The following is a 57671-nucleotide window of genomic DNA, read 5'->3' as shown; positions in this document are numbered from 1 at the left end:
GCGGTCTCGCTGATGGGCCTTGCAGCCCAGGCAACCGGACTGGACGTTCCCTCGCAACTGCTCTCGAGCCTGCCATATCTCGTCACCATCATCGTGCTCGGCATCATCTCCGCCGATCGTCGTTTGCTGAAACTGAACGGGGTTGCTTCGCTCGGCGAACCATTCGAGCGATAGGGTATAGTGCGGAAAGCGGTTTTCGGGATCTAACGCCGACTGCATAATTCCGTAAAATGACGCGCGGCGCAGTAACGCGTCGGCGAAAAAGCCTGTGGTCAGCCGCGATCGCGTTTCTTGCGGCCGCGCGCCTCAAATTGGACGAGCAGCGACTTGAGTTCGATCTCGCGAACGCGTCTTGCCGCTTCATCCGGGCTGACCCATTCGAGAATACGCTGACCCCGCTCCTTGAAATCGCCGCTGATTTCCGTGACTTCAATCTGAAATATGTCGACGATACAGGGCGCCACATCGCCGTTGTCGAGTTCTTTCAGATAGGTATAGCGGCCGACCGGCCTCCTCTTCACCACCCCGCGCACGCCTGCCTCCTCCCAGGCCTCGATTGCTGCTGCTTCGAAAGGCTTTTTCCCTTTCATCGGCCATCCTTTCGGGATGACCCAGCGTGCGCTCTCGCGCGATGTGATCACCAGGATTTCGACCTCGGATCCGCCATTGCCGTGACGGAAGCAAAGTGCGCCGTATTGTTGACGAAATGCACCGGCGAACAGCATTTCAGGAACAGCAGCGAGCTGCCGCAGCAGTGGCTGGGACTTGTCCGGTCGAGGCTTCCTGCCTTTTTTGCTAGGCGTCATATCGATTGAGTTACCGAATTTGCTTGTTGCTTCAACTGCCTGAGCGTGTTTATGACACTTTTATGACAATCGGCCGCATGAGGAAGTTCGCAGGCATGATGAGCATTTTTCGCAAGCTGATGCCACGGGAAGACAGATTCTTTGAAATGTTTTCCAAACACTCGAAGACTGTCGTTGCCGCAGCGAACGCCCTCGATCAACTCTTGCAAGGCAATGACGTCCAGAAAAACTGCGAACGTATCGTCACATTGGAAGACGAGGCCGATGACGTCACGCGCGAGGTTCTTCTTGCCGTTCGGCGAAGCTTCATCACGCCTTTCGACCGCGGCGACATCAAGGATCTCATTCAGTCGATGGATGATGCGATCGACATGATGCACAAGACAGTCAAGACGATCCGCTTGTTCGAGCAAACGAGCTTCGATCCGCTTATGCAGCAGATGGGCGGCGAAATCGTCAAGGCAGCAAACCTCATTGCGGAAGCGATACCGCTCCTCGACAGATTGGGAGCCAATGCGCAGCGTCTTGCGGCCATCGCGGAGGAAGTCACCCGAGTGGAGGGTCGTTCCGATGAACTCCACGACCAGGGCTTGAAGGATCTGTTTTTACGTCATGGCGCCGGCGGCAACGCGATGGCCTACATGATCGGAAGCCAAATCTACGGAGAGTTGGAGAAAGTCGTCGACCGCTTCGAGGATGTCGCCAACGAGATCAGCGGCATTCTCATCGAGAACGTCTGATGGATGCTTCCCTCGCTTTCCCGCTGCTCGTCGGCCTGGTCGTTGTCGCCCTGTTCTTTGACTTCCTCAATGGCCTGCATGATGCGGCCAATTCGATCGCCACGATTGTGTCGACCAGGGTGCTGCGGCCACAATATGCCGTCGCCTGGGCGGCGTTCTTCAATTTCATAGCATTCCTGTTCTTCGGCCTGCATGTGGCCGAAACACTGGGAACCGGCATCATCGATCCTGCGATCGTTTCGCCTCAAGTGATCTTCGCCGCCCTCATGGGCGCGATCATTTGGAATATTCTCACCTGGATTTTCGGGATTCCATCCAGTTCGTCGCATGCGCTTGTCGGTGGGCTGGTGGGGGCCGGCCTGGCGAAGGTGGGCTTCAGCTCGATCGTCTGGAACGGCCTTCTAAAGACGGTCGGCGCTATTTTCCTGTCGCCAGCCATCGGCTTCCTGCTTGCCCTGGTGCTGGTGCTCGCCGTCTCCTGGCTATTCGTCCGGCAAACGCCGTTTGCGGTGGATCGGACATTCCGCATCATGCAGTTTGTGTCCGCTTCGCTCTATTCGCTTGGCCATGGTGGGAACGATGCGCAGAAGACGATGGGCATCATCGCGGTGCTCTTGTTCAGCCAGGGATATCTCGGCCCGACATTCTACGTGCCTTTCTGGGTGGTCATTTCCTGCCAGTCGGCAATGGCTCTCGGTACGCTCTTTGGCGGATGGCGGATCGTTCATACCATGGGGTCGAAGATCACCCGGCTCAACCCCATGCAAGGTTTCTGCGCAGAGACCGGCGGAGCGTTGACACTGTTCGGAGCGACGTGGCTCGGTATTCCCGTTTCGACGACGCATACCATCACCGGAGCAATCGTTGGAGTGGGCGCGGCTCGTCGTGTCTCCGCCGTGCGCTGGGGATTGGCCGGCAACATCGTGATTGCCTGGATCGTCACGATGCCGGCGGCTGCAGCAATATCGGCGGCGTTCTACGGCCTCGTATCTTTGCTGCAATGAAATGAGGGGATGGCGAGGCAATCGCCACGCATTGACCTTTCCCTCCTGAGCTTTCCCGGTGGCAATACCGACGAATGAGACGGGCAGAATCCGCCATGCGGTCTGGGTGATCGCGACTTCCCTATTGCGTGCACTGCACAAATAGAGCGCTCCCATGGCTGCGATTACGGTAGCAATCGCACAAAACGGAAGCAGAAAATAATAAGCCTAAGAAATGGGCATCAGTCAATTCTTCGCATTTCTCCTTTTGCTTCATGCCGTTACCATCTCCTCTCGAAATTGGCACGCTGCTTGCAGGTTCTGAGACGCATCGGTCAATGGCGACCGGCGCAGATAGGCGCGGCATAAGCGCCTACAATAGACACCGACGTCGCAAGGTTTTTGCTCCGGGATTCTCCTATCCCCTGGACGCAATTTCCGGCGGCGTTTTTTTGTGTCCAAATTCAGCCAGCAGAGGGAACCTGCGCATGACAAAGAATTTGCAGACTGGGATTTTTACAACCGGCATGACTCGCCGCGGCATGCTCAAGACGACTGCAGCGGCTGCCCTCATTGGCGCTGTCAAGACGGCCTTTCCGTCCGGCGCTTTCGCGGCCGGAGCAGGCCCTGAAGTGACAGGTGTCAAGCTCGGCTTTATCGCGCTCACGGATTCCGCGCCGCTGATCATCGCCAAGGAAAAGGGCTTTTTCGACAAGCATGGCCTTCCGGAAACGGATGTGGCCAAACAGGCCTCCTGGGGTGCGACCCGCGACAATCTCGTGCTGGGCGGCGCGGCAAACGGCATCGACGGTGCGCATATCCTGTCGCCGCTCCCTTATCTCATGCATACCGGCAAGGTGACGCAGAACAATAAACCGGTGCCGATGGCGATCCTTGCCCGGCTCAACCTCGACAGCCAGGGTATTTCCGTCGCCAAGGAATATGCCGAAACCGGCGTGCAGCTCGATTCCTCGAAGCTGAAGGCCGCATTCGAGAAAAAGAAGGCGGAGGGCAAGGAGATCAAGGCCGCCATGACCTTCCCGGGCGGCACCCATGACCTCTGGATCCGTTACTGGCTCGCCGCCGGCGGCATTGATCCGAACAAGGACGTTTCGACCATCGTCGTGCCGCCGCCGCAGATGGTTGCCAACATGAAGGTCGGCAACATGGATGTCTTCTGTGTGGGCGAACCGTGGAATGAGCAGCTCGTCAACCAGGGCATCGGCTTTACCGCAGCCACCACCGGCGAGCTCTGGAAGGGTCATCCTGAAAAAGCGCTCGGACTGCGCGCCGACTGGATCGAAAAGAATCCCAATGCTGCCAAGGCCCTGCTGATGGCCGTCATGGAGGCTCAGCAATGGTGCGAAAGCATGGACAACAAGGCGGAGATGGCTGACATTCTCGGCAAGCGCCAATGGTTCAACGTTCCGACGAAGGACGTGCTCGGTCGCCTCAAGGGCGACATCAATTATGGCAACGGCCGCGAGGTCAAGGCCACCGACCTCTATATGAAATTCTGGAAGGACGGCGCCTCCTACCCGTTCAAGAGCCACGACACATGGTTCATGACGGAAAACATCCGTTGGGGAAATCTGCCGGCGAGCACCGACATCAAGGCGCTGGTCAACCAGGTGAACCGCGAAGACATCTGGCGCGAGGCCGCCAAGGATCTCGGCGTCGCGGCGGCCGATATCCCCGCATCGTCTTCTCGCGGCAAGGAGACTTTCTTCGACGGCAAGGTCTTCGACCCTGAAAATCCCTCGGCCTATCTCGACAGCCTTTCGATCAAGGCTGTCTCCTGACCCGCTCCGGCGCGCAACGGGCGCGCCGGCCTTTCATTCACGTGAGGAGCGCGTTGATGTTCGCCCTGGCAAATAAAGAAAATCCCTCCACGGCCGCCTCTGCCAAGCTGGCGGCAAAGGTTCTGCCATTTTCCGGCAAGCACGGATCGCGGATCGATTTTCGTCGAGCGGCACTGACCGCACTTCGCAACGTCGTTCCGCCACTCGTCGTACTGGCGCTCATCCTGCTCGTCTGGCAGGTGCTCTGTTCGTCGGCGGATGCGTCTTTGCCCTCGCCGCACCGGGTCTGGCAGGATAGCTATGACCTGATCGCCTATCCGTTTTTCAACTACGGTTCCCAGGATATCGGGCTCGGCTGGCGCGTGCTCGTTTCGCTGCAGCGCGTTCTCTATGGCTTTGGGCTTGCAGCGGTCACCGGCGTCGTCGTCGGTGCGATCATCGGCCAGTCGGTCTGGGCGATGCGTGGCCTCGATCCGATCTTCCAGGTGCTGCGTACGGTTCCGCCGCTCGCCTGGCTGCCGCTGTCGCTCGCAGCCTTCCAGGATTCCAACCCCTCGGCGATCTTCGTGATCTTCATCACGTCGATCTGGCCGGTGATCATCAACACCGCCGTCGGCGTCCGCAATATCCCGCAGGATTACCGCAATGTCGCCGAGGTGCTGCGGCTCAACCAGTTCGAGTTTTTCTGGAAGATCATGCTGCCTTCGGCAGCGCCTTACATCTTCACCGGCCTCAGGATCGGCGTCGGCCTCTCCTGGCTCGCCATCGTCGCGGCAGAAATGCTGACGGGCGGCGTCGGCATCGGCTTCTTCATCTGGGACGCATGGAACTCGTCGCGCCTTCCAGACATCATCGTCGCGCTCGCCTATATCGGCATCGTCGGCTTCGCCCTCGACAAGCTGGTGGCCGCACTCGGCAAACTCATCACCCGCGGCGCCATGGCCAACTGAGGAACGCACCTATGAACGCCTATCTGAAGCTTGATCATATCGACAAACATTTCGATCGGGGCGGCGTGCGCGCCGAGGTCCTGAAGGACATCAACCTGACGATTTCCGCAGGCGAATTCGTCTCGATCATCGGCCATTCGGGGTGCGGCAAGTCCACCCTGCTCAACCTCATCGCCGGCCTGACCCCGGTTTCGGCCGGCGCCGTGTTGCTTGAAAACCGTGAGGTCAACGGACCCGGTCCGGAGCGCGCCGTCGTCTTCCAGAACCACTCGCTGCTGCCCTGGCTGACGGTCTACGAGAACGTCAATCTCGCCGTCTCCAAACTCTTCAACCGAACGAAGACCAAGGCCGAGCGGCATGAGTGGGTGATGGCCAACCTCGATCTCGTGCAGATGGCGCATGCCAGGGATAAGCGGCCTTCGGAAATTTCAGGCGGCATGAAACAGCGCGTCGGCATCGCCCGCGCGCTTGCAATGGAGCCGAAGATCCTGCTGCTCGACGAACCCTTCGGCGCGCTCGATGCGCTGACCCGCGCTCATCTGCAGGACGCGGTGATGGAAATCCACGCCCGGCTTGGCAATACGATGGTGATGATCACTCATGACGTCGACGAAGCGGTGCTGCTGTCCGATCGCATCGTCATGATGACCAACGGCCCGGCGGCCCGCATCGGCGAAGTGCTCGATGTGACCATGTCCCGTCCCCGCCATCGCATCGAACTCGCCTCCGATCGGACATATCTCAAATGCCGTGAAGCCGTGCTGAAGTTCCTCTACGAACGCCACCGCTTCATCGAAGCGGCGGAGTAGAGGCCGGGACATAACTTCGGCGTTTGCCGGCCGTGGTTTTCTCGCCTTCGTAGCGGGGCCCAGAGCATGTCGCGCAAAAGTGTGCGGCGGTTTTGCGACAACGACATGCGTAAAAACAAGGACCTAAAGCGCGAGGAGCGAATCTGAAAGATCGCGACGCGCTTTAGCGGCGCCTGATTTCGGGCGTCGCGCCCTCTTTACTCCCCGGGCGTTGCAAATACCGCGCTGGCATCGCTGACAATTTCCACATGGGAATATGCCGCCTGCCCCGCGGCGGCGGCGTCAGCGCGCATGATCGCGGTGACGATCCGGCCGTGCTCCTCATAGGATTTTGCCAGACGCCCGGGCAGGCGGAACTGCGCCCGCCGAAAGGGCGCGAGCCGCGCCCGTGTCTGCATCACCATCTCGAAGACGTGATCATTATGCGCGCCACGATAAAGCCGGGTGTGGAATTCGGTGTTGTGAGCCGAATATTCTTCTTCCGCGCCGGCATGCACGAGCCTCATCGATCCCCGATGCTCCAGCTCCAGCGCGCGCCGCTCGTCGACCGTCATACGCTCGGCCGAGAGCCTGGCGCAGATCGCTTCGAGTTCCGCCATCGCTTCGAACATCGAATGCAGATAGGCTTCGGTGACATTGGTAACGACGGCACTGCGGTTTGGCTCGCGCGCGACCAATCCCATGGCGCCTAGCTCACGCAGAGCTTCGCGCACCGGGGTGCGCGAAACGTCGAAACGAACCGCGAGCGATACCTCGTCCAACTTCGCGCCCGGCAGCATTTCACCTGTGACGATCATGTCGGCAATCGCCCGCACCATCTGTTCGACGGTGGTTCCGCTGCGGATCACTTCTCTGCGCCTGGTCTGCTTCACGATACGAATCTGCTCACCTCAACACTCTGCATACAGATGACGTTCGAGACTCGATAAGTCAAATCAGACGGCGAAGATATTGTTAAATTTTCGCTTTCTGATGCAGGAGATACCTCGGGTAACTCGACTTTGTGCCAACGACGCAGTCACAATGAACAAGAAATATCTATTGATTACTTTTTGCGCAAGAATTCGATCAATCTGTATGCACTTTGCAATGCGCAAGTCTTGCTGGAAGGGATAAACTATAAAAAACAACAGATTAATTTCTGGCACATACATTGCATGCACTTTTCCGTACCCGTTCACAACCGGCCCAGCGCCGCAAGGAGCATTTCCGATGACCAAACTCCTTTCCATGAACCGCCGCAATTTCCTCCAGGCTTCCGCTGCCGGTGCGCTTGCCGGCGCCATGCCGGGCCTGATCGCCTCCTCCGCCGCAGCCCAAACCGCGCTGACCGTCGGCTTCATCTATGTCGGCCCCAAGGACGACTATGGCTACAACCAGGCGCATGCCGAAGGTGCGGCCGCCATCAAGGCGATGCCGGGTGTGACGCTGGTCGAAGAAGAGAACGTGCCGGAGACCGTCGATGTCCAGAAGACCATGGAATCCATGATCAACCTGGATGGCGCGACCCTGCTCTTTCCGACCTCCTTCGGCTACTTCGACCCCCACATGCTGGCCGTGGCCGCCAAACATCCCGACATCCAGTTCCGCCACTGCGGCGGCCTCTGGCAGGAAGGCAAGAACCCGGCCAACACGGGCTCCTATTTCGGCTATATCTTCCAGGGCCAGTATCTGAACGGCATTGCCGCCGGCCATGCGACGAAGAGCAAGAAGATCGGCTTCGTTGCCGCAAAGCCGATCCCGCAGGTTCTGCAGAATATCAACGCCTTCCTGCTTGGCGCGCGCACAGTCGATCCCGGTATCACCTGCCAGGTGATCTTCACCGGCGAATGGTCGCTCGCCGTCAAGGAGGCCGAAGCCACCAATGCGCTGGTCGACCAGGGCGCCGACGTCATCACCTGCCACGTCGACAGCCCCAAAGTGGTCGTCGAGACGGCTGCTGGCCGCGGCGCCTTCGTCTGCGGCTATCATGCCAATCAGAGCCCGCTTGCTCCCGAAAAGTACCTCACCGGCGCCGAATGGGCCTGGGGCAACGTCTACAGCGACTTCGTCAAGAAGGCGCAGGCCGGCGAAAAGCTCGGCAACTTCGTACGTGGCGGCCTGAAGGACGGCTTCGTGAAGATGAGCGCGCTCGGCCCCGCCGTGTCCGCGGAGGGCCGCAAGGCCTTCGAAGCCACGCAGGCCGACATGATGAAGGGCGGCTTCTCGGTCTTCAAGGGACCGTTGAAGGACAACAAGGGCGACACCGTCGTGGCTGCCGACAAGAGCTACGCCGAAGACGCGATCGAGCTCGAAAGCATGAATTATCTGGTCGAGGGCGTCGTCGGGTCCACGGCGTAAACCGCGAAGGGAGAAGCGCCATGACCATCGAGGCCAATGATCCCGCAATAGCCATCGTCGAAAAACCGGCTTCCCTGCGCCCCGTCCTCGAATGGATCGCGCGGCGGGCCGAGCCTGTTGTCATCGGCCTCGCGGCCATCCTGATCGGTCTTGCGCTCTTCTCCCTCTTCATCCTGGCGGTCGGCAAGTCGCCGGCCACCCTCTTCCAACTGATGTACACCGGCGGCTTCGGCAGCTGGTTTTCGGTGCAGAACAGCTTAAGTCGTGCCGCACCCCTTCTCCTGACGGCACTCTGCGTCGCCCTGCCCGCCCGTCTCGGCCTCGTCATCATCGGCGGGGAAGGAGCGGTCGTGCTGGGCGGCGTTGCCGCCGCGGCCATGGGTCTGCCGCTCGCCGGCACCGCGCCTGTCTTCCTCACCCTCATTCTGATGGCGATCGCTGCCATGGTGGTCGGCGGCATCTGGATCGGCCTTGCCGGTTTCCTGCGCCACTATCGCGGCGTCAATGAAACCATCTCGTCGCTGCTGCTCTCCTATATCGCCATTGCCCTGATGAACCAGTTCGTCGAAGGGCTGCTGCGCGATCCGGCAAGTCTCAACAAGCCGTCAACCAGGCCGCTGCCGGCGGAATACATGCTCGGCAATATTCCCGGCATGGACGTGCATTGGGGCCTGGTCATCGGTATCCTCGCCTGTGTGGTCTCCTGGATCGTGATCGAGGCCACGAGCTACGGTTTTGCCGCCCGCATTGCCGGCGGCAACGTGCGCGCCGCCCAGATCCAGGGACTGCCGGTCGGCAAGCTGATCGCCGGATTTACCGCGCTTGCCGGCAGTTTTGCCGGCCTGGCGGGCATGATCGAAGTGGCGGCGGTGCAGGGAAGTGCCAATGCCTCGCTTGCCGCCGGCTACGGTTATACCGGCATCCTCGTCGCCTTCCTCGCCAGGCACAATCCGCTGGCGATCATTCCGGTCGCGATCCTGCTCGGCGGCATCGACGCCTCGGGCGGCCTCATCCAGCGGCGCATGGGCCTGCCGGATGCGACGGTTCTGGTGCTGCAGGGCACGCTCTTCATCGTCATTCTGTTCTGCGAGACCTTCTACGGCCGCTTCAAGATCTTCAATCCCGACCTCTGGAAAAGGAGCCTCTGATGGAAGAGACAGGCATCGGCATCTGGGGCGTGCCGCTGGCGATCTTCGCCGGCGCCATCCGCGTTTCCACCCCCTTCATCTTCGTCAGCCTCGGCGAGACGATCACCGAACGCTCCGGCCGCATCAATCTCGGCCTCGAAGGCACGCTCGTCTTCGGCGCCATGACGGCCTATGCGGTGGCCGTCATGACTAACTCCCCGACCCTCGGCGTGCTGGCCGCAATGGTGGCGGGCGCGATCTTCGGCCTCATCCACGGCTGGATCTGCAAATTCCCCAAGGTCAACGACATCGCCATCGGCATCGCCATGATGCAGTTCGGTCTCGGCATGGCGTTCTTCCTCGGCAAATCCTTCATCCAGCCGGTGGCGCCGAAACTGCCCTCGATCGCGCTCGGCGGCTGGTCGAGCACTCCGCAGATCCAGGCGGCGCTCAATATCAACGTGCTGTTCTTCATCGGCGCAGCCCTTGCCCTCTTCCTGTTCTGGGCCTTCAAGAATACGAGGATCGGTCTGATCCTGCGCGTCGTCGGCGACAGCACCGACGCGGCCCGTGCCATGGGCATTCACCCGGACCGGGTTCGCCTGCTGGCGACGGCAGTGGGCGGTTCGCTGGCGGCAATCGGCGGTGCCTATCTCTCGCTCTACTATCCGGGTTCCTGGAACGAAGGCATTTCGTCGGGCCAGGGCCTGATGGCCGTGGCCCTCGTCATCTTCGCCCGCTGGAACCCGATCGGCTGCTTCCTCGCTGCCCTGCTTTTCGGCGGTACCGGCGCGCTCGGCCCGGCGCTGCAATCGGTCGGTGTCACACAAGGCTACTACCTCTTTTATGCCGCGCCTTACGTGCTCACCCTCGTCATCCTGATCGCCACCTCCTCGCCCACCCGCTCGCTCGCCGGTGCGCCGGGCGCGCTGTCGCTCACGAAATAACGGAGCATTCCGATGAACGGACTTGGCGGTCTCAACAAATCCGAACACGGCGTCGGTATCGGCCTGGTGCAGCTCCAGTTGCCGGTGACCGTCACCAAAGCGGACTTGGCAAAACAGACGCAGGTGATCGTAGAGCTGGTGGCCAAAGCGCGGCGCAACCAGCCGGGCATGGACCTCGTCGTCTTTCCCGAATACGCGCTGCATGGCCTTTCCATGGACATTAATCCGGAGATCATGTGCACGCTCGACGGGCCGGAGGTCGCGGCCTTCAGGCAGGCCTGCAGGGACAATCGGATCTGGGGCTGCTTCTCGATCATGGAGCTGTACCCTGGCGGCATGCCCTATAATTCCGGCATCGTCATCGACGATCAGGGCGAGTTGAAGCTCTATTACCGCAAGATGCATCCCTGGATCCCCGTCGAGCCCTGGGAGCCCGGCGATCTCGGCATCCCTGTTGTCGAAGGCCCGCGGGGCGCCAAACTCGCGCTGATCATCTGCCATGACGGCATGTTCCCGGAGATGGCGCGTGAATGCGCCTATAAGGGCGCCGAAATCATGATCCGCACGGCGGGTTATACGGCGCCGATCCGCGATGCCTGGCGCTTCACCAACCAGGCCAATGCCTTCTGCAACCTGATGGTTACCGCGAATGTCTGCATGTGCGGCTCGGACGGCACGTTCGATTCCATGGGTGAAGGCATGATCTGCAATTTCGATGGCACGATCATCGCCCACGGCACCTCCGGCCGCGTCAACGAGATCATCACCGCCGAGGTGCGTCCTGACCTGGTGCGGGAGGCCCGGCTCGGCTGGGGCGTGGAGAACAATATCTACCAGTTTGGCCATCGCGGCTATGTCGCCGTTGCCGGCGGCGCCCAGGATGCACCCTACACCTACATGCACGACCTCGTCGCCGGCAAATACCGCCTGCCATGGGAAGACGAGATAAAGGTCAAGGACGGCACGTCCTGCGGATTTGACAAGCCGATGCGCCGTTACGGCGAACCCCTCAAACCTGCCGCGGAATAGGAGAGAGAATGATGGACGCGATGGTCGAAACCAAAGGGCATTTTATCGACGCCGATCCGTATCCGTGGCCCTATAACGGCGCGCTGAGGCCTGATAACACCGCCCTCATCATCATCGACATGCAGACGGATTTCTGCGGCAAGGGCGGCTATGTCGACCATATGGGCTACGACCTGTCACTGGTGCAGGCGCCGATCGAACCGATCAAGCGTGTGCTGGCCGCCATGCGAGCCAAGGGCTACCACATCATCCATACTCGCGAGGGCCATCGCCCCGACCTCGCCGATCTGCCGGCCAACAAACGCTGGCGCTCGCAGCGGATCGGCGCCGGCATCGGCGATGCCGGCCCCTGCGGCCGCATCCTGACGCGCGGCGAACCCGGCTGGGACATCATCCCCGAGCTCTACCCGATCAAAGGCGAGACGATCATCGACAAGCCCGGCAAGGGTTCGTTCTGCGCCACCGACCTCGAACTCATCCTCAACCAGAAGCGCATCGAGAACATTATCCTCACCGGAATCACCACCGATGTTTGCGTCTCGACGACGATGCGCGAGGCGAACGACCGCGGCTACGAATGCCTGCTGCTGGAGGACTGCTGTGGTGCGACCGACTATGGAAACCACCTCGCCGCCATCAAGATGGTGAAGATGCAGGGCGGCGTCTTCGGCTCCGTCTCCAATTCCGCGGCTCTAGTCGAGGCGCTACCCTGATGCCGTCATTGCGTGCCCATGTCTTTCGCGTGCCAGCCGACGGCCCCGATGACGTTGCCGGCGTCGAGGCGCTCTTTGCCAGCGGCCTTCAGGCGAACAACATCGTCGCCGTTCTCGGCAAGACGGAAGGCAACGGCTGCGTCAATGATTTTACCCGCGGTTATGCCACCCGCAGCTTCGAGGCATTGTTCAGTAGATATGGCGTCGACGGCGTCTCGATCATTATGTCCGGCGGCACCGAGGGTGCGCTCTCGCCGCATTGGACGGTTTTTGCGCGTGAAACCGTAGAAACCCCGGGCGAACGGGCGCTGGCCATTGGTGTGTCGCGTACCCCCGCGCTGCCCCCCGAACATCTCGGGCGCCGGGAACAGATCCTGCTCGTTGCCGAAGGCGTGAAGTCCGCGATGAGGGATGCCGGCATCGATGATCCCGCCGATGCCCATTTCGTGCAGATTAAGTGTCCGCTGCTCACCTCGCGCCGGATTGCCGAGGCCGAGGCAGCAGGCAGGACGGTCGCAACCCACGACACGCTGAAATCCATGGGCCTCTCGCGCGGCGCTTCGGCTCTCGGCGTCGCCGTGGCACTCGGCGAGATAGATGCGACATCGATCAACGATGCCGACATCTGCACACGTTTCGATCTCTTTTCCCGCTGCGCCTCAACCTCGTCCGGGGTCGAACTCACCGATCACGAAATCATCGTCCTCGGCATGAGCGCAAAATGGTCCGGTCCGCTGTCGATCGACCACGCGGTCATGCGGGATGCGATCGACGCGCATTCCGTCAGGAAAGCCCGCGAACGCCTGCCGGAAAACAGCCGGCTGGCAGCGGTTCTCGCCAAGGCCGAGCCGGACCCGTCCGGCAGGATCGGCGGCAGGCGCCACACGATGCTCGATGACTCGGATATTGCAGGCACCCGCCATGCCCGTGCCTTCGTCGGCGGCGTTCTCGCCGGCATCTTCGGCATTACCGATCTCTATGTGTCCGGCGGCGCCGAACACCAGGGTCCGTCCGGCGGCGGTCCCGTCGCCATCATCGTCGAAAAGGAGCAATGAAGTGAGCACAGTCCGCGACACGCCCCTTCCGCAAGCCGGCAAGGCCGTCGGCATCGAGACGCTCGATATGACCATGCGTTTCGGCAGCTTCACCGCGCTCGACAACGTCTCGATCGCCATTCCGGCCGGGTCTTTTCACGCGCTTCTCGGCGAAAACGGCGCCGGCAAGTCGACACTCGTCAAATGCATCATGGGCTTCTATCACGCAACGTCAGGCTCGTTGTCGGTCGACAGCCGCGAGGTGGCGGTGGCCTCGCCCAAGGATGCCGCGGCCTATGGGCTCGGCATGGTCTACCAGCATTTCACACTGGTTCCTTCTCTGACCGGTGCGGAAAACCTGGTCATCAGTCGTACCGAAGTACCCGCGGTGATCAATTGGGCCAGGGAACGCAGGGATCTGGCGGAGTTCATGGAACGTATGCCGTTCAAGATCCCGCTCGACAGGCCGGTGAGCGAGCTTGCGGCCGGCGAAAAACAGAAGCTCGAAATCGTCAAGCAGCTCTATCTCGGCCGCTCCTTCCTCGTGCTCGACGAGCCGACCTCGGTGCTGACGCCGGCCGAAGCCGATGAGATGCTCGGCATCGTCCGTGGGATGACCGAGCGCGCCGAGCTCACCGTACTGATGATCTCCCACAAGTTCCACGAGGTGACGAAGTTCGCTGATGCCGTCTCGATCCTGCGGCGCGGCAAGCTGGTCGGCACCGGCAAGGTCGGCGAGCTCTCCACCGCCGAGATGGCGGCGATGATGATCGGCGACGTCAAGCTCGCCGAGCTCGACAGCCGTCTGCCGGTGGCGGAAGCGGCCAAATCCGTGCTCACTGTAAGCCAGGTGAAAGCTCCGGATCGCTCCGGCCTGAAGACGATCGAGATCGACGCGCTTACGGTCCGCTCCGGCGAGATCGTCGGCATCGCCGGCATATCGGGGAACGGCCAGAAGGAGCTGACGGAAATTCTGGCCGGCCAGCGCCCGACCGATAGCGGGCAGGTCATGGTCAATGGCGAGACTTACGGCGCCACCCGTGACGAGACCCGCAAGAACAGGGTGCGTTTCATCCCCGAAGAGCCGTTGCAGAATGCCTGTGCGCCCAAGATGACGGTGAGCGAGAACCTTGCGTTCCGCACGTTCGACTTGAAGCTGGACGGCACGGACGCGGTCTGGCTGAACAAGGGCAGCATGAAGAAGCGTGCCTCGGCGCTGATCTCCGACTTTAAGGTCAAGACGGCCTCTTCCTCCTCGCCGATCGCAGCCCTCTCGGGCGGCAACGTGCAGCGGGCGGTGCTCGCCCGAGAACTGACGGGCGATGTCGATCTGCTGATCGTCTCGAACCCCTGTTTCGGCCTCGATTTCTCGGCCGTTGCCGAAATCCGCGCCCGGATCATGAAGGCCCGCAATTTAGGTGCCGCGGTGCTGCTGCTCTCTGAAGACCTCGATGAACTGCTCGAGATGTCCGACCGCATCATGGTCATTTCGGAAGGCAAGCTGGTTTACGAGACACCGGCGCGCTCGGCCGATATCGGCGTGATCGGCGCTCACATGGCGGGACATCACTGATGATGGGGATCAAGGCAGAACCCTTCGCCTTTCCGGTGAAGCACGATGAGCTCGCCCTCATCGTCATCGACATGCAGCGCGATTTCGCCGAGCCCGGCGGCTTCGGTGCAAGCCTCGGCAATGATGTCAGCCGCATCACCAGGATCGTGCCCGATGTCAAACGCCTCATCCAGGGCTTCCGCAATGCCGGCCTGCCTGTGATCCATACGATGGAGTGCCACCGGCCTGATCTCTCCGACCTGCCACCGGCCAAACGCGATCGCGGCAATCCTGCGCTCAGGATCGGCGACGAAGGCCCGATGGGCCGCATCCTGATCTCGGGCGAACCCGGCACGGCAATTCTTCCGGAGCTCGCTCCGGTGAAGGGCGAAGTCGTCATCGAAAAACCCGGCAAGGGCGCCTTCTACGCGACCGACCTCGGCACCGTGTTGCAGCAAAAGGGCATTCGTCAGCTCGTCTTTGCCGGTGTCACCACCGAAGTCTGCGTGCAGACGACGATGCGCGAAGCAAACGACCGCGGCTATGAATGCCTGCTCGCCGAGGAGGCGACGGAAAGCTATTTCCCCGAATTCAAAGCCGCCGCCATCGCCATGATCCGCGCCCAGGGCGCGATCGTCGGCTGGACCGCCCATGTCGACGACATTCTGGAAAGCATTGCCCATGCCTGAAACGACCCGTGAACGCCTGACGTCAGGCGGCTGGAAGGAGTTGGAATTCAGCCCTTTCCGCGATGCTGTCACCATCCACTGGATCCGCCCCTTCGAGGGCGATCAGCCGGGTGTGGCGCTGTTGAAATATGAACCCGGCGCCTCCGTTCCCCGCCATCGCCACGAGGGGCTCGAGACCATCCTGGTGCTCGATGGCGTTCAATCCGACGAGACGGGCGATTACATCAGCGGCAGTTATATCGTCAATGCGCCGGGCAGCGAACACTCGGTCTGGAGCGATACCGGCTGTATGGTGCTCATCCAGTGGGACCGGCCCGTGAAAATACTCGAAGAGGAAATTGCGTGAAGCCGACGCCAGCGGTGGAAGTCTGTCCGACGTCGGGCAAGGACATGAACGTCACAGCAGCATCGAGGCTCCGCGATCGATATAGGTATCCAGGAATTGCTCGAGCCGGGGGTTTCTCGGTCGTTTGAAGACGTCTTGCGGCGGGCCGGTGAACAGCACCTTGCCGTGATCGAGAAAGACGATCTGCTGGCCGACCGTTGCTGCAAATCCGATCTCGTGGGAGACGACGACCATCGTCATACCCTCGGCGGCGAGATCGCGCATGACGTTGAGCACTTCGCCGGTCAGCTCGGGATCGAGTGACGAGGTCGGCTCGTCAAAGAGCATGATCTTCGGGTTGAGGGCAAGTGCCCGGGCGATAGCGACGCGCTGTTGCTGCCCTCCCGAGAGCTGCGACGGATAATGCCCTGCCCTGCCCTCGAGGCCGACCTTGACGAGCTGGGCCATTGCCCGCTCCTCGGCGTCCTTGCGGCTCATCTTGTGAACCGTCTTCAACGCCTCGCTGACATTGCCGAGCGCGGTCATATGCGGCCAGAGATTGAACTGCTGAAAAACCATGCCGATCTGCGATCGAATCTGCCGGTTCACAGCCGCCGGCACCCGCTCACGGACACCCTTGGCGTTTTCCGCAAAGCCAAGCACCTCGCCATTGACGGTAATCGTCCCCTTCGTCGATTCCTCCAGAAACGCCATGCAGCGCAGCAGCGTACTCTTGCCGGATCCGGACGGGCCGATGACGCAGGAAACTTGTCCCTGCTCGATTTCGAGGTCGATGCCGTGCAGCACGGTGGAACCGCCGAACGTTTTGACGAGATTTTTGACTGCGATCGCAGGAACGCTCATATGTTGAAAAACCTGAATCTGGTGAGTTTCGTTTCGGCGAGATGGCCGAGCCAGCCGGTGATTTCGACCAGTACCCAATAAAATAGCGCAAGGACGAAGAGCGCCTCGACGAAAGCATATTGCTGCGAGCCGATGGCACTCAGCGTCGCCGTCAACTCCGGCACGGTGATGATGGATAGCACGGCCGTCTCCTTCATCAGGATGATCGTCATGTTGACCGAAGGCGGTAACACCAGCATGGTCATCTCCGGCAGCAATATGCGCCGGATAATCTGACCTTGTGTCAGGCCAACGCACAGGCCCGCCTCGATATGTCCCTTCGGGACGGCGGCAAAGCCCGAGCGGAATATCTCACTGAAATAGGCCGCGCCGTAGATGGAAAGGCCGACGATGCCGGCCGGGATCGGATCGAGCGACAATCCGACGAAGGGGCCGCCATAGTAAACGAGGAATATCTGAATCAGGAAGGGCGTGCCGCGCAGCACCGCGATGACAAGGCCGAACGCCCTGTCCAGCAGCACGCCGCCAAAACGTCGCGCCACAGCGACAAGGAAACCCAGCACGGCAGCGGCAAGGGTGGTGACGATCCAGATGAGGATGGTGACCCACGCACCGTTGAGGATCTCCGGCAAGTTGCTGAAAATCACATTGGTATCGAAGGTCATCGCGGCACTCCCGGCAGGGAGCGTTCGATCAGGCCGCCCGCAAGCGCAACGATCCAATTGATGACGAGATAGATCAGGCCCGCGGACGCAAAAATCTCAAGCGGCAGGAAGGTGCTGCCGGCAAGGTCCTGAGCCATGCGTGTCAGCTCGACGATTCCGACGACGGAGACGAGCGAAGACGCCTTCAGGATAAGGATCGCTTCGTTGACGAGCGCCGGGAAGGTCAGGCGCAGGGCGATCGGCGCCCTGATCCGGCGGAAGATTTGAATGGGAGTCATGCCGACCATTTCGGCAGATTCGACAAGGCCGACGGGAACGCTGGAAAAACCACCGCGTAGATTTTCAGCCTGGTAGGCAGCAGTACACAAGGAAAGGCCAACGATGGCCGCAACGATGCTCGGCACGTTGATGCCAATCACCGGCAGCAGATTATAGATCAGCAACAGCTGCACCAGCAGCGGTGCACCACGAAAGAAACTGATGAAAATCTGCGCCGGCAGCACGAAAAGCCGTTGCCGTGAAAGCAGCATGGCGGAAACAATGATGGCGATCGCAAAGCCGATCAGAATTGAAACCACGCTGATCGTCACCGTATAGATCGAGGCTTGCAGAAGCAGTTCGAAAAGCTTGATGGACATGGGCGGTGTTTGCCTGGGCGCTGCGGCCGTGAACTCTGATCCCACGGCGGACTGCGCCCCGACCGATGGCGGGGCGCGTTCGTTTCACCGGCGGCTAATCAGAATGCCGGGTCCTTGACAGCGTCCGGCGTATCGAAAGATGCACCGAACCACTTCTTTTGCAGCTCTGCCATACGTCCGTCTGCCTTGATCTTGAGCATCGCGGCATCGATCGCATCCATCAGGGGCGCATGATCGGCATCCTTGAGACCGATGAAGCCGAAATAGGACTTCTTGCCGAATGGCGGCAGGACGACTTCGAAGGTGCCTTTTCGCTGGCTGGCGACGAAGGCGATATTGGGCAGCGAGTTGGCAACGCCGGCAATACGGCCGGCCGCGAGATCAGCGTAGGATTCGGTAAAGGCTGGATATTCGCGCACATCGACTTTGGTCGGCAGCGTGCCGGAGAATTCCTTCAGCTGGTCGAGCTGGGCAGTTGCCTTGCCGACACCGATCGTCTTGCCGGCAATATCTTCCGGCTTGCTGATCGTCGTGTCGCCGGCCTTCTTCAGGATGGCAATGGTCGCTTCGGCGATCGGCGGCGTGAAGCGATAGCGCTCCATGCGCTTCTTGGTGATCGTTGCGGGACCTGCCACGACATCGAACTTGCCGGCCTCAAGCGCCGGGAAAACACCGTCCCAGGGAAGCGCCACCCACTCGATCTTGACGCCAAGTTCCTTGCCGATTTCGGCAAAGAGGTCGACGTTCAAGCCGGTATGTTCACCGGCATCGATATAGTCGAACGGCGCAAAAGCCGTTTCGGTGCCAACCTTGAGGGTGCCGGCTGCCTTGACGGCTGCCAGCGTGTCGGCTGCATGGGCGGAAACGGCTGCTCCGATGAGGAACGCAGCGCCGACCAGACCCTTCAGCAGTGAATTTGCCTTCATGATCATCTCTCCAGTTTTTATTCCCCCGGCGGAGGAGTTTTGGTTCCCGACTTCGATTTCCTCTGCGCGGATTTCTACGCTCCGCTTTTGACTATACAAATAGATATAGGCTGGCCTAGAGTGTCAATGTAAAAGACGAGGAACGCAAAATTTGTGCCGGGTGGCGTCGATCTCGCTGGCATGACCGTTCCGGAATTTATCTTCGTTGACGCCGGATGAGGTGCGAGCTTGGTGTCGATTTATCAGCGTATTTTCACGGATGTCGAGACGAAGATCATCAGCGGCGATTGGCGGCCCGGTGACCGTATTCCCGTCGAGCACGAACTCGCGGCGGAATATCGGTGCTCGCGGATGACCGTCAGCAAGGCGCTGTCGGCGCTCGCCGAGCGCGGCATGATCGTCAGACGGCGCAAGACAGGTTCGTTTGTCGCATCGCCCCAGATCGACCGCACGGTGATGGATATTCAGGATATCAGCACCGAAGCGGAACTGGCCGGGCACGAACACCGCTTTGAAATCCTCGCCCGCAAGGTCGAGCGCCTTGGAGAGGCGGAGGCGCAGCAGCTGTCGGAGCCTGCCGATGCAGAAGTCCTCAGGCTTCAATGCCTGCATATCGTCGATGGCAGACCGAATGCCATCGAGCGGCGGATCATCATGCTCGATGCTGTCCCACGGGCCAGAGACGAGAGCTTTGCTTCAATTCCGCCCGGCAAATGGCTGCTTGACGAGGTTCCCTGGTCCAAGGCCAAACATATCATTCGCGCCGTTTCGGCCGACACCACGACGGCGCGGATCCTGCAGACGGAACGCGGCGAGGCCTGCCTTAGCCTCATCCGCCAGACCTGGCAGAACGGTCGGACGGTGACATATGTCGAGTTTACCCATCCAGGCGACCGGTTCCAGTTCGCCGGGACCTTTCATCCGATGGCAAATTGAGTTGCGCAAATCACGAGAGGCTCCGCAAGTGACCGATGAGCGCTTCAAGACGATCCCGCTGAAGGGCTTGCAAGCCTTCGAGGCCGTGGGGCGCTGCGGCGGCGTGACGGCCGCAGCATTGGAACTCAACGTATCGCCGGGAGCAATCAGCCAGCAGGTTCACAAAATCGAAAGCTTCCTTGGCGTTTCGCTTCTGGAGCGTAGCGGACGAACCGTCGAGCTGACTGCCTGGGGCCGGCTCTACCACCAGGAGATATCGAAGGGATTTGAGCAATTCGCGCTGGCCGGGCAACTGCTGGAAAAGGCGCGTAATGAGACAGCATTGGTCCTCAGCGCGCTTTCCTCCGTCGTCAACAAATGGATCGGCAGGCGCATCTTCGACTGGCAGGCGCTTCATCCCGACGTGCAGGTGAGAATCATCGGACGTGACAAAGAGCCCCGCATCGGCTTCGACGATATCGATTTCCGCGTGAGCTACGGGTCGGACGTGCTGCAGCACGAACATTATACCGAGCTGTTTCGCGATTGGGTCGTTCCGGCCTGCTCGCCGGCGCTGATGCAGGATCGCGCGCATGCGGCTCGCGATCTCTTCGAACAACCCCTCCTCCATGTCGAGTGGGAACGGCACTTCACCCCCTATCCCAGCTGGGCGGAGTTTGCCGCCAAGGCCGGCGTCTCCTTCGATGCGTCGACGCCGGGCCTCTCTTTCACCCTGTCGAGCAGTGCAATTGACGCCGCCGTCAACAAGCGCGGCGTCGTGCTAGCACAAATGTCGATGATATCAGATGAGCTCGAAGCGCAAACGCTCGTCATTCCGGTCGACCTGCGCATTGCACTGCGCGAAAGCTATTTTCTCGCCTGGGATCGGGCGGCGTTGCAGAAGCCCTATGGGCGCGAATTCCGCAACTGGCTCATTGCTATTTCCCGTCAGCAGGCCGTGGCGTCGGCGCCCCAGCCGATACTTTAGAAAAACTAAAACGGAACTCAGCTGCGCGATATTGATGAAAATTTGCGCCTGGCGATAATTTGCGCAGTCGCCTTTCCTTGGCGGCATGGCCGACATAGCAGGAGAGCTCGATGGCGCGAACCGACAAGATGAAACTCGGGACTTTCGTCTATACTTTCGGCTTTCACCCTGCCTCCTGGCTGCATCCGGCAAGCGATGTCAATGGCGCCAACGACTTCGCTCATCTGCTCGATGTCGCCAAACGATCCGAGGCGGCCAAGTTCGATTTCATGTTCATGGCGGATTCTCCCGCCGCCGCCGTCGGCGATCCGAAGGCGTTGGCCCGCATTCCAACCAAGATGAACCGTTTCGAACCGCTGTCGCTGCTTTCGGCGCTGGCGGTCACCACCAACGATCTCGGTCTCGTGGCGACGGTGTCGACCAGTTATTACGAGCCATACAATGTCGCGCGCCTGTTCGCCTCGATCGACCATCTGAGCAACGGCCGCGTCTGCTGGAATGTCGTCACGTCAGACCATGACGAAACCGGCTACAACTTCAATCGCGAGGGGCTCGATCCGCATGGCCTGCGTTACGAACGCGGCAACGAATTCGTCGATGTCGTGTTCGGCCTCTGGGACAGCTTCGAGGAAGGCGCACTGCTGCTCGACCGCGAAAACGGCATCTACTACGACAAAGACAAACACCACACGCTCAATCACAAAGGTAAACACTTCCAGGTTCGCGGACCCCTCAACATCGCGCGAACGCCCCAGGGCCACCCCGTCATCGCCCAGGCGGGCGGTTCGGAACCTGGAATGGACATGGCGGCACGCACGGCCGAGATCGTCTTCAGCCTCGCATCGAATATCGAGCGCAACCGGGCCTTCTACGAAAACGTCAAACGCCGGATGCCGGCCTTTGGGCGCGATCCCGACGACCTGAAAATCATGCCGGGCATCGTGATCAACGTCGGTGAAACTGAAGCCGAGGCAAAGGCGAAGGTGGATTATCTGATCGACAAGATGCATCCGGATGTCGGCCGGCTGATGCTCTCCGAATTCCTCGAAGCGGACCTGCGCGATGTCGCTCTCGACAAGCCCTTCCCCCTGGATCGGCTGCCGGCGGCGCCGAAGGGATCACGCGCCCTGTTCGACGAGCTCGTCGATTTCGTGAAAAGCGGCCACACCGTCGGCGAACTCATCCGGCACTATGCCGAGAAGCATACCGGAAACGGCATGACAGGCACGCCGGACCAGATCGCCGACTTCATGGAGGAATGGTTCGAGACACGTGCGGCCGACGGCTTCATCCTGATGTTTCCGACCCTGCCGTCCAGCCTCGACGACTTCGTGCGGCTTGTCCTGCCCGAGCTTCGGCGCCGCGGACTGTTCCGCGAGGAATACGAGGGCAAGACCTTGCGCGAAAACCTCGGTCTTTCAATGCCTGTCAATCGCTTTGCCAAAACACAAGAGCCAGCCCGATGAGTGTCGAGGCTTTGATCAGCGAAGCGGACTTCAAGCTTTCGATGCGTCATCTGGCAGGTGCCGTCAGCGTGGTTACGGTCGGCGACGGGCAACATCGCACCGGCTTCACGGCAACGTCGGTCTCCTCGCTTTCGGCAGAGCTGCCGTCCGTCATCGTCAGCGTCAACCGCGCGTCTTCCTCATGGCCGGCGCTACAGCGGTACGGCTGCTTCTGTGTCAACGTGCTCGCCGCCGACCAGCAGCAGGTGGCGCAATCCTTTGCCGGTCTTGACGGCCGAAAGGGCGCCGAACGCTACGGCGATGCAGGATGGTATCGTCTCAAGACCGGCGCGGCGGTCCTTGAAAATGCCCTGACGGTCTTGGACTGCAAGCTCGAAACCGCATTCCACTACAATTCCCATGCCGTTTTGGTCGGACATGTCTGCGCGATGGAAATCCGGCAGGGCATAGGGCCGCTGCTTTACTGGCGCGGCGGCTATCATGAACTTCCGGCGGAGGTTGATCAAAACGGTCTAGCGAAGGCGCTCGGACAATAGCCCGATCGAGGCGACATCCGCATTGGCAAAGGCAAGTCTGAGATAACCCTCCTGCCTCTCGCCGAAATAGGCGCCGGGTAGACAAACGATTCCGGATTCCTTCGCGAGTTTTTCGGCAACCTCCGAAGACGATTTATCGGCGTAGGGATGGCGGACAAAGGCGAAATAGGCGCCGATCGCGGCGATCTCCCAATCCGGCAGCCCGGAAAAGACCAGCCTCAACGCCTCCGCCCGACGAGCGATCTCCAACTGGTTGCCGGCTCGCCACTCGGCGAGCGCCGGAATGGCTGATGCAACGGCGATCTGAGCCGAACGCGGCGCGCAGATCTGCATATTGTCCATCACCTTGGCGATCTCGGCGACAAGTTTGGGCCCTGCCGTGATTGCACCCAGTCGATGACCGGGAATGCAGAAGGATTTCGAGAAGCTGTAGAGAAGAACGAGCGTGTTCTCCCAGGCCGGTTCGGAGAGAAGAGAGTGCGGCCGTCCGTAATTCTCGCCAAGAAAATCGCGATAGGTTTCATCGAGGATCAGCCAGGCGCCATATTTCCGGCAAAGCGCAAAAAGCTCGTGAAGCAGACTTGGCGGATACACCGCTCCTGTTGGATTATTGGGTGTCACGACGGCAAGCATCTTCGCGCCGGCCGCAAGTGCAGACTCGGCTGAATTCAGATCGGGAAGAAAGCCGCCGGCAGGGTCGCAATCGACCAATCGACGCCCGATCCCCAGCATCGATAACGTCGTGTCGTGATTGAAATAGAAGGGGTTGGTGAGCGCGACCGTATCGCCGGCTCTCGCCAGCGCAATCGCCGTGCACATGAACGCCTGATTGCAGCCGGCGGTCATGTGGATGTTGCCGGCGGAAATGTCGGCGCCGTAAAGCGCGGCAAGGTGAGCCGCGTAGGTCTTGCGCAATAGAGGTTCGCCCTCGATCGGCCCGTAGCCTGTCATAGCCTGTTGCCCGGCCGCCTCGCCAAGGAGCCGAAGCATCTCCGGATGCGCGGGATAGCCTGGAACGGCCTGCGACAGATCGATGAGCGGCCCCTTTCCCCCTTTGTATTCGCGGCTCCAGGCGACGACGGAAGGAATGGGCGGGGCAGAGAGGCGGGCAACGAGCGAATTGGGTTTTGCAGCGATCATATCTATTTCTCTTTGATACCGATTGCTACAACGATACCAATTGCTTTCTCAACCTCTTTGTCTGACGAGACGGACCTGACGCAGAAACGCGCATGCGCCTGGTGTCGTCCGAAACTGCTCACACTTTTCGGCATCATGCTTTAGCGGGAGATCAAAAGCCTCTCAGGCAACGGCGCCTGGAGCGGTCGCCAGTAACCCGGCGCTCTCAGCTTTCCGGAAACTATCAAGGTCGCCAAGAGGAACCGGTTTGGAAAAGAAGTAGCCTTGGAGGTCGGTGCAGCCGAGGGCGGCCAGAAAGTCGCGTTGATATTCGGTTTCGACCCCTTCCGCCGTCGTCGAGATACCGAGGTTGCGGCTGAGCGCGACGATGGCGCCGATGATGGCCGCCCCGTTGGCTCTTGTGCCGAGCTGCGAGACGAACGATCGATCGATCTTGATGCGGTCGATATCGAAGCGCAGCAGATGGCTGAGACATGAAAAGCCGGTTCCGAAATCATCGAGCGAAATCTGGACACCCTGGCTGCGCAGCGACTTCAGCACCGTATAGACGTCCGAGTTATCCTCGATGAGCGAGGACTCGGTGAGCTCGAGCTCGAGCCGGGACGGCGGCAGGCCAGTCTCCTGCAGCACTGCGAATACTTCCTCGGCAAAATTTGGCCTTCTTAACTGGGCGGGAGACACGTTGACCGCAACAAACGTGTCTTCCGGCCATTTGCAGGCGGCTCTGCAGGCTTCACGCAACACCCAGAAACCGAGAGCGTCGATGAGGCCGCCCTCCTCGGCGACGGGGATGAAGCTGGCAGGCGTCAACAATCCGCGCTGACTGTGACGCCAACGCACGAGAGCCTCTGCACCCGATGCCGAATATCCTGCCTCAGCGCGATGTACCGTTTGGTAATAGACCTCGAGCGATCCGAAGTCGGGCCGGGCCTCAATCGGACCGGATTGTGGACCGTCAGCCGATGAGGTCATGCCTTTGGCCAAAACCTCCCGCAATTCGTTCTTGAGAATGTCGCGCGCATTCCTGCCGCCGTCCATGGAGGGTGAATAGACGCGCCACTGGCCCCTGCCGCCCATCTTGGCTTCGTACAGCGCGACGTCGGCGTAGCGCATGATGTCATCGGCATTCCGCCCGGCGTCTGGCACAACGGTCACGCCAATCGAGCCGCCGACGCGCGCGACCGCCTCGCCCCTCAAAAGCGGGAAGGGCTTACCAAGTTCGGCAACGATCGCGTCGCATATTGCCGGCAACAGGTGATCATGATCTTTGATGTCCCGGAGAAGCAGGGCGAATTCGTCCCCTCCGAGCCGGGCAAGCGTGTCGCCCGGACGAAGCAGGGAGCGGATCCGCTCCGCAGCCATCCTGATGAGTTCATCGCCGGCGGCATGGCCGAACGTGTCGTTCACGGCTTTGAATCGGTCCAGGTCGAGAAGCGCGACTGCCGAGCGCTCGGCTGAATTCTGCGTCTCGGCCAGGCACTCGTCGAACCTGATCGCGAACAAGGCGCGATTGGGAAGGTCGGTCAGCACATCATGCAAGGCAAGCTGTCTTGCATGCAGCTCGCTTTTCTTCAACTCGCCGAGACTGCTTCGCAGGCGCACCAGCAAGACCGAGAACAGGATCGCGATCACCATGGCGGCTATCGAAAGCGCCGGCATCAATCGGCCGATCACCCTCGAACCTGGAAGATCGGGCCGCCAGACGATGAAGCCGATCGGTTCGCCATTTGCCGTGGCGTCGATCTGGAACGCAACCTCGTTTTCGTCTGCATCGGCCGTGCGCGCGAAGCGCGCGCCGTTGAGGCCCTGTTGCCGGCTCAATTCGTCCAGCGCCGCACCATCGATAAACCGCACGACGATCAGGAACTGCCGCATCGTCTGCCGTTGCCGCTCATCAGCTTCGTTGATGGCGACGACGCCGACGATCGTCGGCCGACCTTCCAGCCGCATCAGATTGGCCAACGCAGTGTTGGAGCGCCCTGGGCTTGCAAGGCGGCTTTCCATCGAGGACGGCGTTCTTTCGTTGGAAACCGCGCCTTGTCTTACCCCAAGGCGGGCATCGTGAAGGAGAGGCAAAAAGAGAGGCTTCATCCAGCGATAACGCTTTTCCGTTTGGGCGTCCGCCAGCATCAGCAGTTGCGCCTTCTCGTCGACGACGAAGGCCTGATCGTAGCCGAAGGCGGACATTGCGGTCTGGCTGATCGCGCTCCCGGCGGCCGCTGTCAGAACCGCATCGAGACTGGAGGAACCTCCGCTTGACCGGGCAGCCGGATAAACACGGGTGAGGTAGCCGTTGCCGAACTGGCCGATGACATGCGCGACTTGATCGACCTGTTCCCGCAGGCGGGCATTCACAAGCTGGCGCTGTCGATCAAGGGCGGCAGCGTCGCTCTCGGTTCCCGCCCACAGTGCCGAAAGCACGACCAGTCCGATCGCTCCAAGGCCGCTGACGGCAATCAGAAACAGAATCCTCCCCGAAGCGATCCAGGATTGCTGAAACGTGCTGGAGCTGGAAGGAAGAACGATCTGCAAGCCTAGACCCCTGAACACCACGACACGGGCGCATTGGTCGACGCTAACAAAGAAGCGTTCACGTAGAATTAAAAGCTGCGGCGCACTATGGGGCGAGATCGAATACGCCCCAAGGAGCTCCCGACGATGTTGCGCAGATCCCTTCACACTATAGTGCGCGGAGCCCTGATGACGGGCGCGGTGGGAATCCTTCTCGCCGCTGCCTTGCCGCTCCAGCTGGCTGCGCAAGATCGCATGCCGATGAGAATTGCCGTCGAAGGTGCATTTCCGCCCTTCAACTATCTCGATGCAAATAACAAGCTTCAGGGCTTCGACATCGATATTGCCAATGCGCTGTGCGAGGTTGGCAAGTTCGAATGCCAATTTATCATCGAGAAGTGGGACGACATCATCCCCGATCTCGTTGCCGACAAATACGACGCGATCATCTCATCCATGTCGATGAGCCTTGAGCGGCGTCAAAAGGTTGCTTTTACCGAAAAATATTACAACAGCCCGTCGGTGTTCATCGCCCGGAAGGATTCGTCGATCAGTGACGTCAGCCCAGCCGCCCTCAGCGACAAAATTCTTGGGGTGACGTCGTCGACAGCGCAGGAATCCTATGCCAACCATCTTTATCCGGACATGAAGAAGACGGTTTTTCGCTCTTCGCCGGAATTATACAAGGGGCTGGCGGATGGGAGTGTCGACATTATCCTCGAGGATAAACTCGCCATCTACGACTGGATTGCCAACACCAAGGCCGGAAGCTGCTGCGAGTTCAAGGGGCCGGATCTGGTCGACATCACATATTTTGGCGAAGGCGCCGGGATCGCGCTGCGCCTGGATGACAAGGAGCGTCTGACGCGCCTGAACGAAGCGCTGAAGAGCATCAAGGCGGACGGGACCTATGACATGATCAACGCCAAATATTTCCCGTTCAGCATCCAGTAATTCACCGGCCGATTTTCGAGAATGCGGGACGGTCGGGCTGTTGCCCGACCATCCCTGTCTTCGGTCGTGAGCGCTACGCGGCTTTCGCGACCTCTCCGTGCGGATCGAGGATATATTTTGTCGCTGCTCCATGGTCGAAGCTCTCATATCCAGCGGCGGCATCGTCGAGCGGGATGACCTTGGCGTTGACGATATCGGCAATCGGCAGCCGGTCGTGGAGGATCGCCTGCATGAGCTGGCGATTATATTTGATCACCGGTGTCTGGCCGGTGTGGAAGGACTGCGCCTTGGCCCATCCGAGGCCGAAGCGGAGCGACAGATTGCCGTGCTTGGCAGCGTTGTCGACAGCGCCCGGATCCTCGGTGACGTAGAGGCCGGGAATGCCGATCGAACCCGCGGCACGGGTAATCTCCATCATCTGATTGAGCACGATCGCCGGCTGTTCCCCGCCGGAATGGCCGCGTGCCTCGAAGCCGACCGCATCGATGGCGCTGTCCACCTCGTTGATGCCGACGACCTGCGCAATCATGTCGCCGAGACGGTCGCTCTTCGACAGGTCGATCGGCTCGAAACCGACCTTCGCCGCATGCGCCAGACGGTCCTTGTTGAAATCACCGATCATCACGACAGCGGCGCCGAGAATGCGAGCCGAAGCCGCAGCCGCAAGGCCGACGGGGCCGGCGCCTGCCACGTAGACGGTCGAGCCGACGCCAACGCCTGCCCGCACCGCGCCATGAAAGCCCGTGGGCAGAATGTCGGAGAGCATGGTGAGATCCCGGATCTTCGCCATTGCCTTGTCCCGATCGGGGATCTTCAGCAGGTTGAAATCTGCGTAGGGAATGGTGACGTAGCGCGCCTGTCCGCCGATCCAGCCACCCATGTCGACATAACCGTAAGCGCCACCGGCGCGGGCCGGGTTTACCGTCAGGCAGACACCGGTATCCTGGGACTTGCAGCAGCGGCAGCGGCCGCAGGCGACATTGAAAGGCACCGAGACGATATCGCCGATTTCGAGCATCTCGACGTCGATGCCTTTCTCGATGATCTCGCCGGTGATTTCATGACCGAGGATGAGGCCCGGCATCGCTGTCGTGCGGCCGCGGACCATGTGCTGATCGGAGCCGCAGATATTGGTCGAGATCACCTTAAGGATCACGCCGTGTTCGATGCGGCGGCCGTCGGGCGCTTCCAGCTTCGGGTCGTCGATGTCGCGAACTTCGACCTTGCCCGGCCGGAGATAGACGACGCCTCTATTTTTGCTCATGGATTCCTCCCACTTGTTTGAAAGCCTCGATCTGCAACCGATGCAGTCGATGGCGACTTCCCTCCGGCCTGCCTCCTCTGCAGCCCGGTGTCGACAACACGAGGATACCGCCGCACCGGGCGATATTCGAATTTTCAAAACGGACAGATTGGATGCAGAAGTGAAGTGAACGCCACGGTTTTTGCCTGTCGTTCCGCTCGTGACCGTCTGCCGCAATCCGTCGATCTGCTGCGTAAGAGCTGGTTTCCGGCTCCAGAATCTCCTTCCGATCCATCTCGATATCTTTCCGGATGTCTATCCGGCGATTTCCTTGAGGATTTCAGTTCTTCTACCGCTGCGGGGCAGCGCCGGCGTCGGGCCGGCTTCCCAATGGTCCATTTCGCCAGTTTGCGAGATAGCGCCTTGAACACTACAAACAAACCATGCCTGACGGAAAACAGCGATCAAGAAAACGACATGGGTGCAACTCAAAGACGACAGTCGCAAAGTCGCAATAGCGCTGCGTAGCGGAAATAATTGATCCCGCGAATACGGCGGTTTTCCGGTTCGTCCCGGAAGATTTAATCGCCGCCTAAAGACTTTAGGCGCGAGGGGCGCCGGCTGCGGTTGAAGTCGACGGCCGTGTGCCAGAGCACGGCGCCGAGGATGATCGCGCCGCCGAAAAAGGTGGCGACGGGCGGCTGTTCGGAAAACAGCAGCCACACCCAGAAGGGCGTGAGCACGATTTCCATCGTGCCGATCAGCGCCGCCTCGGCCGGCGGCATCCGCTTGGCCCCGGCAAGGAAGAGCACCAGCGCGAGAGAGAAATTGGTCGCACCGAAGGCGGCGAGAACGACCCAGTTGTGCAGGTCGATCGAGCCGACTGAACCGAACGGGGCAAAGATGGCCAGCGTCAGGAAAGCGCTGACGACGGTCGGAGGCAGGCTCGGCACGCCGGGATTGATGCGCGGAATGATGATGACGAGCGCGAAGGACGCCGTCATGCCGAGCGCCAGCAGATCTCCCACACCAGTGCCGCCGCCGATCGACGAGGCGACGATGACCGCGACGCCGAAGAGCGAAATGCCGCCGGCAATCAACGTCCGCCTGGAGACCCTCTCCTTGAGGATGACCCAGCCGAGCATGGCCGCGATGAAGGGCGCGGTCGCATAGATCATCGTCACATTGGCGACGGTGGTCATGTAAAGCGCCCCGATGAAGCATACCTGACTGAAGGTCTGGCATGCGATCATGGCAAGACCTGTGGGATGGAAGACGGATCGCCATTGCTGCCGTGAAATACCCCCTTCGAGGAAAAGGCAGGGGATCAGCAGGAACAGGCCACCGAACAATGATCGCCAGGCGATCGCCGTCCATACGTCGGTCGTCAGGAGTCGCGAATAGACGCCGCTCGCGCTCCAGGCAAGTGTCGCGGCAATGATGAGAAGCACACCCTTCTCGTGCTCGCTGCCTGCGAGGCGTCTGGCCGGATTTTCAATTGTCACGCAGATATTCTCAAAGAAGGAAGTCGAACGCGGCTTATTTGTGCGTCAAGAATTGACATCAGGCAAACGAATAGTAGAGATAGCTGTCATCGATTTTTTTAATGGCTTCCCCATGCACGAGCCGATTGAGAGCGACCTGCTCAGAACCTTCCTGGTCGTTGCCGAGACTTCCAATTTCTCCGCGGCCGCCCAGCGCATCGGGCGGACGCAATCGGCCGTCAGCAGCCAGATCAAGAGGCTCGAGGAGACGATCGGCGAGACTCTCTTCGAGCGGGGCGCCCGCGGCGTGCTGCTCACGCGCCCGGGCATACAGCTCGTGCCCTACGCCCGCCGGATCATCGATCTCTTAAGCGAGGCCGCCGCGACGATCCGCAGCAAGCCGCTGGATGGGCCTGTGCGCATCGGAATTCCCGAGGAATACAGCCAGACGGTGTTGCCGGCGGCGCTCGCGGCTTTCGCCGTTCGCCACCCGGCCGTCGAGGTTACCGTGTCCTGCGACTATACAGTCCGCAACCTCGCCGCCCTCGAGCGGGACGAACTCGATCTGGCCGTCGTTTTCGACTGGAGCGATGAGACCAAAGGCGAGGTCATCTGCATCGATCCGACAGTCTGGGTCACATCCATGGTCCATCGGTTGCACGACATCGATCCCCTGCCCATTGCGACCTATCGCAACTCCACCTGGTCACGTGATTATGCGCTCCGGTCGCTGGAGCAGATCGGCCGCAACTACCGGATCGCATTCATTGCCGATACGGGCTCTGGGCTGAAGAACGCCGTGATCGCAGGCCTTGCCGTCACAACGCTGTGCCGCAGCAACATTCCGCCCGGCTGCCGGGAGCTGACTGCCGAAGACGGTTTTCCGCCGGTCGATTCCTCCAAGGTCGTGCTCCGTCGGAGCACTTACCGTTCCAGCGAGGCTGTGCGCGAACTTGCCGATATGGTGCGGGAAGCGTTCCAGCCTATGCCGGCGCTTCCGATGGTGTGATGCGGCGGCGCAAACGCCGCCGGGTCTCCGACGGGCTCTCGGAAAAACTCGCCCGGTAGCTTCTCGCAAAGGCAGAGGCTGAGTTGAAGCCGGTCGCTGCCGCGATGTCGGCGAAGGAGGCTGTCGTCTCGATCACCTTGCGGCGCGCCGCGTTCAGGCGCAGCGCGAGATAATGCACATGCGGCGGCGCGCCGATGCTCTGCTGGAAGAGATCCTGCAGATGCCGGGCGCTGACGCCTACCCTGCGGGCCAGCCGCGCGAGGACCAGAGGCTGCTCGACATGCTCCTCCATCAGCCGCACCGCCTGCGTCACGCGGGGATCATGCAGGCGCAACCCCGCCGAGGCTGCGGAAAGCTGCTCGTCCGCATGGAAGGAGGGCTGCTCGTAACGGAACAGCCGGCTGACTTCGAGCGCCAGCGAATAACCCTGCCTTCGTCTTATCACCTCAAGCATCAGGTCCACGGTCGGAAGCGAACCGGAGGTCGTCAGCCGCTTGGCATCGATGACGAAACGATCCTTGACGGCCCGCACCTCGGGATAGGCGAGCGCAAAATCCTCGTAATCCTCCCAGTGAACGGTCGCCGGCAACCCGTCGAGCAGGCTTGCCTCGGCCAGCAGCCATGTGCCGGATTCGATGCCCGCAATCATCGTGCGGTAGCGAGCGGCCTGCGAGAGCTGCATCTTCAGCGCCGGTGTCGCGCTGCGGCGCCAGTTGTAACTCGCAAGCACGAAGAGCGGCGCTTCGTCCCTGGTCGCCTGGAAAACCCCGTTAGCGGGTATCGCGATATCGCTGGTGGTCGGAACCGGCGCTCCGTCCGGCGTGAGCAGCCGCCAGCGATAAAGCTCGCTGCCGGAGATGCGGTTGGCGCCGCGCAGCGGCTCGATGACCGACGCGATCAGGATCAGGTTCGCATCCGGCAGGATAAGAAGATCGATATCGAGCCGCTCCGTCGATCGTTCCAGCAAGGCCACCTCCTCGGATTTCCGATAATGTATCAATTACCTCCAAAAATGCAAAGCATCGCCGCCGATCCTGTCGCGTAATGCAGACAAGACGAGGGAGAACAAAAACATGCCTCTTGCCATGAACCGCGATGTTTTCATCACCTGTGCCGTCACCGGCGCCGGCGACACGGTGTCCAGATCCAGCCACGTGCCGATCACTCCCAAGCAGATCGCCGAGTCCGCCATCGATGCGGCAAAGGCCGGTGCCGCGGTCGTTCACTGCCATGTTCGCGATCCGGAAACGGGTTCCGCCAGCCGCCGCAACGATCTCTACAGGGAAGTCACCGACCGCATCCGCTCGGCCGATGTCGACGTCGTCCTCAATCTCACCGCCGGCATGGGCGGGGATCTGATCTTCGGGGATGTCGAAAGCCCCCTTCCCCTTAACCCCAAGGGCACGGATATGGCCGGCGCCACCGAGCGCGTCAGCCATGTCGCCGAATGCCTGCCCGAAATCTGTACGCTCGACTGCGGCACGATGAATTTCAACCTCGGCGACTATGTCATGACCAACACGCCGGCCATGCTGCGGGCGATGGCGAAGAAGATGACGGATCTCGGCGTGCGGCCGGAGATCGAGGCCTTCGACACCGGCCATCTCTGGTTTGCCAAGCAGCTTGCCGAGGAAGGCCTGATCGAAGATCCGGTGCTGATCCAGCTCTGTATGGGCATTCCATGGGGTGCGCCCGACGATCTCAATACCTTCATGGCAATGGTCAACAACGTGCCTCAGAGCTGGACTTTTTCGGCCTTTTCGATCGGCCGCAATGCCATGGCCTATCCAGCGGCAGCCGTTCTGGCGGGCGGCAACGTGCGCGTCGGCCTGGAGGACAACCTCTTCGTCGGCAAGGGCCAGCTCGCCACCAATGCTGAGCTCGTCGAAAAGGCCGTGCAGGTGGTCGAGGGCATGGGTGCGCGGATCATCGGTCCGGAAGACGTTCGCAAGAAACTCAAACTGACGAAGCGCTGAGGGCTGCATGACAGGGATCAACAAGGCGGCATGCATCGGCGGCGGCGTCATCGGCGGCGGATGGATCGCGCGTTTCCTGCTGGCCGGGATCGACGTCGATGTGTTCGACCCGCATCCGGAGGCGAGCCGCATCGTCGGCGAAGTCATCGCCAATGCCGAAAAAGCCTATGCCATGCTGACCGGCGCACCCCTGCCGCCGCGCGGCAAGCTGACCTTCTGCAAGACGCTGGAAGAGGCTGTCGCCGGCGCCGACTGGATTCAGGAAAGCGTGCCCGAAAGGCTCGACCTCAAGCGTGGCGTGCTGAACGAGATCGACGCCGTGGCACGGCCGGACGCCCTGATCGGCTCTTCGACGTCAGGTCTGCTGCCGACCGATCTGCAGCGCGACATGAAGCATCCCGAGCGCCTCTTCGTCGCCCATCCCTATAATCCCGTCTATCTCTTGCCGCTCGTCGAAATCGTCGGCGGCGAGAAGACCTCGGCTGCGACCATCAAGGCAGCGATGGAACGACTGCCGCCGATCGGCATGAAGGGCGTCCACATCGCCAAGGAGATCGAGGCTTTCGTCGGCGACCGGCTGCTCGAAGCGCTCTGGCGCGAGGCCCTGTGGCTGATCCACGACGATATCTGCACCGTCGAGACGCTTGATGACGTCATCCGCTACTCTTTCGGCCTGCGATGGGCGCAGATGGGCCTGTTCCAGACCTACCGCATCGCCGGCGGCGAGGCCGGCATGCGCCACTTCCTCGCCCAGTTCGGCCCCTGCCTTGCCTGGCCCTGGACCAAGCTCACCGATGTCGTCGATCTCGACGATGCGCTGATCGAAAAGATCGGCCAGCAATCCGACGAACAGGCGGCCGGCCTGTCGATCCGTGAACTCGAACGCATCCGCGATGAAAACCTCGTCGGCATCCTGCAGGCCCTCAAGGGCGGCGATGGCGGCAAGGGCTGGGGCGCCGGCAAGCTGCTGAAGGACTTCGAGCAATCGCTCTGGGTACAAGGCGGCGGGACGACGACGTCTTTCGACCCGTCGAAGCCGCTGAGGCTCGTCGAGACGAAAGTCAGCCCTGCCTGGGTCGACTATAACGGCCATATGACCGAACACCGCTACCTGCAGGTTTTCGGCGATACCTCAGATGCGCTGCTGCGCCTCGTCGGCGTCGACGTCGCCTATGTCGAGGCGGGACACAGCTACTACACGGTGGAAACCCACATCCGCCATCTCGGCGAGGCGAAGCTCGGGCAGGCGATTCATTCGACCTGCCGGATCCTCTCCGTTGACGACAAGCGGCTGCACGTCTTCCACACGCTTCACGATACGGCAACCGGCGAGGCCATTGCCACCGCAGAGCACATGTTGCTGCATGTCGACAGCAAGGCCGGTAAGGCCACTCCCGCGCCGGCCGTCATTCTCGACAAGGTCAAGGCGATCGCCGAAGCGCATGCGAATTTGGTCGCGCCTGAAGGCGTCGGCCGTTACGTCGGCCAGAAACGGTAGGAGGATCGGCATGAATTTCGGACTGAGCGAAGAACAGGAAATGATCGTCGAGACGGTCCGCGCCTTCGTCGAAACCGAAATCTATCCGCACGAAAACGAGGTCGAGCGCAGCGGCATCGTGCCGCCGGAGCTTGGAGACGAGATCCGTCGCAAATGCATCGATCTTGGCTTTTACGCCTGCAATTTCCCGGAAGAAGTCGGCGGCGCCGGTCTCGACCATGTCACTTTCACCCTGGTCGAGCGGGAGCTCGGGCGCGGCTCCCTCGGGCTGACGGTTTTCTTCGGCCGGCCCTCCGGCATCCTGATGGCCTGCGAGGGCGAGCAGCGAGAGCGCTACCTCCTGCCCGCAGTGCGCGGCGAGAAGATCGACGCGCTTGCGATCACCGAGCCGGACGCCGGTTCGGATATGCGCGGCATGAAATGCGCCGCCCGCCGCGACGGCAGCGACTTCGTCCTCAACGGTACGAAACACTTTATTTCGCATGCCGATGTCGCCGATTTCGTCATCGTCTTTGCAGCAACGGGCGAGGAGGAAACGCCGAAAGGCATCAAGAAGAAGATCACAGCCTTCCTGGTGGATCGTGGCACGCCGGGCTTCGAGATCCTCAAGGGCTATGATTCCGTTTCGCATCGCGGCTACCACAACTGTACGCTCAACTTCACCGATTGCCGGATTCCCGAAGCCCAAGTGCTGGGCGAGGTGCATCGCGGCTTCGATATCGCCAATCAATGGCTCTACGGCACGCGGCTGACGGTGGCCGCCACCTGCGTCGGCCGGGCGCGGCGCGTCTTCGACCTGGCTTTGCCCTACGCCGCCGAGCGCAAGCAGTTCGGCAAGCCGATCGGTGCCAATCAGGGCGTGTCGTTCAAGCTCGCCGACATGATCACCGAGATCGACGCGGCCGACTGGCTGACCCTTGCCGCCGCCTGGCAGGTCGATGCCGGCCGCCCCGCAGACCGGCAGATCGCCTCGGCCAAGCTCTATGCCTCCGAAATGCTCGCCCGCGTGACGGACGAGGCGATCCAGATCTTCGGCGGCATGGGACTGATGGACGACCTGCCGCTCGCCCGCTTCTGGCGTGATGCGCGCGTCGAACGCATCTGGGACGGCACTTCCGAAATCCAGCGGCATATCATCAGCCGCGATCTGCTTCGACCTTTGGGAGCGTGAGCCGATGATGCCTCGCCCGCTCGACCGCCTGCTCAGACCGCAATCGATCGCCGTCTTCGGCGGCCGCGTGGCGCGCAGGGTGATCGAGCAGTGCGACCGCATGGGCTTTGCCGGCGAGATCTGGCCCGTCCATCCCAAACTCGACGAGGTGCTCGGGCGCTCCTGCTATCGCTCAGTATCCGACCTGCCTTCGGCGCCGGATGCCGCCTTCGTCGGCGTCAACAGGACGCTGACCGTCGAGATCGTCCGCAGCCTTTCTGAGGCCGGTGCCGGCGGGGCGGTCTGTTATGCATCGGGTTTCAGCGAGGCGACGGCGGAACTCAGCGACGGCGCCGAGCTGCAGCAGGCCTTGTTGGACGCAGCCGGCAACATGCCGATCCTCGGGCCGAACTGCTACGGGCTGATCAACGGTCTCGATGGCGCGCTGCTCTGGCCCGATCAGCATGGCATGCAGCGTATCGAACGTGGCGTCGCGATCCTGACGCAGTCCTCCAATATCGCCATCAACCTGACCATGCAGACCCGCGGCGTGCCGATCGCCTATGTCGTCACGGCCGGCAACCAGGCGCAGACATCGCTTGCCGATGTCGCCTGCGCACTGATCGACGACCCGCGCGTCACGGCGGTCGGCCTTCATGTCGAAGGCTTCGGCGATCTCTCTGCACTCGAACGCCTGGCCACCATGGCCCGGCGGTCGAGGAAGCCCGTCGTCGTGCTGAAGGTCGGCAGATCCGAGCAGGCAAAACGCGCGGCGGTTTCGCATACCGCCTCGCTCGCCGGCAGCGATGCCGTCGCAGACGCGGTGCTCGCCCGCCTCGGCCTTGGCCGTGTCCAGACCTTGCCGGCGCTGCTCGAAACCCTGAAGCTGCTGCATGTCGCCGGCCCGCTCGCAAGCCATTCGATCTCGTCGATGAGCTGTTCCGGTGGGGAGGCTTCGCTAATGGCGGATGCCGCCGTCGGTCGCAACGTGGAATTCCCGGCGCTGCAGCCACAACAGTTACCCCGTCTGCGGCGGGTCCTCGGCGAGATGGTGACGCTGTCCAATCCGCTCGATTACCACACATTCGTGTGGGGTGATCTTGCACGCCAGACCGAAGCCTTCCGCGCCATGTTCGAGGGCGGCTATGCCCTCAATCTCGTCGTCCTCGACTTCCCCCGCGGTGACCGCTGCGATCCGTCCGAATGGGCGATGACGGCAGACGCGGTCATGACGGCCGCTGCAGCAACCGGTGCGCTGGCCGGCCTTCTGGCAACCCTTCCGGAAAACATGCCGGAGCCCATCGCCGATCGGCTGATGGCAAATGGCATCATCGCCTTCTGCGGTATCGACGAGACCATTACGGCAGCGGAAGTTGCCGCCGGCATCGGCCAGGCGTGGGATCGCCCGCCTCCCCTGCCGCTGCTCGATGTGTCCTTCATGGATGGCGAGATCGAGACGTTGACGGAAGCCGATGCGAAGGCAGAGCTTGCCGCCTTCGGCCTTCCGATTCCGCGAGGGCTGTTGGCCTCCTCTCCCGATCAAGCGGCCGAGCAGGCTGAGCGGCTCGGCTTTCCCGTCGTGCTGAAAGCGCTCGGCATCGCACACAAGACCGAGGCCGGGGCCGTCGTCCTCAACCTAAAGGATACTCAGGCGGTGTCGAATGCGGCGGCGGCAATGCCGCCGAATGCCGGTTATCTCGTCGAGAAAATGGTTGATCCGCCGGTTGCCGAGCTCATTGTCGGCGCCATCCGCGACCCTGTCTTCGGATTGTCGCTCACGCTTGGAGCCGGCGGAATCTTCGTTGAATTGCTTGAAGATTCCATCATCCTGCCCCTTCCGGCGACGAAAACTGACATTCACGCAGCGATTTCGCGTCTCAAACTTGCAAAACTGATCTATGGCTATCGCGGGCGGCCAAAAGGCGACCTCGAAGCCGCTGTCGGCGCTGTCTCAGCAGCGGCAGATTATGTCGTAAGGAACGCGGCATGCCTGGAGGAACTGGACATTAATCCGTTGATGGTTCTTCCCGAAGGGTTTGGCGTTGCCGCAGTCGATGCTCTGATACGGCGGAGGAGGTAGCATAGGTTGAGCGACCACATTCGCACACGACATGACGGCGGAGTACTCGAAGTCGTCATCGACCGGCCGAAGGCGAATGCCATCGACCTTGCGACCAGCCGCGCCCTGGGGTTGATATTCCGAGATTTCCGCGACGATCCGGCATTGCGTGTCGCCATCGTCTCGGGCGCCGGCGAGAAATTTTTCTGTGCCGGATGGGATCTCAAGGCGGCGGCATCAGGCGATGCGGTCGATGGAGATTACGGCGTCGGCGGCTTCGGCGGGCTGCAGGAACTGCGCGACCTCAACAAGCCGGTCATCTCAGCGATCAACGGTATCTGTTGCGGCGGCGGTCTGGAGATCGCGCTGTCGACCGACCTGATCCTCGCCGCCGAACATGCGACCTTTGCCCTGCCGGAAATCCGCTCGGGGACGGTCGCCGATGCGGCTTCCATCAAGTTGCCGAAACGCATCCCCTACCACATCGCCATGGACATGCTTTTGACCGGGCGCTGGCTCGACGTTCACGAGGCGCATCGCTGGGGTTTCGTCAACGAGGTCCTGCCGGCCGAGCGGCTGATGGAGAGAGCATGGGAGCTTGCCCGGCTGCTCGAGAGCGGGCCGCCGCTCGTCTATGCGGCCATCAAGGAAATCGTGCGCGAAGCGGAGGGTTCGACGTTCCAGACTGCCATGAACAAGGTCACCAAGCGGCAGTTTGCGACGGTCGACAGGCTCTATTCGAGCGAGGACCAATTGGAAGGCGCACGGGCCTTTGCCGAGAAGCGAAGCCCCATTTGGAAAGGAAAGTAACCAGGCGGCAGCAACCGCACTGTTTTCCCGCATGATGCGGGCACCGGAGGTGGAGAGGAAACCGCCTGCGGACCTGCCCGGAAGTTCTGTCAACGCACCACAAAGAAGGAACAGGGGAATGACCGACTACACGAAATATCTCACAAGCCGCGTCACCGCCGGCGGGCTCAGCCGCCGCGAATTCATGGGACGCGCCATGGCGGCGGGCATCACACTTGCCGTCGCCGACAAGCTCTTTACCGAAAGTGCGCAAGCCGCCGAACCGAAGCGCGGCGGCCACCTGAAGCTCGGCCTCGAAGGTGGTGCAGCCACCGATTCCAACGATCCGGCAAAATTCCTGTCGCAGGTGATGTTCTGCATCGGCCGCTGCTGGGGGGACATGCTGGTCGAGTCCGATCCGCTGACGGGTGCTGCCGTGCCGGCGCTCGCCGAATCCTGGGAGCCCTCGAAGGACGCGGCGACCTGGACCTTTAAGATCCGCAAGGGCGTCAAGTTCCACAATGGCAAGGAACTGACGATCGACGACGTTGTTGCGACGCTGAAGCGCCACACCGATGCGAAGTCGGAGTCCGGCGCGCTCGGTGTTCTCGGCTCGATCAAGGAGATCAAGGCCGACGGCGGCAATCTCGTCTTGACGCTCAGCGAAGGCAATGCCGACATGCCGCTGCTGCTGTCGGACTACCATCTGGTCATCCAGCCGAACGGCGGCGTCGATGATCCGCTGGCGTCGATCGGCACCGGCCCCTACAAGATGACGAGCTTCGAGCCCGGCGTCCGCGCCACGTTTGAAAGGAACAAGGACGACTGGCGCACCGACCGAGGTTATGTCGATTCGATCGAAATCATCGGCATGAATGATGCGACCGCCCGCATCGCCGCACTTTCGTCCGGCCAGGTGCACTACATCAACCGCGTCGACCCGAAGACCGTCAGCCTCTTGAAGCGTGCCCCGAACGTCGAGATTCTCTCGACTGCCGGTCGCGGCCACTATGTCTTCATCATGCACTGCGACAAGGCGCCGTTCGACAATAACGACCTGCGCCTGGCCCTCAAATACGCCATGGACCGCGAGACCATGGTGCAGAAGATCCTGGGCGGTTACGGCAAGGTCGGCAACGATTTCCCGATCAACAACACCTATGCACTGTTTCCCGAAGGCATCGAGCAGCGCACCTATGATCCCGACAAAGCTGCCTTCCACTTCAAGAAATCGGGCCATAGCGGCTCGGTCCTCCTGCGCACTTCCGAAGTCGCCTTCCCCGGCGCCGTCGATGCGGCCGTCCTCTATCAGGAAAGCTGCAAGAAGGCCGGGATCGAGATCGAGGTCAAGCGCGAACCGGGCGACGGCTACTGGACCAACGTCTGGAACGTCCAGCCCTTCTCGACCTCCTACTGGGGTGGTCGCCCGACGCAGGACCAGATGTATTCCACCGCCTATCTGTCGACGGCGGACTGGAACGACACCAAGTTCAAGCGCCCTGACTTCGACAAGCTGCTGCTGCAAGCCCGCTCTGAGCTTGATGAAGCCAAGCGCAAGGACATGTATCGCACCATGGCGATGACGGTGCGCGACGAGGGTGGGGTGATCCTGCCGATGTTCAACGACTTCGTGAACGCCTCCACCAAGCAGGTGAAGGGTTATGTCCACGACATCGGCAACGACATGTCGAACGGCTACGTCGCGACCCGCGTCTGGCTGGACGCCTGATGGCAAGGGGCGTATGCCCCTCCGATCTCTAACGAAGCCGGGACCGTGGGATGAAAACCCGCGGTCCTCCCGACGTTTTAGCGCGAGGTCCTCGCCATGACCAATCCTGCCCCAAGCATCTTGCCCGGCCTCAGGTTCCGGCAGCGTTTTCCGCTGCTTGCCCTCATCCTCGAGCGCTTCGTGCTCAGCCTCGTCCTGCTTTTTGCCGTCTCCATCCTGATCTTCGGCGGCCTGGAAGCTTTGCCCGGCGATTTTGCCACCACCTATCTCGGCCAGTCGGCGACGCCGCAGGCCGTCGCCAATATTCGCCAGGACCTCGGACTGAACCGCCCGATCACCACGCGCTACGTCGAGTGGCTCGGCAACGCCGTCCAGGGTGACTTCGGCACGTCCTGGGCCAGCAAGAATTCGGTGAGCGAACAGATCGGCAAGCGCCTCGGCAATTCGCTGTTCCTGGCGGGTTTCGCAGCGGTGATATCCGTGCCGCTCGCGGTCGGCCTCGGCATGCTGTCGGTGCATTTCCGTAACCGCCTGCCGGATAAGATCATCAACGTGATTTCGCTTGCGGCGATCTCGCTGCCGGAATTCTTCATCGGCTACCTCCTGATCCTCTTCTTCGCCGTGAACCTTGGCATGGCCACCTTTCCGGCGACGGTCTACGACAGTATGAGTTTGGGCGAGCGGTTGAAGGCGATCGCGCTGCCGACGGCGACCCTCGTGCTCGTCGTGCTCGCGCATATGATGCGCATGACGCGGGCGGCAATCCTCTCCGTCATGTCCTCCGCTTACATGGAGACCGCAGAGCTGAAGGGCCTCAGCGCCTTCCGCGCGATCGTCAAGCATGCCGCACCCAATGCGCTGGCGCCGATCATCAATGTCATCGCGCTGAACCTTGCCTATCTCGTGGTCGGCGTCGTCGTTGTCGAAGTGGTCTTTGTCTATCCCGGCATGGGGCAATATATGGTCGATGCGGTCACCGTGCGCGACATGCCGGTCGTGCAGGCCTGCGGCCTGATCTTCGCCGCCGTCTACATCTTCCTCAATATGACGGCCGATATCCTCGCTATTATCGCCAATCCCCGGCTGAGGCATCCGCGATGAGATTGAGAGACATCCCCATCACCGCCTGGATCGGCATGGCCGGTATCGCCACTGCCTTCATCTTCGCAATCTTCGCACCCTGGCTCGCCCCCTATGGCGAGACGCAGGTCGTCGGCGACGTCTGGCAACTGCCGGATAATCAATATATCTTCGGTCTCGACAATCTCGGTCGCGATATCTTCTCGCGCCTGATCTACGGCGCGCGCACGACGCTGACGGTCGCATCCGCGGCCACCATCATCTCCTTCTCGCTCGGCATCATCCTCAGCTTCACCGCCGCTGTCTCGCGCGGCGTTATCGACACCGTCCTGTCACGCTTCAATGATCTGATGATGTCGATCCCGACGCTGATCTTCGCGCTCGTCGTTCTTGCGGTGCTGCCGCAAAACATCGTCGTGCTGATCCTTGTCATGGCGATCCTCGACTCCACTCGCGTCTATCGTCTCGGCCGTGCGGTGGCGCTTGATGTCGCCGTGATGGAATTCGTCGAGGCGGCGACGCTGCGCGGCGAAGGCAAGCTCTGGATCATCTTCCGCGAGATCCTGCCGAATACGCTGTCGCCGCTGCTGGCAGAGTTCGGGCTGCGCTTCGCCTTCTCGATCCTGTTCCTGTCGACGCTCTCCTTCCTCGGCCTCGGCATTCAGCCGCCGGCGGCCGATTGGGGCGGCATGGTCAAGGACAACAAGGACGGCATCATCTTCGGCATCTCGGCAGCGCTGGTGCCGGGCACGGCGATTGCCGTGCTGGCCGTCTGCGTCAACCTCGTCGTCGACTGGCTTCTGAAACGCACATCCAGCCTCAAGGGAGGGCGCGGCGATGCCTGAGCTTCTTTCCGTTCGCAATCTGAAGATCGAAGCAACCAGCTATCCGCCGGGCGAACCGCCCAAGCGGGTCACGATCGTCGACGGCGTTTCCTTCGACCTCAAGAAGGGCAAGGTTCTCGGCCTGATCGGGGAATCGGGCGCCGGCAAATCGACGATCGGTCTCTCCGCACTCGCCTATGGCCGGGGCGGCGCCGAAATCACCGGCGGCGAGGTCTTGCTCGACGGCGACAATATCCTCGCGCTCGGCAAGAACGGCATCCGCCAGATCCGCGGCGCGCGGGTCTGCTATGTCGCGCAGTCGGCAGCCGCTGCCTTCAATCCGGCGCATCGGCTCGGCGATCAGGTGATCGAAGCTTCGGTCAAACATGGATTGATGACCAAGGACAAGGCGCGTGCGCGAGCGCTTTATCTGTTCGGGGTTCTCGGCCTGCCCAATCCCGAAACCTTCGGCGAGCGTTTTCCCCACCAGGTCTCCGGCGGCCAGCTGCAGCGGGCGATGACGGCGATGGCGCTCTGCTCCAATCCCGAACTCATCGTTTTCGACGAGCCGACAACGGCGCTCGACGTCACCACGCAGATCGACGTGCTGGCGGCGATCAAGCATGCCATCGAGGAAACGCACACGGCCGCCCTCTATATCACCCACGACCTTGCCGTCGTCGCCCAGATCTCGGACGACATCATGGTCCTGCGCTATGGCAGGCAGGTCGAATATGGCAGTGTCCAGCAGATCATCGAGGCGCCGCGGGAGGATTATACCCGCGCCCTCGTCAATGTCAGGCAGGCCTATCGCGAGGAAGCCGCCGACCAGTCTGCAGCGCTTCTCAAGGTGGAAAATGTCAGTGCCGAATATTCCAACGGTTTCAAGGTGCTGCACGATGTCACGCTGCACGTGCCGAAGGGGCAGACGCTTGCGGTCGTCGGTGAATCCGGTTCGGGCAAATCGACGCTAGCGCGCGTCATTACCGGCCTCTTGCCGCCGAGCAGCGGGCGCGTCGTCTTTGACGGCAAACCGCTGATGCCGGGTCTCAAGAGCCGGCCGAACGACGATCTGAGGCGCATCCAGCTGATCTACCAGATGGCCGATACCGCGATGAACCCGCGCCAGACGGTCCGCGACATCATCGGCCGGCCGCTCACCTTCTATTATGGCCTGAGGGGTGCTGAGAAGACGGCAAGGGTGAAGGAGTTGCTCGACCAGATCGAGATGGGCAAGGGCTTCGTCGATCGCTACCCGGCCGAACTTTCCGGCGGCCAGAAGCAGCGGGTGGCGATCGCAAGAGCGCTTGCCGCCAAGCCCGAACTCATCCTCTGCGACGAGCCGACCTCGGCGCTCGACCCGCTGGTGGCGGAGGGTATCCTCAAGCTGCTGCTGCGCCTGCAGGAGGAAGAACAGCTGTCCTATGTCTTCATCACGCACGACATCGCCATCGTCCGGGCGATTGCCGACAGCGTGGCGGTGATGCATCGCGGCAAGCTGGTGCGGTTCGGTCCGAAATCGACTGCGCTATCGCCGCCCTTTGACGACTACACCGATCTGCTATTGAAATCCGTGCCGGAAATGGAAATCGGCTGGCTGGAACGGGTGCTTGCCACGCGGCGCATGGAGAGCGCCGGTAACTGACTTGACGAGGGCCGAACCCTCGTCTCATGGAATATGCATCAAGGAATGAGCATGACCTCGCGCGGCTTCACCACCATCGAGAATGAATGGATTACGCTGAAGGATGGGACGCGGCTTGCCGCGCGCATCTGGATGCCGGATGGTGCGGAGAAAGATCCCGTTCCCGCCGTCTTCGAATTCCTGCCCTATCGCAAGCGGGATGGAACCAGCCTCAGGGATGAGTCGACCTACCCGGTATTCGCGGCCGCAGGCATTGCCGGCGTGCGCGTCGACATACGCGGATCCGGAGAATCCGACGGGGTCATCGACGGCGAATATACCGAATGCGAGCTTGCCAATGCCTGCGAGCTGATCGCCTGGATTGCCGCGCAGCCATGGTCGAACGGCTCGATCGGCATGATGGGCATCTCCTGGGGCGGCTTCAACAGCCTGCAGGTCGCAGCATTGCGCCCGCCGGCGCTGAAGGCCGTCATCTCGATCGCCTCGACCGTGGACCGATATAACGACGACATCCACTACAAGAACGGCTGCCATCTCTCCGCCCAGCTCTCATGGGCGGCGACGATGCTCGGCTACCAGTCGCGGCCGCCCGACCCGGCGCTTGTCGGCGAGCGCTGGAAGCAGATGTGGCTGGAACGTCTGGCGGGCGAACCCTTCTTCATGGAGGAGTGGCTGGCCCATCAGCGGCGCGACGATTTCTGGCGTCACGGCTCGATCTCAGAGGATTTTTCGAGCGTGGAGATCCCGACGCTGGTGATCGCCGGCTGGGCGGACGGCTACCGCAATACGCCGCTGATGGCAGTTGAAGGCCTGGGCAAAAAAGCCAAGGCGCTGATCGGCCCCTGGGTCCACAAATATCCGCACTTTGCCTGGCCGAAGCCGCGCACCGATTTCCATGGCGAAGCGATCGCCTGGTGGAACAGATGGCTGCGAGGCGAGAACAACGGCATCGACCGGTTGCCGCAGGCCCGCGCCTATATTCTCGACGCCGTCCGGCCTGCCCCGCGACGCGACAGCGATCCGGGCTTCTGGGTCGCCAAGGACGTCTGGTCGATGCCGCAGATGCAGTGCTTCTATGTCGAGCAGTTCGGCAAGCTGACGGAAGGCATGCCGATCCCGCATGCGCCCGAACATTCCGTCTATCTCCGCTCTCCGCTCGACACCGGGACGGCATCCGGTGAATATTTCACGCTGAAGCCCGACGCCGAAATGGCGGTCGATCAGCGCTTGGACGATGCCGGCTCGCTGGTCTTCGATACGATGCCGCTTGCTGGCGATTACGACTATCTCGGCCGGCCCGTGCTGACGCTTGCGCTACGCTCCCGGGCAACCGGTGGGAACCTCTGTGCCCGGCTCGTCGATGTCCATCCGGACGGCACGGCAACGCGTGTCGCCTTCGGCGTCCTCAATCTTACCCACCGGGACGGCAATGCAGATCCCAAGCCGCTGATGCCAGGCGAGAGGGTGTCGATCCGCCTCGTGCTCGATGCCTGCGGTTATCGCTTCCGTAAGGGGCATCGCATTCGCCTTTCGCTTTCTACCGCCTATTGGCCGATGATCCTGCCGCCGCCTGATGACGAGGGCATCGAGGTCGATATCGCCGCACTCGGCCTGGGGCTGCCGATGCTCGGCGAGCACCAGCGGATAGACATCAAGGAACCGGCCAATCCCGATCCCCTGCCGAAATACATCGAGCATGCGGGCGCCGCGACCAAGCGGCAGGTCGTCCGCGACCTCTCGGTCAACCGAACAGACTATCACATCCACGAGGATACCGGGCTCACCGAACACCCCGAGACAGGTCTCTCGACCCGGCAATTGCGGGAGGAAGTCTGGTCGATTTCACCCGACAATCCACTGTCGATGACCGGGACGTCGACCTGGACCTGCGACATGCGCCGCCCCGGCTGGTTCGTGCGAACGGTCGCGACCGCGCGGATTGCCTGCACCCGGACCGACTGGATCATCAGCGCTGTCGTCACCGCCTTCGAGGACGATGTTCAGGTCTTCGAAAAGGTCTTTGCGGAAAAGCGGATCGCGCGCGACCTGATGTGACCATCAGGCCGCCGCAAAACGCCTTGTGGCCTCGCAGACGGCGCGGAAGCCGTCGCGTGCGCCATCGCTCATGTGGCGAGCGCGCAGCCACGCATGCACCATCTGCGGCTCCTCCCGGAACCAGACTTCGACGCCCTCCGCGGTGAGCCGGGCGGCATAGTGCCGGCCGTCGTCCCGGAGCGGATCGAAATGCGCGACCGTGATGAAGGCCGGCGGCAGCCCGGCAAGCGAAGCTGCATGCAGCGGCTCGGCGATCTCATTGCCTGCCGGTGCCAGCAGGATCTGGCGGTAATAGGCGACATCCGCCGTCGTCAATCCCGGAGCCGCGGCCATTTCGACATAGGAGCCCGTATCGAGGTCACCGCCGAGCGCGGGATAGATCAGGACCTGGCCGACGACGCCGGACGGGCCCTCGTCGCGCGCGCGCAACGCAAGGCCCGCCGCCAGATTGGCCCCGGCGCTGTCGCCGATCAGCACGACCTTGCTGTTGGCGGAAAGCAGATGCTTCAACACGGTAAAGCCGTCATCCGTCTGCGCCGGCCAGCGATATTCAGGGGCCAGTCGGTAATCGACCGAAACAAGTTCCGCGCCGGCAAAATCGGCGATCTCGGCGCAGATGGCATGATGGCTCTCGAGCGAACCGACGACGAAGCCGCCGCCATGAAGATAGAGCAGAATGGTGCGTGTGCTGATTTTGCGCGGACGGTAACGCCGGATCGGGATGCGCTGGAGCATGCCGTCAGCAAAGATCATCTCCGGGGGCAGCGGGCGGTCAAAGCGCGCACAAAGAGCGTCGTACCAATCTCGCTGCTGCTCGATCGACGCTTCAACAGCGTCTGGCGGATAGAAGGCATCGCAAATCGCGAGAAACTGCAGGATGCCCCTTTCGGTGGGGACAGGTGGTTGAGCGGACATGGAGGTCCTTTCGCGATTTGGGAGATGACAGATCATGTCCCTGGCCGACTCTGTCCTCATCATGCGCCTCTGTGACACGGACGATCTGTCTGGCCGCGACCCATGGATGTCGCGGCTTTCAAAATTCGCGATAATTTTTTTCATCGCTGGCCCAAGGAAAGTCATCCGAGAAACGTCTCAATCTCGAAATAGCATCTTGCTTGGTAGCATGGGGTAGGTGCGGAATTGGACGCGGAGCTCATAGAACGAGCGCAGGGCGGCGACCGGGAGGCTTTCGGGCAACTGGTGTCGCGCCATTATGATTTCGTCCATGCGACGGCGTGGCGATGGTCTGGCAGTTCCACGGATGCCGACGACATCGCCCAGGAGGTCTGCGTCAAGCTCGGCGCGGCGATCCGCAGCTTTCGCGGCGCCAGCCGATTCAGGACATGGCTCTATACGCTGACGCTCAACGCCGCCCGCGACCATAGACGCAAGCTTGCACGAGAGGAGCAGACATTCCGCGCCTACGCCGCCGAACCGCAGCCCGATGCGCCGGCCGGACATGACGACGAGCTATCGAGCGAATTATGGGCCGCCGTGCGCGCCTTGCCGGAAAGGCAATGCGACGCCGTGCTGCTCGTTTACGGCGAAGGCCTCAGCCATTCGGCTGCTGCCGATGTCATGGGCTGCTCGGAGGCGACCGTGTCCTGGCAGGTCCATGAGGCGCGCAAAAGGCTGAAGACCGTGCTCGGCAAGGAAGAGGTATGACCGTGGACAAGGAACTCGAAAAGCTCTCCCGCCTGATACCGCCGGCAGCGACGCCGGAGGCGCGTGCGCGTGCGCTTGCTGCCGCGATGCAGGCCTTCGACACCGCAGAAAATAGTGCGCCGGCAGCCCAAGGAAATGCGAAAGGCTGGCGTCAAAGCTCCATCATCAACTGGATATGGAGTCCTGCCATGAACAAGAAATTCCTCGCCGGTTCAGCGCTTGCGACGCTGCTGGTCATTCCGGCCGCCGGTTATCTCGCGATCGAGTTGACCCGCAACGGATTGCCGATCGTCGACCAGACTGAGATCGCCGGAAACCTTTCGAAAAGTGAGGCGTCGAAACAACCGGCCGCAACCGCCGGTCAGCCGGTTGCGGTCGCGCCGCAAATACCGACCGGGAACGACAGCCTGGCTGAGCAATCTGTTGGTGTCGCGCAAGCGCTGCAGGACAAGGAGGCACCGGACCTCGCGAAATCCGATGCGTCGCAGACATCCGAATTCGATGCCAACGCCGCCCTCACGAACAAGCCGGAGGGTTCTGCCGCGGCACTAGGGGCGGCCAAACGCTCTGTACCGGCCGCTCCCGGCGTCGCCCCCCAACAGCAATTGGCCGAACCGATGGCCGCCATCGCCCCCTCGCCTGCTCCGCCTGCGGAGGGGCGTGTCCAGATGCAGCTCGATCCCAATCGCGAGCGGTTTGCCAATGCAGCGGCTAATCCGATCAAGAGCGTCGCGACGGATCCGGTTTCGACCTTCTCCGCTGATGTCGACAGCGCGTCCTATGCCTTCGTCCGCCGGTCGTTGACAGGCGGGGCGATGCCCGATCCACTATCGGTCCGCGTCGAGGAGATGATCAATTATTTCCCCTATGACTGGCCGGGTCCCGATAATGCCGATCAACCTTTCAAGGCGACGGTGACTGTCATGCCGACCCCGTGGAACCACGACACGGAATTGATGCATGTGGCGATCAAGGGCTATGACATTGCGCCGGCGACCACGCCGCATGCCAATCTTGTCTTCCTGATCGACGTGTCGGGCTCGATGGACGAGCCGGACAAGCTGCCGCTGCTGAAGAGCGCCTTCCGGCTTCTGGTCAACAGGCTGAAACCCGACGATACCGTCTCGATCGTCACCTATGCCGGCAATGCCGGCACGGTGTTGACGCCGACACGGGTGGCGGAGAAATCGAAGATCCTTTCGGCGATCGACAGGCTGGAGCCCGGCGGTTCGACCGGCGGCGCCGAAGGCATCGAGGCGGCCTACGATCTTGCCAAGCAGGGCTTCGTCAAGGACGGCGTCAACCGGGTGATGCTAGCGACGGACGGCGACTTCAATGTCGGCCCGTCGAGCGACGAGGACTTGAAGCGCATCATCGAGGAAAGACGCAAGGATGGCATCTTCCTCACCGTTCTCGGCTTCGGGCGGGGCAATCTCAACGATTCGCTGATGCAGACGCTGGCCCAGAACGGCAATGGCAGTGCTGCCTATATCGACACCTTGGCGGAAGCGCAAAAGACGCTGGTCGAAGAGGCCGGATCGACGCTGTTTCCGATCGCCAGCGACGTCAAGTTCCAGGTCGAGTTCAACCCGGAACGGATCGCCGAATACCGGCTGATCGGCTACGAGACGCGGGCGTTGAAGCGCGAGGATTTCAACAATGACCGTGTCGACGCCGGCGATATCGGCTCCGGCCACAGCGTCACGGCGATTTACGAGATTACGCCCAAGGGAAGCCCGGCAGTGATGAATGACGACCTGCGCTATGGCGCTGCCGATAAGGCGCCGGCCGCGGCCGCTGACAGCGCCCATCACGGCGAACTTGCCTTCGTCAAGATGCGCTACAAAAAGCCGGGAGAGGACAAGAGCGCGCTCATCACCACGCCTGTCGACGACAACAACGCGGTCGCCACCCTCGACGTCGCGCCGCAGGATGTCCGTTTCTCGGTGGCCGTCGCCGCCTTCGGCCAGAAACTGAGCCACGTCGCGGCCGTCGACACCTACTCCTATCAGGCGATCGCCGATCTCGCCGCGGCATCGCGAGGCACGGACACCTTCGGTTACAGGTCGGATTTCCTCGGCCTCGTCCGGCTGGCGGACGGCCTCAGTCAACGATGAGGCAAGAGGCACAAAACCGCACCAAACAAGAGGCCGTCCCAAAAGGGCGGCGTCTGTTGAGTGATTATCCCAGTCTCGACCCGTTGGCGGTGAGATAAACAGCGTAGAGAGACGTGCTCGCGGTGATGAAGAGGCGATTCAATTTCTCGCCGCCGAAAGCGACGTTGGAGACGCCCTCGGGAATATGGATCTTGCCGATCAAAGTGCCATCCGGATCATAGGCGTGCACACCGTCGCCGGCGCTCGTCCATATCCGGCCTTTCCGGTCGACGCGAAAACCATCGAAAAGGCCTGAGGTACATTCTGCGAAAACGCCGAGATCGGTCAGGCTCCCGTCAGTCGAGACTGCGAGCTTTCTGATGTGACGCGGACCGCCGGGCAGATGCGTTGCCCCGGTGTCGGCGACGTAGAGCAGCGTCTCATCCGGGGAGAAAGCAAGTCCATTCGGCTTGACTAAATCGGAGGTCACCTGATCGGTCGAGCCTGTTGCCGGATCATGCCGGTAGACGTGGCATCCGCCGATTTCCGCCTCGCCATAGTCGCCCTCGTAGTCGTGGAGGATGCCGTAGCTCGGGTCGGTGAACCAGATGGTCCCATCGGACTTGACGGTGACGTCGTTTGGAGAATTGAGCCGTTTGCCTGCAATCTGATCGGCCAGAACGGTGATCCTGCCGTTGAAGTCCGTGCGCGTGACACGGCGCGTCAGATGTTCGCATGTGATCAACCGGCCCTGATCGTCGACCGTGTTGCCATTCGAATTGTTGCTGGGCGAGCGGAATACCGTTGTATGCCCGCTGGTATCGTCGTAGCGCATCATGCGGTTGTTGGGGATATCCGAAAAAACCAGATAGCGCCCGGCGGCAAACCAGGCAGGCCCCTCCAGCCAGCGGCCACCCGTCCAAAGTCGCTCGACGCGGGCGTGACCGACGAAGCAGCTTTCAAAACGCGGGTCGAGAACCTCGAACCCCGTACCGTCAATTTGCCCGAACATGATGCTCCTCCGTTTCCTTCAAATTGTTATCGATATCATCTTGTCGCGTTTTGAGGGCTTCGTACAGATACCGATCTGCCGGCCTTTGCGAAAATGCCCCAGGAATCCTGGTTCTTGGGCTTTGGAATGGTGCATTCCTGCAATAATATCGATTGTACGATGATAGCGATAACTTTATCGTGTCTTAGACTACCCAACTCGGAAGCTTGTTTGAAAGCGGAGACCAGTGAAAAACGAGGATGAGCCGAAAGACAAGCGTCTCAAGCCGGGAGACGCGCAAAAGCTGACGATGGCGGAGGTCGCCAAATATGTCGGCGTATCTGCCATGACCGTTTCACGTGCCTTTCGCCAGGATGCGAGCGTTTCCGAGGAAACCCGGAAGCGCATCATGGAAGCCGTCGACGCGCTCGGTTATGTGCTCGATCTGTCGGCCGGCAGTCTTTCGTCAAGGCGGAGCGGCTTCATCGCCGCCCTGGTGCCCTCGATCAACAATTCGAATTTTTCCGACACCGCACGCGGCATGACCGATGCGCTGCAGAATACCGGCCTTCAACTCCTTCTCGGCTATACCGACTATTCGGCGGAGAAAGAGGAAGAGCTGATCGAGGCGATGCTGCGCCGCCGCCCCGAAGGCATCATCCTGACCGGTGGTTCGCACACGGCGCGCGCGCGGCGGATGCTCGTAAAAGCCGGCATTCCCGTTGTCGAGACCTGGGAACTTCCGGAAGATCCGATCAATCAGGTCGTCGGCTTTTCCAACAGTGAGGCGATGTCCCTGCTGGTGCGGACACTTGCCGGTCAAGGATATCGGAAGTTCGGTTATATCGGCGGAACGACGGCGCGCGATACGCGCGGCAGCCAGCGGCGAAGCGGTTTCCAGAAAACTGTCGAAGAATTGGGCCTCGGACCGGGACGGATGATTTCCTTCGGCGTCCCGCCTATCACCATGGAACAGGGAGGCCAGGCGATCGTCAGCCTGCTGGAGCGCTGGCCGGACACGGAAGTGGTTCTCTGCGTCTCCGACCTTTCCGCCTTCGGCGCCATCATGGAATGCACGCGCAGGGGAATGAAGGTTCCGCGGGACATCGCCGTTGCCGGTTTCGGCGATTATGAGATCTCGTCCATCTGTCATCCGCGCATTACCACCATCAATGTGGATTGTTATGGCATCGGTCGCCAGGCCGCCGCCCGCCTGCTGGATACCCTCCATACCGGCGAGGCGACCGGCGATGAGATCACATTGACAGGCTATAAGGTTGTCTTGCGCGAAAGCACGGACCGGAACGGCGCGCCGACCGCTTGAGACCAAAGCGCCGCACGTCTTTTCAGATGCGCGGCGATGCAACACTTTGAATGGCTGCAGGGATCATACAGTCGGTCAGAAGGCGATCTGCACTTTCATGGACTTGCTGCGGTCGCCCGCCAGCTCGAAGGCGGCAACGGCCTCTTCGATCCCGAAAACACCTGTCAGCAGCGGCTTCAGATCGACGCGACGCGCGTTGATCAGTTCGACGGCGAGCGCAAATTCCTCGTGGAAACGGAATGTCCCGCGCATCTCGATTTCCTTCGAAACGATCATGTTCTGCGGGATAGAGACATCGCCGCCAAGGCCCAGCTGCACGAGAATGGCGCGGGGCTTAAGCGTCTCCAGGCCGGCGCGCACGGCTTTCTCATTGCCCGACGCTTCGAACATGACATCGAAGTATCCCTTGTCAGCGCTGTAAGCCGCGAGGTCGGCAGCATGGGTGGCAACGTTGATCGTTCGATCGGCGCCGCTGGTGCGGGCAATCGCCAGAACGCTGTCGGTCACGTCGGTCGCGACGATTTCGCGGGCGCCGAGAACGCGCGCCGCGACGATCGCCAACATCCCAATGGGGCCGCAACCGGTGACCAGCACCCGTTTGCCGAGCAGCGAGCCGGCGCGGTTTGCCGCATGCAGCGTCACGGCAAAGGGTTCGGCAAAGGCAGCCTCGTGAATGGAAATGCCGTCTGCGACCTTGTGGCATTGCCAGCGCTCCGCCACCAGCCGCTGGCGAAAGCCACCCTGAATATGCGGCATCGGCATGGCGCTGCCGTAAAACCGCATGTTGAGGCAGTGGTTTTGCTGTCCTTTCAGGCAATATTGGCAATGGTTGCACGGCCGGCTCGGGGAAACCGCAACACGGTCTCCGACGGCAAGGTCGGTGACGCCGGAGCCCAGCGCCTTGACCGTTCCGGCGATCTCATGGCCGAGGATCATCGGTTCGCGCAGGCGAACGGTGCCAAACCCACCGTGGTTGTAATAGTGCAGGTCGGAACCGCAGATGCCGCCGGCTTCGATGGCAATCTCCACCTGCCCGGCGCCAGCAACCTCCGGCTCGCGCTCTTCGATCCTCAGATCCTTGGCGGCATGAATGACGATGGCTTTCATATCGGGACCCTCACACGACGGGAGTTGGAAGCGGGCTACCTGCAAAATGCGCAGCGAGATTGTCTCTGACCAATTGGCCCATGGCCTTGCGGGTCTCGACAGTGCCAGAGCCGTGATGGGGCTGCAACACGACGTTTTGCAACGTCAGGAAACGGGCATTGATCTTGGGTTCGTTCAGGAAGACATCAAGGCCGGCCGCCTGGATGGTGCGGTCTCGAAGGGCTGCGATCAGCGCTTCTTCGTCGACGGTCGTCCCGCGGGAGACGTTGACCAGGATGCCGTTAGGGCCGAGCGCTTTAAGCACCTCAGCATTGATGATCTTCATGGTCGCCTCCCCGCCGGGGACGATGACGATCAGAAAGTCGGCCCAATCGGCAAGCGCGATCAGGTCGGGCTCGTAGGTATAGGCAACATCCGTGTGGTCATGGCGAGCGAAATAGGAGATGTCGCAGCCGAATGCAGCAGCCCTTCTGGCGATTGCCTTGCCGATCCGGCCCATGCCGGCGATCCCCACCTTCTTGCCCGAGACGCGCGTCACCAGCGGCATGGCGACACTGCCCCACTGGCCGGAGCGAACGAGGACATCGGCCTGAGGGACCTGCCTTGCCGTGGCAAGCAGCAGTCCGATGGCGATATCGGCGACATCTTCGGTCAGCACATCGGGGGTATTCGTGACGCGAATGCCGTTGGCGCGGGCATAGGACAAGTCGATTGCGTCGGTGCCGACGCCGTAACAGGAGACGATTTCCAGTTTCGGCAATTGCGCCATCAGTTCTGCGGACGCTCCCAGTTCGCCGCGGGTCGCTATGGCGCGGATATCCTTGCCGACCCTGGAGATCAGCTCCTGCCGGTCTGTCGCTTCCCAGAGGCGATGAATGCGGTAGTTCGCCTCCAGATCCACCATGTCCCATTCCGGATAGGCTCCGGCCATCAAGATTTCTACCTCAGGCATTCCGTTTCCATCCCGCATTTTGACAGTTGATTATGTTATCGATAACATATAATTCGGAAGAGGGATGTCAAGTGAGTTTCACCGCCGGCGGCAGTTGAAGCCGTCGCCGGCGGCGAGACTGGAGGAGTGATTTGCATGAAGAATTTGTTTGATCTTACCGGACGGCGCGCCCTGATCACCGGTTCGAGCCAGGGGATCGGCTATGCCCTGGCCGAAGGCCTGGCGCAGCATGGCGCCGAGGTGATCATCAATGGCCGCACGCCCGAAAGCGTCAAACGTGCGGTCGAGAGCCTCAAGGATCAAGGCCTCTCTGCCCATGCGGCGATCTTCGACGTGACCAGCAAGGACGCTGCCAAAGAAGGCATAGACGCGATCGAAACCGATATCGGGCCGCTCGGCATCCTGATCAACAATGCCGGCATGCAGTTTCGCACGCCGCTGGAAGATTTTCCGGCGGACAAATGGGAGCTGCTGCTGACCACCAATATTTCGAGCGTGTTCTACGTCGGCCAGGCAGCGGCCAAACCCATGATCGCCCGCGGACAGGGCAAGATCATCAACATCGCCTCCGTTCAAAGCGAACTGGCGCGCCCCGGCATTGCTCCCTACACGGCGACCAAGGGCGCGGTGCGCAATCTGACCCGCGGCATGTGCGCCGACTGGGCCAAGTACGGTCTGCAGATCAACGCTATTGCGCCGGGCTATTTCAAGACGCCGCTCAACCAGGCGCTCGTCGACAACCCCGAGTTCTCGTCCTGGCTCGAGAAGAGGACGCCGGCCGGACGCTGGGGCAATGTCGAGGAGCTGGTGGGTGCCGCCGTTTTCCTGTCGGGCCGCGGCTCGTCGTTTATCAACGGGCACACGCTTTATGTCGACGGCGGCATCACGACCTGCCTCTGATAGAGACGAGACCATGGGCTTCGAGCAAAAGGCATCGCCTCTGGCCATTGTCGTCATGGGCGTCAGCGGCTGCGGCAAATCCTCGGTTGGAGAGCATCTCGCCGCTCGAAACGGCATGCTGTTTCTGGAGGGCGACCAACTCCACCCCGCTCAAAATGTCGAGAAGATGGCGCAGGGCATACCGCTTGCTGACGACGACCGCCTGCCTTGGCTCGACCGGATCGGCGAAGAAATAAGGACCGCGCAAGAAACGTCGCAAGGATTGGTGGTTTCCTGTTCGGCGCTGAAGAGAAGCTATCGCGACAGGCTAAGACAGGCAGCGGGCGGGCGCCTGGCCTTTGTTTTCCTCGAAGGATCCCGCGACCTGCTGCTGTCGCGGATGCAGGCTCGCCAGGGCCATTTCATGCCGGCGTCGCTGCTCGACAGCCAGCTGCAGACGCTGGAGCCGCCGACCGGTGAAGCTGGTGTGGTGACGGTGGCGATCGATAATGCGTTGGATGATATTGTGGCGCTGGCTTGTCAGGGACTGAGCGGCATGGCCGTCAAGGGAGGAGATTATCATGCAGGATGACTACAGAGCAGATGTCGCCGTCATCGGTGCCGGCATCATGGGAACGGCGATCGTCACCCGATTGATCGAAACCGGGCATAAGGTATCGGTCTTCGACCTGGATACCGAAAAAGTCGCGGCTTTGGTGGCCAAGGGCGCAAGCGCGGCCGGCTCCGTGGAGGAAGCGGTCTCACGGTCGGCGTTTTGTGTGCTGAGCCTCAATCACGCCAGCATCGTCCGCGCCGTCGTCTTCGGCGAAAAGGGTGTTGCGCCGGCGGCAAATGCCGACAAGGTGTTGATCGACATGTCGTCGATCGACCCGGCCGACACGGCTGACATGGCGATGCGGCTGCGTCGGGAAACCGGCATGGCATGGGTGGATTGCCCGCTCTCCGGCGGCGTGCCGGGTGCGCTGAGCGGACGCCTGACGATCATGGCTGGCGGCAGCGCTGAGGATTTCGAACGGGCGCGCGTGGTGATGCGGCATCTCGCCGCCAATTACACGCTGATGGGTGCATCCGGCGCCGGGCAGACCACGAAGCTGATCAATCAGCTGTTTTGCGCCGTGCTGTTTCAGGCCGTCGCCGAAGCGGTCAAGCTCGCTGAAGCCGGCGGCGTCGATCCGGCCGCCATTCCGGCAGCCCTTGCCGGCGGCAGGGCTGATAACCGGATAATGCAGGAATTCATGGCAAAATTCGCTGCCCGGGATTTCTCTCCGACAGGCAGAATCGACAACATGTTGAAGGACCTGGATTCACTTCAGGCCTTCGCGCTGAAGACCAAGACGCCATTGCCGATGACCGGCTCCGTGGTCGAAATTCATCGCCTGCTCTGCGCTGCCGGCCTCGGGCCGAAGGACTCCGCCGAGATGATGCGTCTTCTCGACGGATTTCAGGCCGGCTGACATCAATCTCTCCGAGAAATTCGAGATCGTCATCTTTCCGCTTGACCATCCATAAATGTTATCGATAACATATGATCAATGACAACCGCAGCTTTGGGAGGAGCCACAGTGGAAGCCAAGAGACTGCTGGAGTTCCAGTCGATCACCAAGAGCTTCGGCGGCACGCAAGCGCTGCGGGACGTCTCGATCGACCTTCGCGAGGGCGAAATCCTCGCGCTGCTGGGGGAAAACGGCGCCGGCAAATCGACGCTCATCAAGACGCTTGCGGGTATCTACAAGCCCGATAGCGGCGACATCCTTTTTCGCGGCCAGAGCTACCATCATCGTCCCCCGAAGCCGAACGAACGGCAACAGGTTGCCTTCATCCACCAGGATCTCGGTTTGATCGAGTGGATGACGGTCGGCGAGAACATGGGCCTGTCACAGGGCTTCTCGATGCGTCGCGGCCTGATCGATTGGAACAGGACCCAGGCGCGCGCCAAGGAAGCCTTGAAACTGGTCGGCTGCGATTTTGACCCCACCACGCGGGTCTCGGCGCTGTCGCGCACCGAAAAGTCGCTTGTCGCCATTGCCCGTGCGCTGGCCGTCGAAGCCGACGTTCTGGTGCTCGACGAGCCGACGGCGAGCCTTCCCGCCGATGAAGTCGATCGGCTGTTCAATGCAATCCGCCCCTTAAAGGATCGCGGCGTCGGGATGATCTACGTCTCCCACAGGCTGGACGAAATTTTCCGGATTGCCGATCGGGTCGCCGTTCTGCGCGACGGATGCATGGTAGGACAGAAACCCGTCAGCGAGACCACCCCCGACGAGCTGGTGACGATGATCATCGGCCGCAGCGGCGACAGCCTCTTTTCCAAGACGGCGATCACGCCCGGCAAGGCGATCGTCAAGGTTCGCGATCTCGTTTGCGCCGGCACAGGCGCGATATCGTTCGATATCCGCGAGGGCGAGCTTCTGGGCCTGGCTGGATTGCGTGGCGCCGGTCAGGAACGGATCGGCCGCGCGCTGTTCGGTTGCGAGCCCTTCCACGGCTCGGTTCTGCTGCATGACGAGGCCCCCGACCTCTCCAGCCCGCGGCGCGCCATGGCGTCGGGCATCGGCTTGATCGCCCGTGACCGGACGGAGGAGTCCGTGGCGCTCTCACTTTCCATTCGGGAAAATACCTACCTCAATCCGGGCGCCGTCGGACGTG

General features: G+C 61.4%; 53 protein-coding genes and 1 riboswitch (2 of these 54 cut by a window edge). Of the genes, 38 read left to right on the top strand and 15 right to left on the bottom strand.

Annotated elements, in window-relative coordinates:
* Positions 1-174, top strand: the final stretch of a protein-coding gene (locus tag C3Y91_RS33365) for an ABC transporter permease (protein WP_130662940.1). It extends 738 nt beyond the left edge of the window; the window shows 174 of its 912 coding nt (coding positions 739-912); the start codon falls outside the window, past its left edge; it ends in the stop codon at positions 172-174.
* 98 nt (positions 175-272) lie between these two features.
* Here the strand turns inward: C3Y91_RS33365 and C3Y91_RS33360 are convergent, their stop codons facing one another.
* Positions 273-806, bottom strand: coding sequence for an NUDIX hydrolase (locus C3Y91_RS33360; protein WP_130662939.1), 534 nt, complete (start codon positions 804-806; stop codon positions 273-275).
* 95 nt (positions 807-901) lie between these two features.
* On the opposite strand from C3Y91_RS33360, the gene C3Y91_RS33355 reads away from it, so the two are divergent.
* The 5 genes from C3Y91_RS33355 to C3Y91_RS33335 all read left to right on the top strand — a co-directional run bounded on the left by C3Y91_RS33355 (position 902) and on the right by C3Y91_RS33335 (position 6090).
* A complete protein-coding gene (locus tag C3Y91_RS33355; protein WP_130662938.1) occupies positions 902-1546 on the top strand; it encodes a DUF47 domain-containing protein in 645 nt (214 codons plus the stop codon).
* Complete coding sequence (locus tag C3Y91_RS33350; RefSeq protein ID WP_024320242.1) at positions 1546-2550, top strand: inorganic phosphate transporter; 1005 nt, start codon at positions 1546-1548, stop codon at positions 2548-2550. The genes C3Y91_RS33355 and C3Y91_RS33350 overlap by 1 nt, the downstream gene beginning before the upstream one ends.
* A gap of 467 nt (positions 2551-3017) precedes the next feature.
* Entirely contained in the window at positions 3018-4331 is a 1314-nt protein-coding gene (locus C3Y91_RS33345; protein WP_024320243.1) for a CmpA/NrtA family ABC transporter substrate-binding protein, read from the top strand.
* A gap of 56 nt (positions 4332-4387) precedes the next feature.
* Positions 4388-5281, top strand: a complete 894-nt coding sequence (gene ntrB, locus C3Y91_RS33340; protein ID WP_018070743.1) for a nitrate ABC transporter permease — start codon at positions 4388-4390, stop codon at positions 5279-5281.
* A gap of 11 nt (positions 5282-5292) precedes the next feature.
* Positions 5293-6090, top strand: a complete 798-nt coding sequence (locus C3Y91_RS33335; protein ID WP_130662937.1) for an ABC transporter ATP-binding protein — start codon at positions 5293-5295, stop codon at positions 6088-6090.
* Positions 6091-6287: 197 nt separating this feature from the next.
* Here C3Y91_RS33335 and C3Y91_RS33330 read toward each other — a convergent pair whose 3' ends face one another.
* Positions 6288-6962 (bottom strand): GntR family transcriptional regulator, encoded by a 675-nt coding sequence (locus C3Y91_RS33330; protein ID WP_018486135.1) that lies wholly within the window; start codon positions 6960-6962, stop codon positions 6288-6290.
* 340 nt (positions 6963-7302) lie between these two features.
* On the opposite strand from C3Y91_RS33330, the gene C3Y91_RS33325 reads away from it, so the two are divergent.
* From C3Y91_RS33325 to C3Y91_RS33285, 9 genes are read left to right on the top strand one after another with little or no spacing between them, the layout of a single operon-like run.
* Positions 7303-8430, top strand: coding sequence for a BMP family ABC transporter substrate-binding protein (locus C3Y91_RS33325; RefSeq protein WP_075223740.1), 1128 nt, complete (start codon positions 7303-7305; stop codon positions 8428-8430).
* A gap of 20 nt (positions 8431-8450) precedes the next feature.
* Positions 8451-9578: an ABC transporter permease gene (locus C3Y91_RS33320; protein WP_018070739.1), complete on the top strand. Its 1128-nt coding sequence runs from the start codon at positions 8451-8453 to the stop codon at positions 9576-9578.
* Positions 9578-10504 (top strand): ABC transporter permease, encoded by a 927-nt coding sequence (locus tag C3Y91_RS33315; protein WP_168576308.1) that lies wholly within the window; start codon positions 9578-9580, stop codon positions 10502-10504. The genes C3Y91_RS33320 and C3Y91_RS33315 overlap by 1 nt, the downstream gene beginning before the upstream one ends.
* 12 nt (positions 10505-10516) lie before the next feature.
* Positions 10517-11533, top strand: coding sequence for a formamidase (locus tag C3Y91_RS33310; protein ID WP_168576307.1), 1017 nt, complete (start codon positions 10517-10519; stop codon positions 11531-11533).
* 11 nt (positions 11534-11544) lie between these two features.
* On the top strand, positions 11545-12246 hold the full coding sequence (gene biuH, locus C3Y91_RS33305) for a biuret amidohydrolase (protein ID WP_024320250.1): 702 nt from the start codon (positions 11545-11547) through the stop codon (positions 12244-12246).
* Positions 12246-13301, top strand: coding sequence for a cyanuric acid amidohydrolase (atzD, locus tag C3Y91_RS33300; RefSeq protein ID WP_018070735.1), 1056 nt, complete (start codon positions 12246-12248; stop codon positions 13299-13301). The genes biuH and atzD overlap by 1 nt, the downstream gene beginning before the upstream one ends.
* Position 13302: 1 nt before the next feature.
* Complete coding sequence (locus C3Y91_RS33295; protein WP_168576306.1) at positions 13303-14853, top strand: ATP-binding cassette domain-containing protein; 1551 nt, start codon at positions 13303-13305, stop codon at positions 14851-14853.
* Positions 14853-15521, top strand: coding sequence for a cysteine hydrolase family protein (locus tag C3Y91_RS33290; RefSeq protein WP_018070733.1), 669 nt, complete (start codon positions 14853-14855; stop codon positions 15519-15521). Before C3Y91_RS33295 ends, C3Y91_RS33290 begins: the two co-directional genes overlap by 1 nt.
* Positions 15514-15867, top strand: a complete 354-nt coding sequence (locus tag C3Y91_RS33285) for a cupin domain-containing protein (protein WP_018070732.1) — start codon at positions 15514-15516, stop codon at positions 15865-15867. The genes C3Y91_RS33290 and C3Y91_RS33285 overlap by 8 nt, the downstream gene beginning before the upstream one ends.
* A 51-nt stretch (positions 15868-15918) precedes the next feature.
* On the opposite strand, the gene C3Y91_RS33280 is transcribed toward C3Y91_RS33285, so the two are convergent.
* From C3Y91_RS33280 to C3Y91_RS33265, 4 genes are all read right to left on the bottom strand, one after another.
* Positions 15919-16710, bottom strand: a complete 792-nt coding sequence (locus C3Y91_RS33280) for an amino acid ABC transporter ATP-binding protein (protein ID WP_018486125.1) — start codon at positions 16708-16710, stop codon at positions 15919-15921.
* Positions 16707-17375: an amino acid ABC transporter permease gene (locus C3Y91_RS33275; RefSeq protein WP_018070730.1), complete on the bottom strand. Its 669-nt coding sequence runs from the start codon at positions 17373-17375 to the stop codon at positions 16707-16709. The genes C3Y91_RS33280 and C3Y91_RS33275 overlap by 4 nt, the downstream gene beginning before the upstream one ends.
* Entirely contained in the window at positions 17372-18013 is a 642-nt protein-coding gene (locus C3Y91_RS33270) for an amino acid ABC transporter permease (RefSeq protein ID WP_130657773.1), read from the bottom strand. Before C3Y91_RS33270 ends, C3Y91_RS33275 begins: the two co-directional genes overlap by 4 nt.
* 98 nt (positions 18014-18111) lie before the next feature.
* Positions 18112-18939: a transporter substrate-binding domain-containing protein gene (locus tag C3Y91_RS33265; protein WP_024320254.1), complete on the bottom strand. Its 828-nt coding sequence runs from the start codon at positions 18937-18939 to the stop codon at positions 18112-18114.
* 228 nt (positions 18940-19167) lie between these two features.
* Between C3Y91_RS33265 and hutC the strand changes: the two genes are divergently transcribed.
* From hutC to C3Y91_RS33245, 4 genes are all read left to right on the top strand, one after another.
* The gene (gene hutC, locus C3Y91_RS33260) at positions 19168-19875 is read left to right on the top strand and encodes a histidine utilization transcriptional repressor HutC (protein ID WP_130693419.1); all 708 of its coding nucleotides are present in this window, start codon (positions 19168-19170) and stop codon (positions 19873-19875) included.
* Between the two features lie 28 nt (positions 19876-19903).
* On the top strand, positions 19904-20842 hold the full coding sequence (locus C3Y91_RS33255; RefSeq protein ID WP_130662932.1) for a LysR family transcriptional regulator: 939 nt from the start codon (positions 19904-19906) through the stop codon (positions 20840-20842).
* Positions 20843-20952: 110 nt separating this feature from the next.
* Positions 20953-22308, top strand: coding sequence for an LLM class flavin-dependent oxidoreductase (locus C3Y91_RS33250; protein WP_168576305.1), 1356 nt, complete (start codon positions 20953-20955; stop codon positions 22306-22308).
* A complete protein-coding gene (locus C3Y91_RS33245) occupies positions 22305-22844 on the top strand; it encodes a flavin reductase family protein (RefSeq protein ID WP_130769966.1) in 540 nt (179 codons plus the stop codon). Before C3Y91_RS33250 ends, C3Y91_RS33245 begins: the two co-directional genes overlap by 4 nt.
* Here C3Y91_RS33245 and C3Y91_RS33240 read toward each other — a convergent pair.
* Positions 22821-23984: an aminotransferase gene (locus C3Y91_RS33240; RefSeq protein ID WP_075223747.1), complete on the bottom strand. Its 1164-nt coding sequence runs from the start codon at positions 23982-23984 to the stop codon at positions 22821-22823. The genes C3Y91_RS33245 and C3Y91_RS33240 overlap by 24 nt on opposite strands.
* A 162-nt stretch (positions 23985-24146) precedes the next feature.
* A complete protein-coding gene (locus C3Y91_RS33235) occupies positions 24147-26537 on the bottom strand; it encodes a putative bifunctional diguanylate cyclase/phosphodiesterase (RefSeq protein WP_130657776.1) in 2391 nt (796 codons plus the stop codon).
* Positions 26538-26642: 105 nt separating this feature from the next.
* Here C3Y91_RS33235 and C3Y91_RS33230 point away from each other — a divergent pair, with 105 nt between their 5' ends.
* Positions 26643-27449: an ABC transporter substrate-binding protein gene (locus tag C3Y91_RS33230; RefSeq protein ID WP_018070721.1), complete on the top strand. Its 807-nt coding sequence runs from the start codon at positions 26643-26645 to the stop codon at positions 27447-27449.
* 73 nt (positions 27450-27522) lie between these two features.
* Here the strand turns inward: C3Y91_RS33230 and fdhA are convergent, their stop codons facing one another.
* Together fdhA and C3Y91_RS33220 are read right to left on the bottom strand one after the other, a co-directional pair.
* Positions 27523-28713, bottom strand: coding sequence for a formaldehyde dehydrogenase, glutathione-independent (fdhA, locus tag C3Y91_RS33225; RefSeq protein WP_018070720.1), 1191 nt, complete (start codon positions 28711-28713; stop codon positions 27523-27525).
* A gap of 219 nt (positions 28714-28932) precedes the next feature.
* Positions 28933-29133: riboswitch (cobalamin riboswitch) on the bottom strand.
* A 140-nt stretch (positions 29134-29273) separates the two neighbouring features.
* Positions 29274-30197 (bottom strand): EamA family transporter, encoded by a 924-nt coding sequence (locus C3Y91_RS33220; protein ID WP_168576304.1) that lies wholly within the window; start codon positions 30195-30197, stop codon positions 29274-29276.
* A gap of 112 nt (positions 30198-30309) precedes the next feature.
* Between C3Y91_RS33220 and C3Y91_RS33215 the strand changes: the two genes are divergently transcribed.
* Positions 30310-31185 (top strand): LysR substrate-binding domain-containing protein, encoded by an 876-nt coding sequence (locus C3Y91_RS33215; protein ID WP_026170795.1) that lies wholly within the window; start codon positions 30310-30312, stop codon positions 31183-31185.
* On the opposite strand, the gene C3Y91_RS33210 is transcribed toward C3Y91_RS33215, so the two are convergent.
* Complete coding sequence (locus C3Y91_RS33210) at positions 31160-32185, bottom strand: GlxA family transcriptional regulator (protein WP_018070717.1); 1026 nt, start codon at positions 32183-32185, stop codon at positions 31160-31162. The genes C3Y91_RS33215 and C3Y91_RS33210 overlap by 26 nt on opposite strands.
* 73 nt (positions 32186-32258) lie before the next feature.
* Between C3Y91_RS33210 and bcoG the strand changes: the two genes are divergently transcribed.
* The 10 genes from bcoG (at position 32259) to C3Y91_RS33160 (ending at position 45990) form a co-directional block, all read left to right on the top strand.
* Positions 32259-33161, top strand: a complete 903-nt coding sequence (gene bcoG, locus C3Y91_RS33205) for a 3-dehydrocarnitine:acetyl-CoA trimethylamine transferase BcoG (protein ID WP_027688689.1) — start codon at positions 32259-32261, stop codon at positions 33159-33161.
* A gap of 7 nt (positions 33162-33168) precedes the next feature.
* On the top strand, positions 33169-34659 hold the full coding sequence (locus tag C3Y91_RS33200) for a carnitine 3-dehydrogenase (protein ID WP_027688688.1): 1491 nt from the start codon (positions 33169-33171) through the stop codon (positions 34657-34659).
* 10 nt (positions 34660-34669) lie between these two features.
* Positions 34670-35830, top strand: a complete 1161-nt coding sequence (locus C3Y91_RS33195; protein WP_164592547.1) for an acyl-CoA dehydrogenase family protein — start codon at positions 34670-34672, stop codon at positions 35828-35830.
* Between the two features lie 4 nt (positions 35831-35834).
* Complete coding sequence (locus C3Y91_RS33190; RefSeq protein ID WP_168576303.1) at positions 35835-37889, top strand: acetate--CoA ligase family protein; 2055 nt, start codon at positions 35835-35837, stop codon at positions 37887-37889.
* 6 nt (positions 37890-37895) lie between these two features.
* On the top strand, positions 37896-38678 hold the full coding sequence (locus tag C3Y91_RS33185) for a carnitinyl-CoA dehydratase (RefSeq protein ID WP_018070712.1): 783 nt from the start codon (positions 37896-37898) through the stop codon (positions 38676-38678).
* Between the two features lie 118 nt (positions 38679-38796).
* The gene (locus tag C3Y91_RS33180) at positions 38797-40386 is read left to right on the top strand and encodes an ABC transporter substrate-binding protein (protein WP_027688685.1); all 1590 of its coding nucleotides are present in this window, start codon (positions 38797-38799) and stop codon (positions 40384-40386) included.
* 96 nt (positions 40387-40482) lie between these two features.
* On the top strand, positions 40483-41487 hold the full coding sequence (locus tag C3Y91_RS33175) for an ABC transporter permease (RefSeq protein WP_130815102.1): 1005 nt from the start codon (positions 40483-40485) through the stop codon (positions 41485-41487).
* Positions 41484-42311 carry an ABC transporter permease gene (locus tag C3Y91_RS33170; RefSeq protein WP_075223756.1) on the top strand — a complete coding sequence of 276 codons (828 nt, stop codon included), beginning with the start codon at positions 41484-41486 and terminating at the stop codon, positions 42309-42311. Before C3Y91_RS33175 ends, C3Y91_RS33170 begins: the two co-directional genes overlap by 4 nt.
* The gene (locus tag C3Y91_RS33165) at positions 42304-43935 is read left to right on the top strand and encodes an ABC transporter ATP-binding protein (RefSeq protein WP_024320271.1); all 1632 of its coding nucleotides are present in this window, start codon (positions 42304-42306) and stop codon (positions 43933-43935) included. The genes C3Y91_RS33170 and C3Y91_RS33165 overlap by 8 nt, the downstream gene beginning before the upstream one ends.
* A 51-nt stretch (positions 43936-43986) precedes the next feature.
* On the top strand, positions 43987-45990 hold the full coding sequence (locus C3Y91_RS33160) for a CocE/NonD family hydrolase (RefSeq protein WP_168576302.1): 2004 nt from the start codon (positions 43987-43989) through the stop codon (positions 45988-45990).
* A gap of 3 nt (positions 45991-45993) precedes the next feature.
* On the opposite strand, the gene C3Y91_RS33155 is transcribed toward C3Y91_RS33160, so the two are convergent.
* On the bottom strand, positions 45994-46905 hold the full coding sequence (locus C3Y91_RS33155; protein ID WP_168576301.1) for an alpha/beta hydrolase: 912 nt from the start codon (positions 46903-46905) through the stop codon (positions 45994-45996).
* A 225-nt stretch (positions 46906-47130) separates the two neighbouring features.
* On the opposite strand from C3Y91_RS33155, the gene C3Y91_RS33150 reads away from it, so the two are divergent.
* Both C3Y91_RS33150 and C3Y91_RS33145 read left to right on the top strand, forming a co-directional pair.
* Positions 47131-47655 carry an RNA polymerase sigma factor gene (locus C3Y91_RS33150; RefSeq protein WP_018070705.1) on the top strand — a complete coding sequence of 175 codons (525 nt, stop codon included), beginning with the start codon at positions 47131-47133 and terminating at the stop codon, positions 47653-47655.
* Positions 47652-49772 carry a vWA domain-containing protein gene (locus C3Y91_RS33145; protein ID WP_131589051.1) on the top strand — a complete coding sequence of 707 codons (2121 nt, stop codon included), beginning with the start codon at positions 47652-47654 and terminating at the stop codon, positions 49770-49772. Before C3Y91_RS33150 ends, C3Y91_RS33145 begins: the two co-directional genes overlap by 4 nt.
* A gap of 64 nt (positions 49773-49836) precedes the next feature.
* Here C3Y91_RS33145 and C3Y91_RS33140 read toward each other — a convergent pair whose 3' ends face one another.
* Positions 49837-50763, bottom strand: a complete 927-nt coding sequence (locus C3Y91_RS33140) for an SMP-30/gluconolactonase/LRE family protein (RefSeq protein WP_168576300.1) — start codon at positions 50761-50763, stop codon at positions 49837-49839.
* Between the two features lie 226 nt (positions 50764-50989).
* On the opposite strand from C3Y91_RS33140, the gene C3Y91_RS33135 reads away from it, so the two are divergent.
* Positions 50990-52066, top strand: a complete 1077-nt coding sequence (locus tag C3Y91_RS33135; protein ID WP_018070702.1) for a LacI family DNA-binding transcriptional regulator — start codon at positions 50990-50992, stop codon at positions 52064-52066.
* 75 nt (positions 52067-52141) lie between these two features.
* On the opposite strand, the gene C3Y91_RS33130 is transcribed toward C3Y91_RS33135, so the two are convergent.
* Positions 52142-53173, bottom strand: coding sequence for an L-idonate 5-dehydrogenase (locus C3Y91_RS33130; RefSeq protein ID WP_018496300.1), 1032 nt, complete (start codon positions 53171-53173; stop codon positions 52142-52144).
* A 10-nt stretch (positions 53174-53183) separates the two neighbouring features.
* Positions 53184-54125, bottom strand: a complete 942-nt coding sequence (locus tag C3Y91_RS33125) for a 2-hydroxyacid dehydrogenase (RefSeq protein ID WP_168576299.1) — start codon at positions 54123-54125, stop codon at positions 53184-53186.
* Between the two features lie 135 nt (positions 54126-54260).
* Between C3Y91_RS33125 and C3Y91_RS33120 the strand changes: the two genes are divergently transcribed.
* From C3Y91_RS33120 to C3Y91_RS33105, 4 genes are all read left to right on the top strand, one after another.
* Positions 54261-55025 (top strand): SDR family oxidoreductase, encoded by a 765-nt coding sequence (locus C3Y91_RS33120; protein WP_168576298.1) that lies wholly within the window; start codon positions 54261-54263, stop codon positions 55023-55025.
* Positions 55026-55038: 13 nt separating this feature from the next.
* Positions 55039-55596: a gluconokinase gene (locus C3Y91_RS33115; RefSeq protein ID WP_130680662.1), complete on the top strand. Its 558-nt coding sequence runs from the start codon at positions 55039-55041 to the stop codon at positions 55594-55596.
* A complete protein-coding gene (locus C3Y91_RS33110) occupies positions 55586-56479 on the top strand; it encodes an NAD(P)-dependent oxidoreductase (RefSeq protein ID WP_130665987.1) in 894 nt (297 codons plus the stop codon). The genes C3Y91_RS33115 and C3Y91_RS33110 overlap by 11 nt, the downstream gene beginning before the upstream one ends.
* A gap of 108 nt (positions 56480-56587) precedes the next feature.
* Positions 56588-57671: the 5' portion of a sugar ABC transporter ATP-binding protein gene (locus tag C3Y91_RS33105; RefSeq protein ID WP_024320282.1), read on the top strand. Its footprint extends 413 nt past the window's final position; only the first 1084 of its 1497 coding nucleotides appear in the window; it begins with the start codon at positions 56588-56590; the stop codon falls past the right edge of the window.

It is taken from the genome of Rhizobium ruizarguesonis (assembly GCF_012349115.1).
GTDB classification, from domain to species: Bacteria; Pseudomonadota; Alphaproteobacteria; order Rhizobiales; family Rhizobiaceae; genus Rhizobium; species Rhizobium ruizarguesonis.
Note: the sequence above shows the minus strand (reverse complement) of the source record. Positions and strands in the feature narration are given on the sequence as shown.

Coding starts and splice junctions, on each gene's coding strand:
- C3Y91_RS33360 (WP_130662939.1), bottom strand. CDS start 806: ATGACGCCTAGCAAAAAAGGCAGGAAGCCTCGACCGGACAAGTCCCAG.
- C3Y91_RS33355 (WP_130662938.1), top strand. CDS start 902: ATGATGAGCATTTTTCGCAAGCTGATGCCACGGGAAGACAGATTCTTT.
- C3Y91_RS33350 (WP_024320242.1), top strand. CDS start 1,546: ATGGATGCTTCCCTCGCTTTCCCGCTGCTCGTCGGCCTGGTCGTTGTC.
- C3Y91_RS33345 (WP_024320243.1), top strand. CDS start 3,018: ATGACAAAGAATTTGCAGACTGGGATTTTTACAACCGGCATGACTCGC.
- ntrB (WP_018070743.1), top strand. CDS start 4,388: ATGTTCGCCCTGGCAAATAAAGAAAATCCCTCCACGGCCGCCTCTGCC.
- C3Y91_RS33335 (WP_130662937.1), top strand. CDS start 5,293: ATGAACGCCTATCTGAAGCTTGATCATATCGACAAACATTTCGATCGG.
- C3Y91_RS33325 (WP_075223740.1), top strand. CDS start 7,303: ATGACCAAACTCCTTTCCATGAACCGCCGCAATTTCCTCCAGGCTTCC.
- C3Y91_RS33320 (WP_018070739.1), top strand. CDS start 8,451: ATGACCATCGAGGCCAATGATCCCGCAATAGCCATCGTCGAAAAACCG.
- C3Y91_RS33315 (WP_168576308.1), top strand. CDS start 9,578: ATGGAAGAGACAGGCATCGGCATCTGGGGCGTGCCGCTGGCGATCTTC.
- C3Y91_RS33310 (WP_168576307.1), top strand. CDS start 10,517: ATGAACGGACTTGGCGGTCTCAACAAATCCGAACACGGCGTCGGTATC.
- biuH (WP_024320250.1), top strand. CDS start 11,545: ATGGACGCGATGGTCGAAACCAAAGGGCATTTTATCGACGCCGATCCG.
- atzD (WP_018070735.1), top strand. CDS start 12,246: ATGCCGTCATTGCGTGCCCATGTCTTTCGCGTGCCAGCCGACGGCCCC.
- C3Y91_RS33290 (WP_018070733.1), top strand. CDS start 14,853: ATGATGGGGATCAAGGCAGAACCCTTCGCCTTTCCGGTGAAGCACGAT.
- C3Y91_RS33285 (WP_018070732.1), top strand. CDS start 15,514: ATGCCTGAAACGACCCGTGAACGCCTGACGTCAGGCGGCTGGAAGGAG.
- C3Y91_RS33280 (WP_018486125.1), bottom strand. CDS start 16,710: ATGAGCGTTCCTGCGATCGCAGTCAAAAATCTCGTCAAAACGTTCGGC.
- C3Y91_RS33275 (WP_018070730.1), bottom strand. CDS start 17,375: ATGACCTTCGATACCAATGTGATTTTCAGCAACTTGCCGGAGATCCTC.
- C3Y91_RS33270 (WP_130657773.1), bottom strand. CDS start 18,013: ATGTCCATCAAGCTTTTCGAACTGCTTCTGCAAGCCTCGATCTATACG.
- C3Y91_RS33265 (WP_024320254.1), bottom strand. CDS start 18,939: ATGAAGGCAAATTCACTGCTGAAGGGTCTGGTCGGCGCTGCGTTCCTC.
- C3Y91_RS33250 (WP_168576305.1), top strand. CDS start 20,953: ATGGCGCGAACCGACAAGATGAAACTCGGGACTTTCGTCTATACTTTC.
- C3Y91_RS33245 (WP_130769966.1), top strand. CDS start 22,305: ATGAGTGTCGAGGCTTTGATCAGCGAAGCGGACTTCAAGCTTTCGATG.
- C3Y91_RS33240 (WP_075223747.1), bottom strand. CDS start 23,984: ATGATCGCTGCAAAACCCAATTCGCTCGTTGCCCGCCTCTCTGCCCCG.
- C3Y91_RS33230 (WP_018070721.1), top strand. CDS start 26,643: ATGTTGCGCAGATCCCTTCACACTATAGTGCGCGGAGCCCTGATGACG.
- fdhA (WP_018070720.1), bottom strand. CDS start 28,713: ATGAGCAAAAATAGAGGCGTCGTCTATCTCCGGCCGGGCAAGGTCGAA.
- C3Y91_RS33215 (WP_026170795.1), top strand. CDS start 30,310: ATGCACGAGCCGATTGAGAGCGACCTGCTCAGAACCTTCCTGGTCGTT.
- bcoG (WP_027688689.1), top strand. CDS start 32,259: ATGCCTCTTGCCATGAACCGCGATGTTTTCATCACCTGTGCCGTCACC.
- C3Y91_RS33200 (WP_027688688.1), top strand. CDS start 33,169: ATGACAGGGATCAACAAGGCGGCATGCATCGGCGGCGGCGTCATCGGC.
- C3Y91_RS33195 (WP_164592547.1), top strand. CDS start 34,670: ATGAATTTCGGACTGAGCGAAGAACAGGAAATGATCGTCGAGACGGTC.
- C3Y91_RS33190 (WP_168576303.1), top strand. CDS start 35,835: ATGATGCCTCGCCCGCTCGACCGCCTGCTCAGACCGCAATCGATCGCC.
- C3Y91_RS33180 (WP_027688685.1), top strand. CDS start 38,797: ATGACCGACTACACGAAATATCTCACAAGCCGCGTCACCGCCGGCGGG.
- C3Y91_RS33175 (WP_130815102.1), top strand. CDS start 40,483: ATGACCAATCCTGCCCCAAGCATCTTGCCCGGCCTCAGGTTCCGGCAG.
- C3Y91_RS33170 (WP_075223756.1), top strand. CDS start 41,484: ATGAGATTGAGAGACATCCCCATCACCGCCTGGATCGGCATGGCCGGT.
- C3Y91_RS33165 (WP_024320271.1), top strand. CDS start 42,304: ATGCCTGAGCTTCTTTCCGTTCGCAATCTGAAGATCGAAGCAACCAGC.
- C3Y91_RS33160 (WP_168576302.1), top strand. CDS start 43,987: ATGACCTCGCGCGGCTTCACCACCATCGAGAATGAATGGATTACGCTG.
- C3Y91_RS33155 (WP_168576301.1), bottom strand. CDS start 46,905: ATGTCCGCTCAACCACCTGTCCCCACCGAAAGGGGCATCCTGCAGTTT.
- C3Y91_RS33145 (WP_131589051.1), top strand. CDS start 47,652: ATGACCGTGGACAAGGAACTCGAAAAGCTCTCCCGCCTGATACCGCCG.
- C3Y91_RS33140 (WP_168576300.1), bottom strand. CDS start 50,763: ATGTTCGGGCAAATTGACGGTACGGGGTTCGAGGTTCTCGACCCGCGT.
- C3Y91_RS33130 (WP_018496300.1), bottom strand. CDS start 53,173: ATGAAAGCCATCGTCATTCATGCCGCCAAGGATCTGAGGATCGAAGAG.
- C3Y91_RS33125 (WP_168576299.1), bottom strand. CDS start 54,125: ATGCCTGAGGTAGAAATCTTGATGGCCGGAGCCTATCCGGAATGGGAC.
- C3Y91_RS33120 (WP_168576298.1), top strand. CDS start 54,261: ATGAAGAATTTGTTTGATCTTACCGGACGGCGCGCCCTGATCACCGGT.
- C3Y91_RS33115 (WP_130680662.1), top strand. CDS start 55,039: ATGGGCTTCGAGCAAAAGGCATCGCCTCTGGCCATTGTCGTCATGGGC.
- C3Y91_RS33110 (WP_130665987.1), top strand. CDS start 55,586: ATGCAGGATGACTACAGAGCAGATGTCGCCGTCATCGGTGCCGGCATC.